The organism is Leifsonia sp. 10L418 (genome assembly GCF_056395445.1).
Genome location: NZ_JBFTJN010000004.1, coordinates 56630 through 112875, shown reverse-complemented (window position 1 = coordinate 112875; position 56246 = coordinate 56630). Strand labels below are relative to the sequence as shown.

The following is a 56246-nucleotide window of genomic DNA, read 5'->3' as shown; positions in this document are numbered from 1 at the left end:
AATGATGTGGTCGAATCGTTCCCCGGCGACTGGGTCGAACAGGCTGCCGAGGCGAAACTCGATATTGCTGATGCCGTTGAGTTCGGCGTTCAGTGCGGCAATCTCGAGTGCGCGCTCCGAGATGTCGGTGGCGACGACGCGCGCGGCGTGGCGGGCGGCGTGCATCGCTTGGATGCCGCATCCGGTGCCGAGGTCGAGTGCCGACTCCACCTCATTCGGAATCATCAGGCCCGCCAAGGTAAGCGAGGCTCCGCCGACGCCGAGCACGTGGTTCTCACCGAGCTCGTGGCCGAGGGCGAGCTCGCCGAGGTCGGAGACGATCCACCAGCTGCCGGCGCCGTGGCCGTCGATGAAGCTGTAGGGGCGCAGCTCGAGTAGCGGGCGCACCCCTGAGGCATCCTGGTCATCGATACCGATCAGGCCGAGTTCGACGGCTCCGTCGATGCCGAGGGTCGGAAGTGCGGCGTCCAGATCCGTCTGCGCCACCGGAAGCCCGAGCACGAACAGTCGCGCGAGGGTGGCCGAGCGCTCTTCGCGACCGAGCTTCTCGCGCAGCTCGGCGAGCGCCCGCAGTGCCGGAACCCGCTGATTGCGGTGCAGGGCGGCATCCGCTGCGCTCCCCCACAACCCGGTGAGTGCGGTCACGCTGAAGTTGGCGGAGGCGAGGTCGGTACGAAGCTGGTCGATCAGTGCGGAAGTCACTCAACTATTCAACTGCACTCCGGGGGCGACGCTTCGCCTTCCCTGCTTTTCCCCGTCGGGCACCGCTTCATGGCACTGCCCCTGTGGCTAACTCCGGTTATCTCGGATGCTGGAAATTGACAACCGCAGGAATCCGCGGCAGCCGAGGGCTTGCTGCCGTCGCCGCCCGGGAGTAACCGGAGTTAGCCACACAAACGGCACGCATCGGGCCGGCACGAGAAGAACTCGGGCTGTGCAGTTAAAGCCAGCGCATCGTGAACGCCCGGGCCAGCACCTGGTTCGCGGGCGGGATCGCCAGCACCCGCACTGCGGCGTTACGGGCATGCAGCCGCAGTCCGTCGTACGGGCGTCCCATCGCCATGTTGAATCCGGCCTGCCGCACGGCCATTCGAGCGGCACTGCGCCGGCGCCGGTCGTACGCGGCCAGTGGGGCGTCGGCCTCCCGAGCAGAGTCGCGGTTATCGTCGCGACGCGCTGCCTGCGCCTCCCGATCCGCCGCGACCGCGCGCTCGAGGGCCGGGGCGAGAGCGACGGCATCCAACCATCCGAGGTTCATCCCCTGCCCGCCGATCGGGCTGATCTCGTGCGCCGCATCCCCGACCAGCACAATGCGGCCGACGACCATCCGTTCGGCGAGCCGCTGCTGCACCGCGAAGGCGCTCGGTGCCGCCACCGCATCGGGCAGCGTCACCGTCGTGCGTCGTCTGACGATGTCGGCCAGGTCGGCGCCGCTCGCCTCCGGGGTGAGCCCATTCGTCATCGCCACCCATCGGCGCTTCCCACCCGGCAGCGGGAACGATTCGACGACCCCGCCGCGTTCGAAGAACAGCACCGCCGTCGACCCGTTCGCGCCCGAGTCAGGGAAGTCGGCCATCAGATAGGTTTCACCGGTGCCGATCGTGCGCCAGCCGATCCCGGCCGCTGCTCGCACCCGACTGCGCGCCCCGTCGGCGCCGACGAGATAGCCGGCGCTCACCACCCGGCCGTCAGCGAATCTGGCTTCGACGCGATTCCCGGTGTCACGCACATCCGTCACCGCGACCCCCTCGTGCAGGGCGCCCGGCCGAAGTTGCCGAAAGCGCTCCCGGAGCAGCGCCTCGGTCTCATGCTGCGGCAGCGAGGCGACGAAGGGGTGGGCGGGAGCCGCCCGTTCGAAAGACAGCCGGCCGAGTGCCCTCCCATCGCAACCGACGACTCCCTCCCGAATTCTTACGGCTCGCGTGAGCAGGTCGTCGGCGACGCCGATCTGTTGCAGCGCGGTTAAGCCGGGCGGGTGGATGCCGATGGCCCGGGAGCGCAGGGACGGCTCGGTGCGCGCCTCGAACACCTCGACATCGACACCGCGCAGGGCGAGCAGGCATGCGGTCAGCAGCCCGACCGGGCCGCCACCGACGACGAGCACCTCAGGCATCCGTCGGCTCCGCCGGCGCCCGCTCCCCTGGCTTCGCACCCGCACCCGCCGAGTTTGCCCGTTCCGGTCGACTTTGCCTGGTGTGCCGCGCAAGCTCGACCGGAAGTGTCAAACTCGACGCGCGGGGCGGAGGAGACGTGCCGACCGGCTTTGCCCGCGGAGCGACCCAGCGCAGCACCAGGCGCGACGGCAGCTCGCGGGTGACATGCCAGCCGGCCGGCCCCGCCAGGCCTCCGCCCGTTGCCCGACCGCTCTGTGCGACACCGCCCGTCGTCAGACCGGCCGCCAGCCCCGCCGTCCCGAGCGCCGCACGCAACTCCCGCGCCGTGAAACTGCGCCGGATCGAGGTCAAGCCGTCTTCACGAATATAGGAGTCCCGAAAGAACGGAAAGGTGCCGACCGCGAACCCCAGGTAACCCCACCGGCTCCGCTCGATGTCGGCGTGCAGCACGCGCCGCCGACAGAGCTGCTCCGAGTCGAACAGCAGCCCGCCGAGCTCGGTGGCGCTCAGGTGATGCAGCACATGATTCGACACCACGAAGTCGAACCGCGCCCCCTCAGCCACCAGCTCAGAGCTGAGCGCCCGGCGAAACACGAGCCCCGGCAGCGGCGGTTGGCCGACCGCGAAGGCGTGCGCACGCGCATCCGGGTCGATCGCGGTCACGCTCAGCCGCACCCGGTCGCGCACTGCCCACCGCGCCAGCGCCCGCGCCACATCGCCGCCGCCGGCCCCCACGTCGAGCAGAGTGCTGTTCTTCGACGGACTGAGCATCGGGCGGATGTCCCGGCGATAGATCGTGCGCCATCCCGACACCACCGCGTTGATATAGCGAAATTCGTCGTAGGTGCGCTCGAGGCGCTGCGGGTCGCAGTCGCCGTCCATGATCTCGACGGCGTCGATCGCCCGAGAGCCGAGCGATGGGAAGGCCATCGGGCGACTACCCGCGGCTCGCGGTCATCAAACTTGATTCGACGGTGAGTCCCGGACCGAATGCCATCGCGCAGACCCGCTCGCCGTCGGCGGTCGCCGGCGAGTCCATGATCGACTTGAGCACGAACAGCACGGTCGCACTCGACATGTTCCCGAACTCCCGCAGCGTCTGCCGGGCCGGCTCCAACTGAGCCTCAGTGAGCGCGAGTTTCGCCTCGGTCTTGTCGAGGATGCTGCGCCCACCGGGGTGAATCGCCCAGTGCGCGATCGCCTCATTCAACGGTTTGGTCAGCACGGCGACACTGGGCGCGCCGCTCGCCTCGAGCGTTGCGCCGTCGTCGGGCGGCCCGTCGTCGCCGATCGCCAGCTCCCCGTTCGCCTCGCCGGATTCCACCCCGGTGTACAGCGAGCCGTCGGCCCCGATCAGATCGGCCAGCTCCGGGTCACGCGCCAGCAGCGGCGCCAAGGCGCTCTCGATGTGCTCGTCGATGATGTGCGGCACGTAGCTGCTCAGCACCATTTCGAAACCCTCGTCACCGATCTTCCAGGCCATGTCGCCCTCGCCGACGGGCGTGATCACCGTCTCGAAATGGTCGAGGGTGAGGGCGCTTTCGCCCGGCCAGGGGTCGCGGGCCGACACGATTCCCGCTGCCGCACCATCCGCGAACAGCGAGGAGGCGACGATGGTGTCCGGATCGTTCGAGGTGCGCAGATGCAGCGAACACAGCTCGGCGCTGACCACCAGCACGACGGCATCCGGATCGGCTTCGACGAATTGCTTCGCCGTGCGCAGAGCCGGCATCGCCGCGTAACACCCCATGAAGCCGAGGTGGTAGCGCTGCGTCGACGGGTTCAGTCCCAGCTCGCGCACCAGCATGTAGTCGGGTCCGGGGGCAAAGAACCCGGTGCACGACACGGTGACGACGTGCGTCACATCGGCGGCGGTCACCCCCGGGCAGTTCTCGAGGGCCCGGCGACCCGCCTCTACGAAGAGCTTCGTCGCCTCGACGATGTAGAGCTCGTTGCGCACCTTGGTTCCCGGAACGAGCAGGCGCTGATCGACCGGATCGAAGAACTGCGGATTCGGCGTGTCGACGTCGTAGGTGAGTTCGGCGATGACGGTGCGCCGCGTGTCGATGCCCGACAGGTTGAACGACGTCGTCACCAGCCTCTGGGCCAGGCGACTCAGGTCGGGCTGGGCGGCGAAGACATCCCGCACTTGCTCCTGCACCAGGATTGTCGGGGGTACTGCAGTCTGTAGCGAACGCAACGTGACGGCCATAGCTCAGTGTGCCACGCGAGTGTTCGAAGTGGCACCCCTGAAATAACCCGAATTCGGCGCGGTTCGGCTACGGCAACCGGGCGAACAGCCGGGTGCCGATCACCGCGACGGCGAAACCGGCGGCCACGATGGCCGCCATTCCGCCGATGTAGGCGATGAGCGTCTCCGTCGATTCCCCGGATGCCCGCAGCACGGTGATCACGAACGCCACGCCCGTGACGACGGCGAATGGCACCACAACCCACACCAAACGCCCGGCCCGCCAGGGTCGAGCCGGAGCCGGCCTGGCCGGCCCGAACTGCGACAAAACGGCTCCGGCGAGACATCCCCAGAATGCGACGACAAGCAGCCCGGCAATCACATCGCTCGGCCGGTGCCAATGGGTGGCCACGGTCGACAGGCCGGCCGCGACAGCGAACGCCGCCCCCCACGCCCCGACGGTGGGACGCATCCGCGGGCTTGAAACGAGGAAGACAGCGAGGGCGGATGCTGCGGCCACCGTTGTATGCCCCGAGGGGAATGAGTTGTCGGCGTAGCCGGCGACATCGAGATCGGGGCGGGTCAGAATGGCGTACTTCAGCACTTGCGTCGTCGCGACGGCCGCGCCGGCAGCGGCCACCGCCACCAGAAATGTCGACCAGTTGCGGCGCACAGCGGCGATGACGAGGGTGAGCACCAGGCAGATCACCGCCGAGATCAGCGGCACCCGGTCGAGAAGCGCGTTGGTCAGCGGGGTCACACTGCGTGACCCGAATTCGGCTCCATCGAAGGCGAGCTGATCGACGATCTGCCCGTTGTAGGTCTTCACGAAGAACCAGTAGAGCGCGATGAACGCCAGAGCGGCACAGACAGCACCGGTCAGGTACCTGGCCGGGCCGATCGAAGTTGAAGCGCTCACCTGTTCAACTGTGCCACAGCGATCCGCAGAGCTTGCACAGCGCCACCTCCACCTTCGCCGTGAAACGTCCCGGCGCATGAACGCGCCGTTCCCCGCGACAGCGTTGTCTCACCTTCGCCGTGAAACGTCACGGCCTCTGAACGCGCCATTCCCCGCGACAGGGTTGTCTCACCTTCGCCGTGAAACGTCACGGCGCATGAACGCGCCGTGAAATGTTACGGCGCATGAACGGGCCATTCGCCCGCGACTGCGTTGCTTCCTAGTCTGAGACTCCGCTCGCGCCCACCGCATATCGCAAAGGAACAACATGACCCTCGCCATCGACACCATTCCCCCGATCACTGCCGATGAGCGCGCCGCGCGTCTGACGGATGCCGGAACCGCCTGGTCGAATCGCATCAGCGCCAACGTCAACAACGCCCAGCTCAGCTACACCGTGACAGGTGTCGGTGAAGGGTCGGTCGCCAGCCGCATCACGGCCGGCAAGCAGGTCTTCTTCGTCGACGAACCCGCCGCGCTCGCGGGCGATGACGTGGCGGCCAGCCCGGTGGAGTTTGCGCTCGGCGCCCTCATCTCCTGCCAGATCGTGGTCTACCGCCTCTACGCCCAGAACCTCGGCATTCGGGTCGACTCGATTTCTGCCGAAGCCGAGGGCGACCTCGATGTGCGCGGACTGTTCGGCGTCGACGACTCGGTGCGTCCTGGGTTCTCCGCGATCCGCCTCACCGTGCGCGTCACCGGCCCCGAAAGCGACGCCCGCTACGAGGACCTCCACGCCGCCGTCGACGCCCACTGCCCGGTGCTCGACCTGTTCGCCAACGCCACTCCGGTCACCGTCACGCTGGTCGCCAACTAGGCGGCCCCGCTGTCCGTTCGGTGGTCGAGCCTGTCGAGACCTGGTCACGAGATCTCGACAGGCTCGATCACCGGTTCTGCACGATCGCCGGATCTCCCTTGCTTTCACAGCCGAGAAGCGTAGCGTCGAGGATATGTTCGGTTCACATGAGCATGGCCGGCGGGAGCGCGGCACTTCGGCGTTTGGATTCCCTGCACTCCGCACGGCGGACATCCACGCTGCAGAAATAGCCACCTCGCCTGAGCTCGAAGGTGACTTCGAAGTCGAGCGCCACCGTGCTGCGGAGTCCGGTCGCGAGAAGATCGAGCGCTACGAGCATGGCGACGACAGCGGTCCGGTGATCCCCGGAACGACCTCGGGGTTCACCCACCCGTGACCGCACGCTGAGCGTTCACGGATGCGTTCACACCGTTCACGAATGAGTTCACACTCAGGCACACGGTCAAGCACCTGTTCAAGCAAGGGTTCAGACGAGCGTGAGAACCACTTTGCCCAGCAGATGCCCGCCCATCAGATAGTCGTAGGCGTCGCGCACCTTCTCCAACGGGTACGTGCGATCGATCGGCAAGACCACCTCTCCGGAGGCGATCAGCTCGGCGACTTCCGCCAGGTCGGCGAGCGTCGCTGTCTTGCCGCCGACTCCGGTGATTCCCGCATCCGCCCGGTGACCGCGGGCCGCAATCGTGTTGATCCGCGATCCGGGCGCCCCGAGCTTCAGCGCAACATCGATGGTTGCCGGACCCTGATTGTCGAGGGCCGCCGTCAGCCGCGGGGCGACCTGGCGCACCCGCTCAAGCAAGCCTTCTCCGTAGGCAATGGGGATGACATCCAGCCCGCGCAAGAATTCATGATGGGCTTCGCTGGCTGTTCCGATCACCCGGGCACCGGTGCGCCGGGCGAGTTGCGCGGCCAGAATGCCGACTCCCCCGGCGGCGGCGCTCACCAAAACGGTGTCGTCGGCAGTCAGATGCAACGAGTTCACGCTGGCCCAGGCGGTGCGCCCCGCAATATCAAGTGCGCCGGCCTCCTCGAAGCTCATCGCGTCGGGTTTGCGGATGATCCTGGTCGCGTCGATGATCACATAGTCGGCCTGCGCGTACATCCGCTTGCCACCGAGCACCGCGTCGCCGAGCGCGAAGTCAGCGACCCCGCCGCCGATCTGGTCGACGACGCCGGCGAAGTCGTTGCCGTTGCCGCACGGCGGAATTGCGTTGTAGCCGGCCGCTGTGGGGCCGCCGCGGATGATCTTCACATCGACCTGGTTGAGCCCGGCCGCGTGCACCCTCACCCGAACCTCACCCGAGGACGGCTGCGGCCGTTCGTCGTGCTCGATGTGCAGCACCGAGGGGCCACCGAACTCGTCGAAACGTACGTAGCGTGCCATTCCGACAGCATAAGCACAGGAGGCAGATGCCGCGCCCCCCGATTTTTTGCAATCCGGATAGTGCGTGGCGTACACCAAATGTTCATAAACGTCTGGTCGAATGTTGCGTGAACCGTCTGCGTGCGCGTTAGAGAGTGTGCGCTTCGAACGAATGGAAGCTCTGTGAGCATTCGAACGGCCGAGTACCCCAGGCCGGACCATTTCCTGCTCCATCTCAGTGACACGCACCTTCTCGCCGGCGACCATCGTCTCTACGGACAGGTCGACAGCGCAGCGCATCTGACCCAGCTCTTTGCCGAGGTCGAAGCGTCGGGTGCACGGCCGGAGGCCATCATCGTCACCGGCGATCTGGCCGATCGCGGCGAACCGCAGGCGTACGACCGTCTGCGCGATATCGTCGAACCGACGGCCGCGCGCCTCGGCGCCCGGGTGATCTGGGTGATGGGCAACCACGATGACCGGGCGGTCTTTCGCACGACCCTGCTCGGTGAGCTGCCCACAACCACGCCGATCGACGATGTGGTCGAGATCAATGGGTTGCGCGTGATCACCCTCGACACCTCGGTTCCCGGCCACCACTACGGCGAGGTCAGGCCCGAGCAGCTGGAGTGGTTGAGCGAGCAGTTGCGGGTTCCCGCCCCGGACGGCACGATCCTGGCCATGCACCATCCGCCGGTGCCGAGCGTGCTCGACCTCGCGGTGTCGGTTGAGCTGCGCGACCAGGGTCCGCTCGCCCAGGTGCTGCGCGGCTCGGACGTGCGCAGCATCCTCGCCGGTCATCTGCACTATTCCTCGACCGCAACCTTCGCCGGAATTCCGGTGTCGGTCGCATCCGCCACCTGCTACACCCAGGATCTGACGGTTCCCGTCGGCGGCACCCGGGGTCAGGATGCCGCGCGCGCGTTCAATCTCGTGCACGTCTACCCCGACACGGTGCTGCATTCCGTGGTTCCGCTCGGCTCCCACCCGGCCCTCGATTACATCGACCCGACCGAGAGCGCCCGGCGCCTGGCCGCGTCGGAGATCGAGATTCTGCCGGCCGGCACGCTGCGGGCGGAGCCGCCGCGCACGACGCCGATCTCGGTACTCAGCGCCTGACCCTGAAAGCCGCCAGACCCCGTCGAGTCGCCAGACCTCGTCGAGTTTGACACGTGCGGTCGAGATACCCCGTTGTGCCGGGGAATCTTGACCGCAACGGTCAAACTCGGCGCAGGAACACAGCCGGGCCGGGCGCACGAAACGGCCCAGCCCCGCGCTGAGGCGAGTTACGCCCGACGCACCGCCTCGCCCAGCAACGGGTCGACCGCCGGGTCGATCACGGAGTCGGCAGCGCCGTCGGACGGCGTCGCCTCCTTCTCCCATGGTGCCGGGAACGGGAAGTACAGTTCAAGAAACTCGGTCACCGCAGCGCGACGCACTTCGTCGGAGATCTCAGGAAAGCTGCCGTCGTTGAGGCAGAACATGTCCTGGTCGCGACGCTTGCGCAGCCGCTTCATCTGCTGCAGTGCCCGCTTCAGGGTCGTCTCGATGTACATCGAGCGCACCTGCGTCTGCGCCACCGCGTGCCCGGTCATCAGTGCGTAGTAGTGATAGAGCGAGTTCGTCACCGAGATGTCGGTGGCCGACCGGAACTGGCTGGCCGCGGTGCGCGCGAAGTCTTCGGGGAACTCGTTCTCCAGCTCCCGCATCACGCTTTTCACCAGCGGGGCCGCGGTGTGCTCCAGGTGCCGGGTGGTCACCTTGCCGAATCGGCCGAGCAGCAGGGCCCGGTTGACTCGGGCGGCGTTCTCGAATCCGCTGCGGCTGGGATCGTTCTCGCCCAACCCGATGCGGGTCGCCGCCTCGACGAACTTGGTGACCCCACCGGGCGAGAAGAACAGCTCGGGCCCGACCGGCCGCCCGAAGAACATGTCGTCGTTGGAGTACAAGAAATGCTCGGCCAGACCGGGGATGTTGTGGAGCTGGCTTTCGACGGCGTGCGAATTGTGCGTGGGCAGCGCGCTCTGGTCGGCGAAGAACTCTTCGCTGCGCATAATGGTGACCCGCGGATGCTCGGCGAGCCAGACCGGTGCCGGCGAATCGGTGGCGATGAAAATGCGCCGCACCCAGGGCGCGAACAGGTAGACGCTACGCAGGGCGTACTTGAGTTCGTCGATCTGCCGGAAACGCGCGTCGGAGTCGTCGCCCTCGCCGGCGACATAACCCTGCATCCGCTTGGCCCGTTCGCGCTGGAAGTCGGACGAGGAGCCGTCGACCCAGGAGAACACGAGGTCGATGTCGAAGCTGACATCGCTGGCCAGGTCGTCGAACATGCTCGGCAGGGTGCGCCACTGGCGGTCGTAGAGGTCGATCGTGGTTTCACGAGCCTCGGAGCGGGGAAGCCGAGTGCGCATCAGCGCATTCTCGACCGGGGCAACGATGTCGTCTTCGCCGAAGCGCCAGAATTCGAGCTGGAACGCGGTCTGCGAGCCGTATCGGAGGCGACCGATCGGTTCGATGCGCGGGCGGTAGACCCGAAACACCGAGGACTTCTTGAGCGTCGCCAGCGCACCGTCGGCAATGAGAGCCGGCTGCGGCTGGTTGCCGTCCTGCGGCTTGGCGTAGAACGGTTCATCGGCGAACGCGCCGGCGAGTACCTGCGAGATCTTCTTGCGCGAGGCACGGTCGACAGCGATGACCAGCCGATTCTGATCGCCACGCACCAGCAGAAAATCGATCCCCGCCGCCTCGAGGGCGTCATGCACGGCGATGAGGTCGGTCACCATGGACTCGTGGGGTGTGAAATGCCCGTTGACGAGCGCGATCTCACCCTTGCGCACGACGACATCGTCGCGGTCGAACCGGCGGGTGCGTTCGTTCGGGGCGACGAGCACCAGCTCCGGCTCGCCGCTCAGTGAGAGCACCGGCATCGCTGCCGTGTTGGTACCCAGAAACTCGTCTGACGAGGGTGATCCGAGCGCGTCGACGTGGGTTCCCACGTGGGCGCCGCCGTGTCCGCCGCCGTGCGATCCCGCATGGCTGCTGATATGGCCGCTGCCGAGGGTGCTGCCTCGTTCGCCGTGTGATCCGGATCGATCAAAAGTGGCCATGGTTCTCCTCGAGACAATAGAACACAGGTTCACCAGGCATCCACACGCATCGCTGAGCAGCATGCGTTCGGCACTGCCGAACGGCGGCTCTGCCGGGAATGTCGAGACCGTGTGCTGTGCAGCCGGGCAAAGCGGTCGCGCTGTTCTCAGTGTACGTCGGTTCCCGCCGGCGGATCGCTAGAGTGCGCTGATCCCGAACAGCCCGATGATGAGGGCCATGATCATGATCGTCACCAGCTCATGGGCAATGTTCAACACGGTCAGGCCGCTCGGGCGGCGGTCGAAGGCGTCATGGGTGATCATGCGGGCGGCGGTGAATCCGGCCCAGAGGATGAGGCCGGTCAGCAGCGTGTTGGCCAGAAAGCTGCCGTGGTAGAAGTTCTGTGCGATTGCCGCGGCTCCGGCGAGCACCCAGGCGGTGATGAAACTGACGATCACCGTCACGATCAGGGGCGCGGCCGAGCCCTTCCGCATGCTTTCTTCGTCGTGGCCGACGGCTTTCATCCAGTAGGTGCCGAAGACCGCTTTTGCGTACCAAATCGCTCCGACGACCATGCTCGACACCGTCGCGAGCAGCACAGCCCAAATGTTGATTTCGGGAACCATGATCGAGTCCTTTCGGCAGGCCCGTCGAGGCGACGAAGCGGATGGCTCGATGCTAGTGCCCGGGGGCGACATCCGGATGCTGCGCCTCACCGTGCGCCTGGGCCCCGGACTCGGTCAGATACTCGGCAAGGATCCGGGCGTGATTGACCACTGGGTCTTTTGCGCCGTAGACGAGGGTCGCCGTGCCGGCCGACGAAACACATGCCCAGAACTCGTCGATGGCCTTCGCCGTGGCGGGATTGCCGTCGAGCTCGGCCCGGTAGCGAGCGGCGAATTCGTCGAGACGCTCAGGGTCGTGGTTCCACCAGGTGCGAAGCTCCGGAGTCGGCGCGATGTCCTTCAGCCAGGCGTCGAGGCGCGCGTGCTCGGTCGTGACCCCGCGCGGCCACAACCGATCGACAAGTATTCGCACCCCATCGCTCGCAGCGGCATCGTTGTAGGCCCGTTTGATCTCAATGTTCATGCGGTCAATGCTCATGCGGTCAGTGTGGTCTTAGTCCTGCTCGTCGTCCAGGGTCGGGATGCGCAGTTCGGTGTCGAGCGCCGCGGCATCGGTGATCGGAAGCCGACAGACGAAGTCGCGACAAAAGTACGCCGTGGGCAGGCCCGCGACGACCCCGCGATCGGCGAAGAGCGAGAATCCCGCCTCGGCGAAGGCCGCGGCCTGGCCGACCGTGACGGATGCGACGAGCCCGGCCGGATAGCGCCGGGCCACGTTCAGCAGGGAGTCGCGTTCGACCACGCTGCTGGTGGCGGGCGCGCCGTCTGTACCGGGAACGGCTGTATCGGACGCCGCTGTGTCGGACGCGCTCGGGGCCTCGGGCGACACGACGACGAGCTGAATCGTGGGGGCCGCGCTCCGCGCCATCGCCCGCACAGTGCCACCGAATGCGAGCGGCTGGGCGAGGGCGAGGGGTGCGACGGCCTTGAGCGCCTGGTCCGCCGCCTGGCGATAGCGTGACTCCCCGGTGAGTTGATAGAGCAGACGCGCGGCATCGGCGGAGGCAGTGAGCCCCGACGGGTAGGCGCCTTCCGAAGGGTCGAGCGAGACGGCAAGCCCCTGGGCGACCAGCACCGGATCTCCCCCGGTTGGCACCCGGAAGGTCGCCGCCGAGCCTGCGGTGTCGGCCATGTCGGCGGTCGGAGCTAGCGTGCTGTCAATGAGGCGGCGGGCCGCGGTGGCATAGTCGACCTCTCCGGTGACGAGGGCAAGTTCGAGGAGGCCGTGTGCACACATCCCGTAGTCCTCCAGCGTCGCCGGTGCCGCGGAGATGCGCCCGTCGACCGAAGCCCGCACGAGGCGATCGGTCAAGACGTGGGCGGCCAGGATGTAGTCGGCGGCACGCCGGGCCGCGTCGATGGACTGCGGGTCACCGGCGGCGAATCCGGCGCGGGCGAGAGCCCCGATGGCGAGACCGTTCCAGCCGGTGAGCACCTTCGCATCGAGCGCGGGCGGCGACTGCGTCCGCCGCGCGATCAGGTCGAGGGCGTAGTAACCGCCTTCGACGCGTTCGCCGTCGACGGTGCTCTCCGAGTCCTGAGCGCTGGCGAATCCCCCGGACGGCAGCTGCATCACCGACTGCAGAAACTGCGAGACACCGTCAGCGAGGATGCGCGCCCACGGTTCGTCGGTCAGCTGGCGCGCGCGCACGGTGAGGTCGAGCAGTTGCGCGTTGTCGTAGAGCATCCGTTCGTAGTGCGGTTCCGACCAGTCACGGTGCACCGCATAGCGAAAGAACCCGCCCTCGACCGGATCGCGAAGCGGTGAGGCGCCCATGATCTTCAGCGTGCGCAGCGCGAGCGACTGCCCCGTGGGTTGCTCGAGCAGAAACCCGAGCACGGGCGCCATCGGAAACTTCGGTGCGCCGCCGAATCCGCCGAAGAGTTGATCTTCCTGGTCGGCCAACCCGGCCACGAGAGCCCGAGCAGCGTCGGCGCTCAGCCGCGCGCTTGGCTCGCTTCCGGCCGCGTCGTCGCCGGCGAGGGCGACAGCCGCCGGAATCGTGACGGCCGCCACCGCGTCAGCGACGCGCTGGGCCCCGGCGATGACCGCGTCCCGGCGGGTGATCCAGGCATCCGTCACGGCATCGAGAACCTGCCCGAACGACGGTTGCCCGGGTGCTGGCCGGGGCGGAAAGTAGGTGCCGGCGAAGAACGCCTGCCCGTCGGGGGTGACGAAGACATTGAGCGGCCACCCCAGGTTTCGGGTGAAGGCGCTGGCCGCCGCGAGATAGCTTGCGTCGACATCGGGGTTCTCCTCCCGATCAACCTTGATGCTGACGAAGCGTTCGTTGAGGCTGGCGGCGAGCGCGGGGTCGCTGAAACTCTCCCGTGCCATCACGTGACACCAGTGACAGGTCGAGTACCCGATCGAGACAAGCACCGGAACGTCGCGGGCGCGCGCCTCGGCGAAGGCATCGGCACCCCAGCCGAACCAGTCGACCGGGTTATCGGCGTGGGAACGCAGGTACGGGCTGATCGCGTCGGCGAGACGGTTCGTCATGCACCCATTCTGCTCTCTGTGGATGTGCGTCAGAGCAGGAGCGCCTGCGCCTCGCGTTGCCGACGCTGTACGCGCATCCAGACGAAGAAGCCGAGGAGGGTGAAGGCGCCGTAGAACACGTAGAGCGCAGCCGAGACGTAGAAGCCGGCGCTCACCAGCAGGGGCACACCGACCACGTCGACGGCGATCCAGATCAGCCAGAACTCCGTCCAGCCCTTCGCCATTCCATAGGTGGCCAGCAGCGAGCCGGTGAAAATCCAGGCGTCGGCCCAGACGGGTTCGTACGAGCCGAGGGCGGTGAAGATCGGGGTCAGCGCCAGCGTGCCGCCGATCATCGTGGCGCCGAGCACAATGCGCACCCGGTTGCCGGCCCAATGCGGGACGACGGCGACGTGGGTCAGCGAGTTGCGTGCCCGCGACCATTGAATCCAGCCGTAGATCGACACGACGATGAACATGATCTGGCGCCCCGCTTGGCCGAGGAGGTTGACGGGGTGCGGCGTGCCGAAGACGGCACCGAGAAAGACGGTGAAGAGCAGCAGGTTGCCGGCGATGCCGACCGGCCAGGCCCACACCTTGCGGCGCATTCCGCCGAGGGCGCTGGCCAAACCGAAGAGGTTGCCCACAATCTCGCGCCACAGAATCACCTGGCCGCCGATGTGCAGCTGGGCGTCGAAGAGCCACTCAATCAGATTCATCGCCACTCATTCATTGCTCGAGCTGCGCCTCGGCGTCGTCCACCGGCTGCGCCCAACTCTGTTTGGCGGTGCGCCAGCCGTCTTCGGCCAGACCGCGCTTCCAGTACCCCGAAATCGAGAGGAACTCGCGCGCAACACTTTTCTCCACGCGCAGATAGCGGCGAAGCTCGCGCACGAAGCCGGCATCCCCGTGCACGAAGGCATGCACCTGGCCGGGCAAGAAGCGAAGCTCGCGCACTGTGGCGGCGATGTCCGGCGGTCCGGCCGGGTCGTCGCGGTGCAACCAGATGAACTCCACGTCGGCGGCGGATGCGATCCGCTGCTCGTCGGCGGGAGAGCCCACCTCGATCACGGCCAACGCCCGGCTTCCTGACACAAGTGATTCGAGGCCTGCCGCGATGGCGGGCAGCGCGGAGTCGTCGCCGACGAACAAGTGCCAGTCGGCAGTGGGATTCGGCGCGTAGGCGCCGCCCGGGCCGGCCAGGTAGATCTGGTCGCCGACCGCCGCGTGGAGCGCCCAGGGTGCCGCGACACCCTCGTCTCCGTGAACGACGAAGTCGATGGCGAGCTCGCCGGTCCCGGCATCCCAGGAGCGCACCGTGTAGGTGCGCATGACCGGCCACCACTCGGGTGACAGGTCACGCTTGATCTCGTCGGCGTTGTAGGGAACGCCGTACGGGGCATCCCGTGGCACGAAATGCAGCTTGACGTAGCTGTCCGTCGGCTCCCCCACGGCGAACTCGCTGAGCCCGCCGCCGCCGAAAGTCACCCGCATCATCTGCGGGGTGAGCCGCTCGGTGCGCAGCACCTGGGCCAGCCAGCGGCCCTTCGCCGGACGAGCTGCCATGCCGGTCGCCGGGTCGGCGTTGACGACGACGGGCTCAGATACGGGTGCAGACACAGGTTCTTCCTTCGAGATCACTGGCGTTCACGGCAAAAAGCGGAACGCGAAACTCAGGCAAACTTTACTAGCAGTTGACGAGAGCTGTGGTCGGCGCTGGGTGGGCGCCGTGAAGGACGAGGGTGCGCTGCACCATGTGGTCGAGGGGCGGCCGACGATCGAGCTAGTTGACCTCGTTCGGGTGCGCGCTGACCCGGCCGACACGCTCCAGCGCCGAGATTGCGGCGACCTCAGACTTCGACAGTTCGAAGTCGAGCACGTCGAAGTTCTCGGCCATCCGCGAGCGGTTGTTCGACTTCGGGAACACAATGTTGCCCATCTGCAGGTGCCAGCGGATGATCACCTGGGCCGGCGACTTTCCGTGCGCCTCGGCGGCGACTGCGACAACCGTCTCGTCGAACAGCGGGTACTTGCCCTGGCCAAGCGGTCCCCAGGCTTCGATGGCGATGCCGTGACGGCGCGCGTACTCGGTCACCTCCGGCTGCTGGTGGGCCGGGTGCAGTTCGATCTGGTTGACGACCGGAACCACATCCGTCTCGGCAAGCAGACGACTCAGGTGCGGAACCAAAAAGTTCGAGACACCGATCGAGCGGGCCCGACCGGAGTCGTGAATCTGCTCGAGTGCCTTCCAGCTCTCGATGTAGCGGTCGTTGGCCGGTGCCGGCCAGTGAATCAGGTACAGGTCAACGTAGTCGAGGCCGAGCTTCTCGAGGCTCTCATCGAACGCGTCGAAAGCCGACTGGGTGCCCTGGCGGTCGTTCCACAGTTTGGTGGTCACGAACAGCTCGGAGCGGTCGATTCCGGAGGCGGCGAGAGCGTCGCCGACGCCCTGCTCGTTGCCGTAAATCGCCGCGGTGTCGATGTGCCGGTAGCCGACGCTCAGCGCATCGGTGACGATGCGGGTCGTCTCGGTCGGTTCGACCTTGAAAACTCCGAAGCCGAGCTGCGGAATGGTATGGCCGTCGTTGAGCGTAAGCGTAGGCACGGTGTTTGTCATCGGTCCAGCTTAGGGATCGTCATTCACCGAGGCTTTGCCGGGTGATCAGGATCCCGTGGTAGGAGTGCCCGGTTTCGGGTGGTTCAGTGCCGGCGGTTCAGTGCCGGCGGTTCAGTGCCGGCGGTTCAGTGCCGGCGGCGGCTCAGCCGGGCCAGGCCGAGCGCGAGCAGGATGACGGCACCGGCGAGCACCAACTGCAGCGCGCTGTTCACCTGCAACAGGGCGAGCCCGTTGCCGAGCACACCGACGATTCCGAGACCGACGGCGGTTCCACCGATGGTCGGCGAGCCGGTGCGGGAGAGCGTGAGGCCGAGCAGCACCGCAGCGATCGAGCTGAGCATCAACGGGCTGAGCATCGCCGCGTCGCCGGTCAACGGATGCCCGGTAGCCAGGCTGGCGGTGAGGACAATTCCGGCGAGCGCTGCGCCGACGCCGGAGAGCACAAATGCCGTGAACCTGGCCAATTTCGTGTTGAGGCCGGAGAGTTTCGCAGCATTCGCATTGCCGCCGATGGCATACCAGGTGCGACCGAGCACCGTGCCGGAGAGCAGAAACCAGACGAGGAGCATCAGCACAACGGCAAGCACGACGGGTACGGGAACCGGTCCGATGCGGCCCTGGCCGAGCCAGCTGACGGCGTCGGGCAGACCCCCTGCCGCGGCTCCGTTGCCGAGCAGCAGCGCGAGTCCGGTGAAGCACGTCATTGTGGCCAGCGTTGCAATGAACGTGGACAGTCCGAGGTACGCGACGGCCACGCCGTTGATCGCCCCGGCGAGCAGGCCCGCCCCCAGGCCGAGCAGAATGGCCGTGACCGGATGCATCCCACCGACGAGCAGCTGCGACACCAGCACTCCGACGAGGCCGGCCAGCGCACCCACCGAGAGGTCGACGTCACCGGCTGCCATGACGATGGTCTGCACCGAGGCGACAATCGCGAGCACGGCCACCTGCTCGAGGATGGCGCTGAGGTTCGGCGGGGTGAGAAAGCTCTGCGGCGTCAGCAGCGCGAAGAGCGCAATCAGACCGACCAGAGCGAGAAGGGTGCCGAGCGCGGCCAGTCTGGCCGGAAGCCGGTGCGCCCCGGGGCGGGGGCCGGCCAGCGTGGGCGTGGTGCGACGGGGCATCAATCGGCCTTTCGGTAACAGTGCTGCAGAATCGTCGCCTCATCGGCGTCGCCCGCAGGGAGGAGAGCGCCGAGCTTCCCCTCGTTCAGCACGGCAATCTCGTCGACGAGACCCAGCAGTTCGGGGATCTCCGACGACACCACGATCACTGCCACTCCGGCGTCGGCGAGACGCCGAATCGCCGCATGAATCTCGGTTTTCGTGTGCCGATCGACGCCGCGAGTCGGTTCGTCGAGCAGGAGCACGCGCGGCTTGCGCTCGAGATACCTCGCCAGCATGACCTTCTGCTGATCGCTGGAAGACAGCTCACCGACGATGCGAGACAGTGCGGATCGAGGGCGTGGCGACTCGGTGATCGGCAGCTGGACGACTCCACGTTCGGCGACGGCCCGCTCGCGTCGACGCGAGGCGAGACCGAGCCAGCCGGCGGCGGCCTCATTCGCGAGGGCGATATTGCGTCTGATCGACGCGGTCATCACGAGACCCTGCCGGCGTCGTTCAGCGGGAACCAGCGCGATTCCACGCTCCATTGCCCGCCTCACCGATCCGCCCGCCACGGGCACGCCGTCGAGGAGAACCTGGCCGGCCCGCATCCGTTGATCGCCGGCGATGAGTCTGAGCAGTTCGCTGCGGCCCGATCCGGCGAGCCCGGCGATGCCGAGAATGCGCCCAGCGGATGCGCTCAGGCTGACACCCTGCAGCCGGTGCCCGTGCAGAGCCTCGACGCGCAGGATCTCGGTTCCGAGCGCCGGGGTTGGCGCCCGGACGGGAAGGGAAACAGGCTCCGCGAGCCCGGTCATCGCAGCGACCACGTCTCCGGTGTGGGTTTCGCCGACCGGCTTCGTCCAGACGAGGGTGCCGCTCCGCAGCACCGTCACGGTGTCGGCGAGACGGAACACCTCGTCGAGGCGGCGGGAGACGTAGATGATCGAGGTGCCCGCTGCCCGCAGCGACTGAAGCACTCCGAACAGCTGTTCTGCTTCAGCAGCGGTCAGAGCCGCTGTCGGTTCGTCGAGCATCAGCAAGCGGGAATCGCTGGCGAGCGCCCGGGCCAGCGCGACCATGGTCTGCTGCACAGCCGACAGCTCTCCGACCGGGGTGCGCAGCGGAACCCGCTGGCCGAGCCGGGCCAACTGCACCGCGGCATCCTGTTCGAGATCGCGTCGACTGATGAGACCGAGGGCGCCGTGTTGCCGTTGGCCGAGGAAGATGTTTTCGGGGGCACTCAGCGTCGGAACCAGCGTCAGCTCCTGCGGGAGGGCAACGATGCCCAGCTTCTGCGCATCCTTCACCGAGCGCACGCGGCGGCGCACGCCGTCAATCTCGATGTGGCCGGCATCGGCGCGAATCATGCCCGCCAGCATCGAGATCAGGGTCGACTTGCCGGCACCGCTCTCGCCGAGCAGCGCGTGAATCGTGCCGTGCGGAATCGTGAGCTGGATGTCGTCAACGACCGTGGTCGGACCGTAGACCTTACTGAGTCCGCGAATCGACAGCAGCGGCAACAGCGTGCGTTCGGCGAGTTCGCTGCGTTCCGGCGCATCCGCGTGTTCCTGAAGTTCGCCGTGTTCGTGAAGATCAGCGCGTTCCGGCGCATCGGTGGGGAGCATGAGCATTGTGCCCCCAGTGATTTAAGCGACCGACAAAGTAGACCAATCCTCGCAGATCCGGGCGAAGAGGGACGACAGCGCGCCGAATGCCGCCGCATCCACCTGCCTAGGCGTCTTTCTCCGGACTCCGGCGCCACGGTCCCGAGCAAAGCCCTTGCCCCGGCCCCCGCGTCGGCTTGGCCGACCGGTCCCCTTGAGCGCGACCATCGTTTTGGCTGGGTCGTCGGCGCCATTCCAACCGATGCGCCCTTCCCACTTCGCGCGCAGGTCGGCGACTTCGGCTTCGAGAGTGCAGAGGCCGTCTTCGTCGAGACGATAGATCCGGTTATTCCAGTCGGCACGCACGTCAACGAAACCCGCGTCAAGCATTCGTCGGAGGTGTTTGGACACTGCGCTCGGCGAAATCCGAAACTCAAACCCGATCACGTCGGCCAGCTCGCCCGAGGAATGTTCTCCACTAGCCAGAATCTCAAGGATTCGGCGCCGCACTGGCTCGGCCATGACCTCAAACGGATGCATGGTCGCCGAGGGTACTCGCGCTGACGCTCGCTCGGGCAGGTTGTCCACAACCCACCTGGGGTGGTTCTGGCCGGGTCGGCTACCGGCCGAGTCGACGCGACAGACAGGACAGGGATGCCCTGTTTTCCGTAATGAACTTCAGGGTCATATGAGCCTGAAGTTCATTACGGAAAATGGGACCCCTGCCCTCCGTGGTCGCGGGCGAGCGAGCGGTGGTCAACGGGCTGTCAACGGGCTGTCAACGGGCTGTCAACGAGGGGTCGCCACCGAAGCACCCGCCAGGCAATACGATGGAAGGCTCATGATTCCCGTGCAGATCACCTTCCCCCCTGAACTTCCGGTCAGCCAGCGGAAGGACGATATCGGCCGCGCCATCCGCGACAACCAGGTCGTGATCGTCGCCGGCGCGACCGGCTCCGGCAAGACCACCCAACTGCCGAAGATCTGCATGGAGATCGGCCGCGAGTCCATCGGCCACACGCAGCCGCGCCGGCTCGCCGCCCGTACCATCGCCGAACGCATCGCCGAAGAACTCGGCCAGGAGGTCGGGGAACTCGTCGGCTACCAGGTGCGCTTCACCGACAAAGTCGGCGCCAACACCAAGATCAAGCTGATGACCGACGGCATCCTCCTGAACGAGATGCACCGCGACAAGCTGCTGCGCAAGTACGACACGATCATCATCGACGAGGCCCACGAGCGCAGCCTCAACATCGACTTTCTGCTCGGCTACCTGCGTCAGTTGCTGCCCAAGCGGCCCGATCTGAAGCTCATCATCACCTCGGCGACCATCGACCCACAGAGTTTCGCCGAACATTTCGCCGACGCCAACGGCAAGCCGGCGCCGATCGTCGAGGTCTCGGGCCGCACCTACCCGGTTGAGATTCGCTACCGCCCGCTCGTCGCCGAGGCGGTGCTCGCCGATGACGACTCGGCCACCGACGGCGCCACGACGGATGCCGCCCCGGCCGTCGACCGCGACTACATCGAAGGCATCAGCGCGGCTCTCGACGAACTCGAACGCGAGTCCAACGGCGATGTGCTCGTCTTTCTCTCCGGTGAGAACGAGATCCGGGATGCCGCCGACGCATTGCAGGGAAAGTACGCGTCGTCGTCGCGCACCAGCCCGACCGAGGTGCTCCCTCTCTATGGCCGGCTCTCCTCGGCTGAGCAGCACCGCGTCTTCCAGCCGTCGACGGTAGCCGGCGTGCGCCGCCGGATCGTGCTCGCGACGAACGTCGCCGAGACCAGCCTGACCGTTCCGGGCATCCGCTATGTGATCGATGCCGGCACCGCCCGGATCAGCCGCTACAGCGTGCGCTCGAAGGTGCAACGTCTGCCGATCGAGGCGATCTCGCAGGCGTCGGCCAACCAGCGCTCCGGCCGAAGCGGCCGCACGAGCGACGGCATCGCCATCCGGTTGTACTCCGAAGAAGACTTCACGCGTCGCCCCGAGTTCACCGAACCCGAGGTGTTGCGCACTAACCTGGCCGCGGTCATCCTGCAGATGATCTCGCTGGGCCTCGGCGACATCGCCGCCTTCCCGTTTCTCACGCCGCCCGACTCGCGCGGCATCAAAGACGGCCTCGACCTGCTCACCGAGCTCGGCGCCGTCGAAGCGCCCACCTCCCGGTCGTCGAGCCTGTCGAGACGTGCCCCGAAAACCGGCAACCCGGCGATCGACAATGCCGTGGGTCTCGACAAGCTCGACCAACGGGGTGCGAAGCTCACCCGGGTCGGCCATCAGCTCGCGAAGCTGCCGATCGACCCACGCTTTGGCCGCATGGTCGTCGAGTCGAAGGCGCAGGGCACCAGCCGCGAGGTGCTCGCGATCGTGGCCGGTCTGACCATTCAGGATCCGCGCGAACGCCCACTCGAACGGCGCCAGCAGGCCGACGAGCATCACGCCAAATTCAACGACCCCACCAGCGACTTTCTCACCCTGCTCAACCTCTGGAACTATCTCGAAGACAAGCAGCGTGAGCTGGGTTCCAGCGCCTTCCGGCGCCTCTGCAAGACCGAGTACCTCAACTATCTGCGCGTGCGGGAGTGGCAGGATGTCTACCGCCAGTTGCGTCAGCTCGCCAAGCCGCTCGGCCTGCACCTGGGCGATCCGAGCGTCAACCCCGACGGCATCCACCGTTCGCTGCTCGCCGGCTTGCTCTCGCACCTCGGCCTGAAAGACACGGCGAAGAAGGACTACGTCGGCGCCCGCCAGCAGCGTTTCGTGTTGTTCCCGGGGTCGGCGCTGGCGAAGAAGCAGCCCGCCGCGGTGATGAGCGCCGAGCTCGTCGAGACGAGCCGGCTGTTCGCCCGGATGAATGCCGCGATCGACCCGGCCTGGGCCGAACCGCTCGCCGGCGACCTGGTCAAACGCAACTATTCCGAGCCGCACTGGGAGAAGAACCAGGGCGCCGTCGTCGCCTACGAGCGGGTCACCCTCTACGGGGTGCCGATCATCCAGAAGCGTCGTATCCAGTTCAGCCGCGTCGACCCGATCTACGCCAGAGACCTTTTCATTCGCCAGGCCTTGGTCGAGGGTGAGTGGGACCTCGACCGCGTCGACCGCCGTTTGTCGGCGTTCGACCGGGAGAACAAGAAGCTGCGCGCCGAATTGGCCGAGCTGGAGGAGCGTACCCGTCGCCGGGACATCCTGTTCGACGACGAGGCTGTGTTCGAGTTCTACGACAAGCGGATTCCCGCGGATGTCTGCTCCACCCGCACCTTCGAGGCTTGGTGGCGCAAGGCGCGCGTCGACACCCCCGACCTCTTGACGATGACTCCGCAGACGCTCGTCGCCGAGGACACCCCGGAGATCGACGAGTCGCTGTTTCCGCCGGTCTGGCAGCAGGGCGATCAGCGGTTCGCGCTCAGCTACCGATTCGAGCCGGGCTCGGCGGATGACGGGGTGACGGTGCAGGTTCCCCTCGCGCTGCTCGCGCGGCTCTCCCCCGCCGGCTTCGACGGCCAGGTTCCCGGATTCCGGGTCGATCTGATCACTGCTCTGATCAAGTCGCTGCCGAAGGCGATCCGCCGCAACGTGGTGCCGGCTGCCGACTGGGCTGCGCGCCTGAATAAGGAGATTCCGATTTCGGTGGTCGAGCCTGTCGAGGCCACGCGCGGGGTCACTTCGACAAGCTCAGTACATCGCTCGACAAGCTCGACCACCGGCCTCCCCACCGAGTCGTTCACCGAACTCCTCGCCGCCGAGATCAAACGCCTCACGCACGTGCCCGTCACGGCGAGTGATTTCGACCTGTCCCGCATCCCGCAGCACCTGCAGATGACGTTCCGGGTCGTCGACGAGCGCGGCCGCACGGTCGACTCCGGCAAGGATCTGCGGGAGCTGCAGCGACGCCTCGGCGGGAAAGCCCGCGAGAGCGTGGCCGCCGCATCCGTCGCCGCAGCCCCGAACGCGATCGAGAAGTCGGGGCTGACGACCTGGTCCTTCGGCGAGCTTCCCCGTTTCATCGACACCAAGCAGGGCGGCAACACGATTCGGGCCTACCCGACGCTGATCGACGAGGGCGATTCGGTGGCGATCAGGCTGATGAGCACCGAGGCCGAGCAGGCGCGCACCCTGCCCGGCGGAGTGCGCCGGCTGCTGTTGTTGGCCACCCCGTCACCGGTCGCCTATGTGCAGCAGCACCTGACCGGCACCGAGAAGATGTCGCTGGCGACCAGCCCGTACCGCAGCACGCCGGCGCTCTTCGACGATTGCCTGAGCGCCGCGGTCAACGACGTGCTCTACCGGATTCGCCCCGACGGCCAAGTGTTCATGAAGGCCGAGTTCGACACGATCCGCGACCGGGTTTCGGGCGTGGTGATGGACACGATGTTCGAGACCGTTGGGCTCGTGGCGCGCATTCTCACTGCGTCGCGCGCGGCAGAAAAGGCGCTCAAAGCCGCAACGAGCATGGCATTGCTCGCACCGCTCGGCGATGCGCGCGCGCAGCTTGACGGGCTCGTCTACCCCGGCTTCGTCAGCGCGACGGGGCTCAGCCAGCTGCGTCACCTGCCGCGCTATCTCGGCGGCATCTCGGCACGCATCCAGAAGCTGCAGGACAATCCCGGGCGTGACCGAGTCTGGATGAACGAGGTGCAGTCGGCACTGGCGAAGTTCACGGATGCCGGCGGCACGATCCCGCTCGCGGCCGATGCCCCGGCAAACCTGGTGCGTGCGCGCTGGATGATCGAGGAGCTGCGGATCAGTCTCTTTGCGCAGGAGCTCAAGGCGGCGGAGTCCGTCTCGTTGCAGCGGATCCAGAAGGCGCTGGCCGGCTAAATCTCGGTGGTTGAGGAGCGCGCGAGCCTGCGAGCACGCGTCTCGAAACCAAAGTGAGCCGATCTCCGAACGCAGGTTGCGTCCGAAGACCGGCTCACGAGGTTTCGAGACGCGGCCGACTCCGTCGGCTGCTCCTCAACCACCGAGGATTCTTTACAGAACCTTCGACAAGAACGCCTGCGTGCGCTGGTGCTGCGGGTTGCTCAGCACCTCACGCGGGTCGCCGGATTCGACAACCACTCCGCCATCCATGAACACCAGCGAGTCGGCGACTTCGCGCGCGAAGCCCATCTCGTGGGTGACGACGATCATGGTCATGCCTGATGCGGCCAGGCCCTTCATCACGTCGAGCACTTCGCCGACGAGTTCGGGGTCGAGTGCGCTGGTCGGCTCATCGAACAGCATGAGCTTCGGTTCCATGGCAAGTGCACGGGCGATTGCCACGCGCTGCTGCTGACCGCCCGAGAGGTGCGCCGGGTAGTAGTCGGCCCGATCGGCCAGCCCGACGCGGGCGAGCAGCGCGAGAGCACGCTCCTTCACCACGGCCTTGGACTGACGCTTCACCCTGATCGGAGCTTCCATGACGTTCTCAAGTGCGGTCATGTGCGGAAACAGGTTGAACCGCTGGAACACCATCCCGATGTCGCGACGTTGCTTCGACGCTTCCTTCGGGTGCAGTTCGTACAGTTTTCCGTTCGCCTCGCGATAGCCGACGAGGTCACCGTCGACGCTCAACCGACCGGCCGAGAGAACCTCGAGGTGGTTGATGCAGCGCAGGAATGTCGATTTGCCGGAGCCCGACGGGCCGACGAGGCACATGACCTCGCCGCGTTTGACCTCAAGCGAGATGCTTTTCAACACTTCGTTGGAGCCGAAGCTCTTCGAAACGCAGTCGGCCAGCACCATCGGAGTGTCGACGCTGGTGTCGGGAACATGAATCAGTGGGTCTGTCATCGCAGGCCTCCGTCACCGTTGGTTGTTGAGTCGTCACGCTTCGGCGGCAGGATGACCGTCGGCTGACCGGCACCGGCGATGGGCAGCGTGCCCGTCACCGAACCGGTCTGGTCGCCGACCTTGCGGTCGGGGCGACGCTCACCCACGCCGCGCGCGAAACGCTTCTCCAAGAAGTACTGGCCCACCATCAGAATCGAGGTGAAGAACAGGTACCAGAGCGACGCGACAATCAGTAGCGGGATCGGGTTGAACGTCTCGGCCGAGATGTCCCGCGTGCGCGTGTACAAGTCGAAGGTGAAAGGTACGGCGGTGACCAGCGATGTCGTTTTCAGCATTGAAATGACTTCGTTGCCAGTCGGCGGGATGATGACGCGCATCGACTGCGGGATGATGACGCGCACCATCGTCTGCAGCCAGCTCATTCCGAGCGCTGTTGCCGCTTCATCCTGACCAGGATCGACCGAGAGCAACCCGGCACGCACGATCTCAGCCATGTACGCGGCCTCGTTCAATGCGAGCCCGATGATCGCCAGGGCGAAGGTGCTGAGCGCGACCTTGGTCTCGATGGACACCCACGGTTCCTGGAACGGAAGCCCGAGGTCGATCGACTGGTAGATGATCGAGAGCAGGCCCCAGAACACGAGCTGAACGTAGACCGGGGTACCACGGAAGATCCAGAGGTAGACCCAGGCGATGCTCTTCACCACGGGGTTCGGCGACAGACGCATCACTGCAAGCGCCACACCGAGGATGATCGCGATCACCATCGAGTACACCGTGAGCTGAAGCGTCACAAATGCGGCCTGGGTGACACGCTGATCAAAGAGATACTTGCCGACCGACGGCCAGTCGAAAGCCGGCCGCTGAGCGGCATCAAGGATGAAAAGCGCCACGAGGATAAGCAGCACCACTGCGAAAACATTGCGCCACGGGTGCCGCAACCGGATCGCCTTGATCGGCGCCGGTGAACGGTCGCCGTCCGGCGGGGTATCCCCCGCCGGACGGTTTACGACAGAATTGGTCATTATTTACTAGCCGTTCGTTGCAGCGTTGATCGTGATGGTCTTGATGCCACCATCGGTGACGCCCCATGCTTCCAAAATTTTGCCATAGCTGCCGTCGTCGACCATGGACTGCAGAGCAGCCTGCACGGCCTTGGTCAGTTCGGAGCCCTTGTTCACGGTCATGCCATAGGGCGCGACGTCGAATGCCTCGCCGGCCGGCTCAAGCTTGCCGCCGGTCTTCGAGATCGCGTACAGCGTGACCGGGGAATCGGCGCTGAGCGCGTCGGCCTTGCCGAGAACCACTGCGTTGGTGGCTTCTTCCTGAGAGTCGTAGGGCAGCACCTCAATCGCCGCCTTGCCGGCCGCAAGGCAGGCTTCGTTCTTCGCGGGAAGCTCGTCGGTGTCTTCAACCGTGTTCGACTGCACGGCAACCGTCAGGCCGCAGGCGTTGTCGGGGTCGATTTTCTTGCCGACCTGCGACGCCCAGAGGATGCCGGCGTTGTAGTAGTTGACGAAGTCGACCTGCTTCTCGCGCTCGGCATTGTCGGTGAACGACGACTCGCCCATGTCGACCTTGCCACCGGTGATGCTCGGGATGATGTTGTCGAAGCTGGCGATCTGGTACTCGGGCTTCAGGCCGAGCTTCGCGGCGATGCCGTTCGACAGCTCGATGCCCCAACCGATCGGCGCGCCCGCCGTGTCCTTGTATTCGTTCGGCGGGTAGGCCGCATCTGTTCCGATGACGAGCTTGCCGGTGCTGGAGATGTCGGCGGGAACCAGTGCCGCGGCGGCGTCATCCTTGGTGATCCCGCTGCCCGCGGGAGCGGTGGAGCCGCCGGCGGAAGGGGTTGAGTTGTCAACGCAACCTGTCAGCATGAGGGCGGCTGCGGCCGCAAGGGCCGGAATTACAAATCTTGCGCGCATTGTTAAACCTTCTTCGAGTCGGGTTGATTCTGGTTCGTCTTTGAAATCCATGAAGGGCAGTGACGAGGTCGAGCATATAACATCGACGGAACGCCGATTCCTTGCGTCAATAACGTTTTGGACACCACATTCTTTGCGTCTGAGTCAGCTCGGGCGAATCCGGGAGAGTCACGCGGCTGGGCACCGATGTCGAATGGACGTCAGATTGGTTTTCGATTCTCACTACTATCCCCCTAATTTGGGACGAATGTCACCGTGAGTCCTGAGTTGTCACGGAATTGTCACCTGACACGCAACGGGGCCGTGGCGAATTCTTTCAAGAATTCCCCCGCCAGCGCGTACTCGGCTCTCACGGTGCTGCCGGAAGTGGCGCGCACCCTCCGCTCCGCTCGCTTTCGAAAGCGTCCGGCGCGGCAATAGACTTGTCAGATCGTGCGCAGCTACTTGGACCTCCTGAAGACCCCGGGGGTCGGTCGTATCCTCGCCGCCCAGCTCACCGCCCGTTTTCCGTTCGGGATGCTCTCGCTCGCGTTTCTGATCCACATCGAGCAGGCCTATGGCTCCTACGGAGCCGCCGGTCTCGTGCTCGGCGCCATGAGCATCGGCCAGGCCATCGCCGGGCCGGCCACCAGCAGGCTGATGGGCCGCTGGGGTATGCGCCTGGTGATCTCCGTCACGCTCAGCATCTGTACCGTCGCCATCGTCGTGATGGCTTTGGTGTCGCTCCCGATCGTGCCCCTTCTGGCCGTCGGCTTCATCGCCGGCTTGTCGATGCCGCCGATCCAGCCGGCGGTGCGCACGATCTACCCGAAGCTCGTCAACTCCAAACAGCTCACTCCGCTCTTCTCCCTCGATGCGTCGGCGCAGGAGATCATCTGGGTGGTCGGGCCCGTTGTCGCGACCTTCGTGGCCATCCAGGTCAGCAGCGTGGCCGGCATCCTGCTCGCCGCGGTGTTCCTCGTCGGCGGCGGCGTCTGGTTCGTCTCGCTGCCCGAGGTCGGGCGGGTGCGCATCCCGCGCAGCAAACGCAAGATCGGCGCCGTACTGAAGCGGCCCGCCGTTTTGCTCAGCACCATCGTCGGATTCGTGCTCGTCGCCGCCTGCGCGTCGGTGGAGGCGGGCGTCGTCGCCGCATTCGGCCACGGCAGCGGAGATTCCGGTTTAGTGCTGGCGATCTTCGCGGTCGGTTCCCTCGTCGGCGGCCTCGCGCTCGGGCACACGCCGATCGGTCCGTGGGCGCTGACCACCCGCATGATCATCGTCACGATCGGCGTCGGGCTGGCCAGCATCTCCCTCAACTTCTGGTGGCTCTCCGCCACGCTGTTCATTGCCGGCCTCGGCATCGCCCCCGCTTTTGCCGTGCTGTTTGGAATCGTCTCGGCCAGCGTGAGGTTCTCCGAGACCGCGGAGGCCTACGGCTGGGTGGGCACCGGCCAGCTGATCGGTGCGGCGCTCGGCTCGGCGGTCGCCGGTTTCGCCATCGACCACTACGGCGCTACCGCGGCAATTCTCGCGGCGACGGGCTTCGCCCTGCTCGGCGTCATCATTCCGACGGTGGGCAAGCGCTGGCACCCCGACCTGCGTGGCCGCGACGCCAGCCCGATCCCGGACACCGAAGCCGTCGCGGTGGTCACCTAGCTCGCACACCCTCTCATCGCCGGGATTGTCTATCACGCCCTCCGGCGGACGGGATTACGGTTGAAGGATGACTACTTCGCCCCTGCTGCTCCTGAACGACGGACACCGCATCCCCCAGCTCGGGCTGGGCGTCTACAAGGTTGCGGATGACGAGGCCAGCGACACCGTGCAGGTCGCGCTCGAAGCCGGCTACCGTCACCTCGACACCGCGGCACTCTACGAGAATGAGCGCGGCGTCGGCGCCGGGATCGCGCGCTCCGGTGTGCCGCGCGACGAGCTCTTCGTGACCACCAAGGTCTGGAACGACCGGCACGGCTACGACGAGACGCTCCGCGCTTTCGACGAGAGCCTCGACAAACTCGGACTCGACTACGTCGACCTCTACCTCATCCACTGGCCGGCACCCCGCCAGAACCGCTACGTCGAGACTTATCGCGCACTCGAGAGTCTCAAGGCCGACGGCCGGGCACGCTCGATCGGCGTCTCCAACTTCCACACGCACCACCTCGATCGCTTGCTCGCCGAAACCGATGTGGTTCCGGCGATCAACCAGGTCGAGCTGCACCCCGAGCTCGCGCAAACCGAGCTGCGGCGTTACGACGCGGCCCACGGCATCCTCACCGAGGCCTGGTCACCGTTGGCGCGTGGTCGCCTGCTCGACAATGAGACGTTGGCGACGATCGGCGCCCGCTACGGCAAGACCCCGGCGCAGGTCGTGCTGCGCTGGCACGTCGAACTCGGCAACGTTGTCATTCCGAAATCGGTGTCACCTGCGCGCATCCGCGAGAACCTCGACGTGTTCGATTTCACCCTGGATGCTGCCGATCACGCAGCCATCGCACAGCTCGACAGCGGCTCGCGCACCGGCAAAGACCCCGACACGATCGACTAGCCGCGAGGTGTTGCCCGGCGTGCACACGCGGGGCACGTCAGGCGCCCGGCGTGTGAAGCATGCGTCTCAACAAGCGCTCGGCACAGCACGCTGCGCCGAGCGCGCAGCTACCAGCGCGGGTGGATTTCGGCCCGCAGCAAGCGGTCGTAGATGCGGTGCACGCCGGCGGTGAACGCGTCGCCCAGCGGCGCGAGCGCCCCGGCTGCCGCATTCGCTTCGGCCTGCGTCACGCTCCGCGCGCCGGGAATGACCGAACTCACGCCGGGAAGCTGCGCAACCCAGGCCAATGCCGCCTGGGCGGGAGTGACCGACCCGGGAAGCGTGGCCACCAGCGCGGAGAATTCCGCCGCCGCCTGCAGGCCCACCTCATAGTCGACGCCGGAGAACGTCTCGCCGACGTCGAAGTGGCTACCGTCGCGGTTGTAGTTGCGGTGGTCGTTGGCGGCGAACGCGGTCTCGCGGGTGTACTTTCCGGTCAGCAGGCCGCTGGCGAGCGGTACCCGGGCGATGATCCCGACGCCGGCTGCCTGCGCGGCGGGGAGTACGTCGTCGAGCGGCTTGAGCCGGAACGCGTTGAGGATGATCTGCACCGTGGCCAGGTTCGGTCGTGCAATCGCCGATAGCGCCTGGTCGCAGGTCTCGACGCTGACGCCGTAGTGGGCGATCGCGCCCTCCGCGACGAGGGTGTCGAGCGCGTCATAGACCTCGCCGGAGTCGATCACGGCGCTCGGCGGGCAGTGCAGCTGCACGAGATCCAGCGTCGGCATGCCGAGGTTGGCACGCGATCGGTCGGTCCAGGCCCGAAAGTTGTCGAGCACATAGTTCTCGGGAATCTGGTCGACGCGGCGGCCCATCTTCGTCGCCACGGTGATCTCGGCATCTGTCTTGGCCAGAAAGCTGCCGATGATCTGCTCGCTGCGGCCGTCGCCGTAGACGTCGGCCGTGTCGAAGAAGGTGACGCCGGCGTCAACGGATGCGGCGAGCACGGCCGTCGCATCGGCCTCCGTGACGTCGCCCCAATCGGCTCCGAGTTGCCAGGTTCCGAGGCCGATCACTGAGACAGTACGGCCGGTGCGTCCGAGGGTGCGATTCTGCATGGCACCACCCTAGCGAGTCGCAGGGCCTCCCCCACCGCCGTGCACCGATGCCCCCAGGCCGTCAGACCGGCGGCCCGACTCCTGACGAGGCGGCCGGCGGGGCCGGGGCCACCTCCGGGTCGATCACCCGGGCGACCACCCTGGCCAAACGCTTGCGGACGATGTGGTCGTTCGCTTCGACACGATGCATCGTCACGTGGCGCATCCGTTCGATGACCGTCATGCTGCCGGGCGCGATGAATGCGTCGAGCGAACCGTAGACCACATCGACCGGCACCTGCAGCGCTGCAATGTCGCTGACCAGCGTTTGCGACTCGATGCAGTGCTCGAGCGATTTGACGAACGGCGTCCAGTTCTCTTCTGTCACTTCGAAGAGTCCCTTGGGCAGCAGCCTCGAGATGATCCCGGCGTTTCGTATCGTGAATTCTTTGTTCGCGCGCAGAAAATTGTAGGCCTTCAGATAGGCGTCAACCAAGGCTCGCACCCGATAATCGCCGATCTCTGATGGAGCGACATACACCGGCGGCCCGACCAAGACGACGTGCGATGGTCGCGCCGGACGCAGCCAGCGCAACCAGGCGACACCGCGGGAGAGCTCGACAGCAGCCAGCCGCGACACGATCAGGCTGCCGAGAGAATGGCCGACGAGAGTGTACGGCTCGCGGAGGTTCAGCGATCGGATCGTGACGTCAAGCGAGTCGACGTGATCTTCGAGCCTGTACTCGCTGTCGGCCGGCGCCGGGGACTGGCCGAATCCGAGGATGTCGATGGCGATCACGCGATGCCTGGAAACCAGCAGCGGGATGAGTTTTCGAAACGTGACCGACGACGACGCGATCCCATGAACCAGAATCACCACCGGGCCTGCGCCCTCGTCGTGAGCGATGTGCAGAAGCGGCGGGCGCCGCCGACGAAGTTCTCTCGACGTCGTCGGCGGCACCAGCTCAGTCATGCGTCAATTATCGCCGCGCAAGTTCTCTTTGTACTCGTTCTTGGCATGAGTCGCGTCGCGTTCGGCCTCGGCTTTCTTCACGCCGGCCTCCGCTTTCTTCACCTCGGCGTCGGCTTTCATTTCGTCGACCTTGTCGGCGACCTTTTCTTTCGTGTCATCGACCACCTGGCCGATCTTCTTACCGGTTGCGTCGAGCGCATCCTTGGCATCGTCAGCGATTCCCATGTTGTCCTCCTCGTGAGCGCTTGTGGCGCATTCTTGGTGGGGTCGGCCGGATGTGCGAGGCCGACCCTTCGACACTACGTCGCACCGGCGTCACCGAGACCTGATTGTGATCGGACTCCCAGAGATCACGCAGACATGGGCCTCAGACTGCCCCCTAGTGTGGGGCCATGAGACGAACTGTGCTTGCCGCCACTGCCCTGCTGGCGGCGATCGCACTTGCCGGATGCACCAGCTCCGGCGACACCGGTAGCCGTGCCAGTGTCGGAAGCGGTGAGATGGCGGTGCCGCCCGGCGTGACCGGGATGGCCGATGGAGCGGCTCCGGCCACGATCCCGAACTTTGCCGACAAGTCGGTGACCGGGCGGGACGTGATCACCACCGGGTCGGTGTCGATCACCGTCGAGGATCCGATCCGTGCCGCCCACGACGCGGTGACCATTACCGAGCAGGCCGACGGCCGCATCGACAGTCGCACCGAAAACCCGGGCACCGACAACCAGCCGGCGAGTGCGACCCTGACCCTGCGCATCCCGACGACCGCGCTCGATCACACACTCACCGAGTTGAAGAAACTCGGCGCGGTGAAGGTGGTGTCGCTCAGCAGCGCGGATGTCACCCAGCAGAGCGTCGATCTGGATGCCCGCATCACGTCGCTCGGCACCTCGGTCGACCGGCTGCTCACGATGATGTCGACATCGACGAACACCACGGATCTCATCGCCATCGAAAGTGCACTCGCCCAGCGGCAGGCAGAGCTGGAGGGGCTCATCTCCCAGCGCACCTTTCTTTCTGACCAGATCGAGTACTCGACGATCACCCTCGATCTGACCGCCGAAGGCGTGCTCGCGCCGGGCTCCCCCACCGATTTCTGGGGCGCGATCGCAGCCGGCTTTTCTGCGCTCATCGCCGCCGGCGCCGGGCTGCTCGTGGCACTCGGCTACGCGCTGCCGTGGCTGATCGCGCTCGGCGTGATTGCCGCCGTCGTGCTGCTGATCGTGCGGGGGGTTCGGCGCAAGCGTCGTGGCCCGCCGACCGGCCCGGCGGATGCGACGCCTGGTGCGACACCGCCTGCAACGCCGCCTGCAACGCCGCCTGCAACACCGCCTGCAACACCGCCTGCAACGGTGGATGCGACACCGAGCGCAGCACCGGATGCGACGACGCCCGAATCCCCGCGCGACGCCCCGCGCGTCTAGCTCTCGTACCGGCGCAATGAGTCGACGACCAGGCGCCAAAACCCGTCGCGATCCAGCACCGTGCCGAGGCTCACGTTCTCTGGCTGCTCGAAGCTGAAGTCGCGGTCGACGACCGAGGATCCATAGGTCCACCGGCCCTGCGTCTCCACCAGCACGCAGGCCCTCTCCGTCGTCACCAGTCGCGGGTCGATCACGTAAGCCACCGCGCAGGCATCATGGATTGACGGCCCGTCTTCTCCGGGCGTGATCTCGCCGAGCGCATAGAAATCGAGCCACGCCTCGACCGCGCGGGCGACAGGACTGGTCAGGGTGCGGATCTCCACAAGCACGTTCTGCGGAACCGCAGACTGCCAGGTGAGGTCGAGGCCGAGCATCACGATGTTGCCGCCCGAGCGCAGCACTTCGTCGGCCGCTTCGGCATCCGCATAGAAATTGAACTCCGCGGTCGGAGTGATGTTGCCGGCGTTCACCGCGCCGCCCATGATCACGATTTGCTTGAACCGCTCTGCAATCGTCGGGTCGCTGCGCAGTGCCAGTGCGATGTTGGTGAGCGGTCCGATCGCCACCAGGGTGATCGTTCCGGCCGGGTTGCCCCGCACCGTGTCAAGAATGACGTCGACGGCAGTGCGGTCACTCGCGCGGCGGCCCGTGTGCGGCAGCTCCCATCCGCCCAGGCCGGTTTCGCCGTGGACATCCGCGTGAACGGCGTCACGTACGAGCGGCTTGGCGGCGCCGGCAGCGATCGGCACATCGTCCAGGCTCAATAGCTCGGCCAGGCACAGCGCGTTGCTGGTGACCTTGTCGATGGCCTGGTTGCCGGAGACCGTGGTCACTGCGACGATGTCGCAGGCGGGATGCGCCTTGGCGATCATGAGGGCGATCGCGTCGTCGATGCCGGGGTCGCAGTCGATGAGGAGTTTCTCTGACATCGGTGTCCTGTCTCAGCACGCCGATGAACATATCGACTACGGACATTGTCGACACCCGGTGAACGCCGAATCGTGCGTTTCGGCCAGAAGCCGTCTGGAATCTGAGACGCCGCACTGCAATTCGATCACCAATGCCCCGACTGCCGGTGCTCCTTCGACGAATTCGGCCCTGAAGCACGTCAAGAGTCCGGCAGAAAACTAGGCTGGTCACTGTGAACACAACCGCGCCCCTCCCCGGCACTCGTCTGCTGAGCGACGATCTGCTTCTCGGCATTCGCGGGCGCGCGGCCGGCTACGACGACGCCAATGAGTTCTTCACCGAAGATCTGGCCGACCTGGCCGAGGCCGGCTACCTGCGGGCACTCGTACCGGTTGAATTCGGTGGACTCGGCGCCACCCTGGAACAGGTCACGGAGGCGCAGATCGCACTCGCCGCCCATGCCCCCGCCACGGCTCTCGCGGTGAACATGCACCTGGTCTGGACCGGCGTCGCGCTGGCCCTGCGCAACCGCGGCGACGACGCGCTGACCTTTCTGCTCGACGAGGCCGGCCAGGGCGAGATCTTCGGCTTCGGTGTCAGTGAGCCAGGCAACGACCTGGTTCTGTTCGGCTCGAAGACGGATGCCCAGCCCCAGGACGACGGCGGCTACCGGTTCACCGGCACGAAGATTTTCACCTCACTCTCCCCCGCCTGGACCCGCCTCGGCACGATGGGTCTCGACAGTTCCAGCCCTGACTCTCCGAAGATCGTCTGGGCGTTCATCGATCGCGGCGAGTCGGGTGTCAGCCAGAAAGACGATTGGAACACCCTCGGCATGCGGGCCAGCCAGAGCCAGTCGACGGTGCTCGACGGCGCGTACGCCCGGCCAGACCGGGTGTTCCGCACACTTGACCCCGGCCCCAACGCCGACCCGCTCATTTTCAGTATTTTCGCGACCTTCGAAATCCTGCTGGCCTCCGTCTACACCGGCATCGGCCGGCGCGCACTTGAGCTGGCCGTCACGGCAGCCGGGCGTCGCACCTCACTGAAGAACGATGGCCGGGCGCTGTCGCAGGATCCCGACATCCGGTGGCGCATCGCCGACGCGGCCATGGCGATGGATGCCATCTACCCCCAGATTCGTGATCTGGCCCGGGCCGTCGACGTTCAGGAGAATCGCGGATCGCAGTGGTTTGCCCAGCTGGCCGGCCTGAAGCATCGGGCCACCGAGAACGCCAAGCATGTCGTCGACCAGGCGCTGCGGGTGTCGGGCGGGTCGTCGTACTTCGCCGGCAACGAGCTGGGCCGGCTGTACCGGGACGTGCTCGCCGGCATCTTCCACCCGTCGGACGCGGAGTCGGCGCATGCCACGGTGGCGACGGCTTGGCTTGGCCCGCTCAATGAGTGAGCACACTGGCGCAATTCAGATCGACGCTCTGTACGCCCGGGCCGTTCTCGACCTCACCATGCGCCTGGCCGAAGTGATCTTCGCCGCCGGCGCCGGAGCCGAAGATGCGGTCGCCGCGATGCAGGGCGTGACCCGCGCCTACGGGCTCAAGGGTATCGACGCCGACATCACCCACACCCTGATCACGCTCACCTTCGAGAACCCGGCCACTCACGACACCATCTCGCGCAGCCGCAACGTCAAGTTTCGAAACCTCGACTACACGAAGTTGTCCGAGACGTCTGAGCTCATCGCCGAGCTGATCGAGTCGCCGATGGATGTCGCCGTCGCGCGGAAGCGTCTCGCGACGATCGTCAGTTCGAAGCCCCTGGTGTCCGTGTTCGTGCGGCGTCTCGGCTGGAGCCTCGTCGGTGCCGGTGCCGCCCTGCTGCTCGGCGGCGGTGTCACGGTGATGATCGCGGCATTCATCGCCACCTTCTTCGTCGACCTGCTGACCAGCGCGCTCGCGCACCGCAAGGTGCCGGTGTTCTACCAAACCGTCGTCGGCGGTGCGATCGGCCCCGTCGCCGCCGCAATCGTTCACCTCATCGACCCGGGGGCGAATCCTTCGCTCGTCGTCGTGGCCACCATCATCATGTTGCTGGCCGGGGTGACGATCTTCGGCGCGGTGCACGACACGCTCTCCGGCTTCTACATCACCGGAACCGCACGCCTGGTCGAAGCGGTTCTCATCACCGGCGGTCTCGTGACCGGGGTGGCCGGGGCCACCGCGATCCTGGCCCGGCTCGGCCTGCGCCTCCGTATCGACTTCAACATCCCGTCGCTGTTCGAGCTACCGATTCTGCTGCTGGCGGCCGTCGTGATCGTGATCGGGTTCTCACTCGCCGTTCAGATGCCGTGGCGGGCATTCTGGGTGGTCTGTGTTCTCGGCGCTCTCGCCGAGTTCTTCTATCAGGCCGGCATCATCGCAGAACTTGGTCAGGTCTGGTCATCGGCCGCGAGCGCCTTCCTGATCGGATTGTTCGCCACCGTCGCCGCGCCGCTGGTGCGCACGCCACCGTTCGTGGTCATTGTCTCGGCGCTCGTGCCCCTCGTGCCCGGTCTGATTCTGTTCAACAGCCTGATGCAGGTAGCCGACGGTGATGTGAACGGGCTGATGGGCATGCTCGCCGCGGCATCCGTTGCGGTGGCCCTGGCGGCCGGGGCCATCCTGGCCCAGTATCTGGTGCAGTATGTCTGGGGTCCGGCGCGCAACCTGCAGCGACGGTTCGTCGGACCGATCATGGCGCTGCCACTGCGGTTGACGCGCGCCGCGCGCACGACAGTGAAGCGCACCTGACGCGGTGGTTGAGCCTGTCGAAACCACCACCGCGACTGCGCGGGCGAGGCACGGGGCGGCGGAGTCAACGGGGGCGGCTCGCGGGATCTCGACAGGCTCGATCAACGGGGCTGTGGTGTCAACGTGCTGAAGACCGTCGTCAAGCCTTCGGCCATTGTCGGGTGCGCAATGATCGCATCCTGCAGCAGTGTGTACGGAGCGTCGGCCAGCATCGCGGCTTGAATCACCGCGATCACCTCGCCCGAATCAACACCGACCAGCGATGCGCCCAGGATCCGCTGGGTGGTGCGGTCGACGATGATCTTCCAGAATCCCTCGGTCTGACGCAGGGTGCGCGAACGCGGAACGGCGATCACCTTCTGCATCGCAACGCTGATCGTGTGGCCGGCCGCGAGCGCTGCCGACTCGGTCAGACCGATCTGAGCAATTTCAGGTTCGACGAAAACTACAGACGGGATCAGCCGTCCCTTCGTCGTTCGGGAGCCACCGGTCAGGTTCGCCTTCACAATGCGGTAGTCGTCGTACGAGGCATGGGTGAACTCGGCGTGCCCGGTCACGTCGCCGACCGCCCAGGTGTTCGGCGCCGTGGTGGCCAGTGTGTCGTCGACGACGACGAAGCCCCGCGCGTCGAGAGCCACACCGGCTACAGGGAGACCGAGGCCGCCGGTGATCGGGCGGCGCCCGGTGGCGACGACGATCGCGTCGACCTGCAACGTTGTCGCGTCGCTGAGCGCGAGACTGATCCCCTCTGCGGTGTGATCGACAGCAGCGTGATTCGGGGCGGAGCCGACGGCGCGCGCGACGCTCGTCACACTGACGCCGAGACGCACCGTGATCCCCTCACGGGTGAAGGACGCCAGCAGCGCCGCCGACGTCTCGGGCTCCTCTCCGGCGAGTAGCCGCTCGCCACGCACGAGCTGTGTCACCTCGCTGCCGAATGCCTGCAGCATCGAAGCAAGTTCTGAGCCGACGAAGCCTCCACCGATGACGGTAACCCTGCGCGGGATCGATTCCAGACGCAGCACGTCTTCGCTCGTCATCGCACCGACGTCGGCAAGTCCCGGGATATCGGGCAGTTTCGGTCGGGTACCGGTATTGATGACCACCTGCTCGCCGCGGAGCAGACGCCGGCCTCCGGCATCCGGCATCACCTCGACCAGACGGGGGCCGACGAAGCGTGCATGCCCCAGGATGAAGTCCATGCCGCTGGCCGTGAAGAGGTCGCGGTGCAGGGCGACCATGTCGCCGACCACTCCCTCTTTGTGCGCGCGCAGCGACTCCAGGTCGACGTGGGAGTCACCGACGTGCACGCCGAGGGAATCGGCGCGGCGCAGCACCCCGAGCAGCCGGGCGCTGGCCACCAACGATTTCGTCGGAATGCAGGCGACGTTGATGCAGCTGCCGCCGATCATCTCCTGCTCGATCATGGCGACCCGGCGTCCGGCCTGTGCGAGATCCATTGCGAGGGTCTTGCCGGCCTTGCCGCCGCCGACCACGATCAGGTCGAAATGCTCCTCGGTCGGCTGCACCGGTGCGTTCACCGTCGGTTAGTTCTGCACGCTCGGCGGCGAATCGCTGTCGGTCTCTTCGACGAAACGATAGGGAATCGGTTCCGTCGTCTCGGCACCCTTGCGGTAGCGACGGGTAATGGTTTCGCCGTCTTCGTCAACCGAAACGACGACAGTCTCCTGGTGCTTACCGTCGACGAAGAACAGTTCGATGGGTTCGCCGGATCCGATCGGGTTCGGTCCGAGCAGTACCGCTTTGTACGTAGCGCGTTCGTTCATGATGTCGGCCCTTCGCTGAGTGCAGCCGGCTGGCGGGCTGCTCGTGATTTCTGGGCACAGCTTACGTCTGCCCGGCTCGAAGCGACAGGGCGAGCGCACCTGCACTCGGGCGCGGCCGATGGCGCACATCGGCGCGTGCAAGATGATCTTTTGTGCGATCCCGCGTATGGTCAAGTGAACGCTGCCGATGAGGCTCGGATGAAGGAGTACAGATGGCTGACAAGTCCCCCAAGAAAGAAGCCGGCAAGAAGAGCGCAGATCGCTCCCTGAAGGAAAAGCGCGCCGACAAGAAGGCGAAGTCCGACGAGACCTCGTCAAAGGCCCGCAAGGCTTAGCCGATCTGAACCATGTTTCACCGGATGCTGCCACGCTCGTCGTGGCAGCATCCGTGTTTTACACCGCTGCCGCTGATTTCGACGGGACCCGTATTTCATGACTTTTCCACTGATCGACACGCTCGTGAGCTACCCGGCCGGTGCTCTGACCGCCACAGCACACGTTCTGCACGTTGAGCCGCAGGCCGATGGCCGACAGGCCGTGCTTCTCGACACGAGTTGTGTGCACCCCGTCGACGCCGGCTGGCCGGATCAGGGTCCCGACCGCGCCGTGGTGCGCGTCGGTGACGCGGAGTACCCGATTGTGGATTGCATCGTCGGCGCCACCGACGGTTCTGCGCTTTTCACCGGACGCGACATCCCGGTCGGCAAGGGCACTGACGGCTGGGCTTTCGTCGTCGTGCATTTTCTGGCCGGCGATGCGGCGATCGCCGAAGGCGACAGCGTTGAACTTGTCGTCGACGCCGCTTACCGAACGCGGCTCTCGGTTGGTCACACCGCCTGTCACCTGGCCTCGCTCGCGCTCAATCGTGCCGTCGCCGACCGCTGGAAAAAAGAGGTGCGCGCCGACGGCCTCGGAGCACCCGACTTCGATGGCACGGCCATCGACGTGTCGCTGATTGTCGAGAACGGGTCGGTCGACACCTACCGGCTCGGCAAGTCGCTGCGGAAGCGCGGTTTCGTGACCGAGGGCATCGCCGAGGCGCTGCCCTCGGTCGAAGCGGCGATCACGGCGACTCTCGCCGAGTGGGCGACGACGGATGCCGCAGTGCAGATCGAGTGCGACGGCGAGCGGTTGCCTGACCGTCGCTATTGGGTGTGTGCGCTGCCGGAACAGACGGTGCGGATTCCGTGCGGTGGGACCCACGCCGACTCCGTGGCCGCGCTCGGCCCGCTGCGCGTGGCGTTGTCACTCACGGATGTCGATGGAACGCCGGTGCTGACGATGGAGACGTTCGCTACGCCTGAGTAATCTGTACTTTCCCGTGCGCGCTAGGGAGGAACAATGATTCAAAGCATCAGAGGTGCAGTACTCGCCTGCTCGATTATCGTTGTCGGCGTGCTGACCGGATGCGCGCACGCGACAGCGGTCGGAGGAAGCTCTGAGGTGCCTGCGCCCAACTGTTCCACCGGAGGGATTCTGGAGTGGGATGACAGCCCTGGCCTCGACACAAGGTCGGGAGCGATTCAACAGCAGCTGAGCTATTTCGAGGAGCGGGCATCCCTATTTCCACGCGGCTCGGCGCGCTCGCCGTTCCCAACGGACGATCCGGTGATGATCCGGGTTGCGGTTCGAGGGTTTGCCGCGCTACTGGACGAGGTGCCTGCCGCCGAGAAGGCGATCGGCAAAGATGAGATCATGAACGTCACTTCCCACTCGATCGACGGGCAGCTACTGGCAACCGCGACCGTGATCGCGATGCCAGTGGGAGGTTATCGGGTGGACAGCTTTTCAGCCACAGGCTGGGTCAGCGACGATGTGACCTGCGTCCCGGATGCGTTGCCCACGCACTAGCGATTTTCCGGACCGGCCGAGCAACGGTCCTCGAGGAGGGGCAGCCTTTTCGCTATTGAACTTCAGAGTCATATGAGCCTGAAGTTCATTAGTGAAATTGGCAGCCCTCTGCAGTCGCCCCGGCTTCTCCCGTTGGTCGAGCCTGTCGAGACCCCGCAAGCAAACCTCCAGACGCAACCACGTTCACAGATCGGCTCGCCCGGTTTCGACAAGCTCAACCAACGGATGCAGGTGGCTCCACCAGACGCGCAAGCAACTCGATCAAGAGGCGCTCGGTCAGCGGCGCGGGCAACGCCTCGATCAGTGTGAGCAACGGGGCCATCTGATCGGGAAGCGCGGATTCGCCACTTCCGATGCCGAGCTGGCTGAGCACCCCGAAGGCTTGCGCGGACGACAACCCACCCGAACCGACAGACGTGCCTGAATCATCTCCGGCCGCGGTTGCAAGCACGTCGGCCACCCCCGGAATCGCTCCGAGCAGCTGCATCGGGTCGATCGGGCCGGCACCCCGCACCTCGTCGGCGGCCTGCACCAGCGCGGGAATCAGCTCGGAAAGCACCGACTCGGTCACGGGAGTGATCGTCAGGTGTGTCGTCGCAGGCAGTCGCACCGCGTCGCCTGCCCCCAGCCCCGACTGATCGAGCCCGGGTTGCTGCTGCAGCAACCAGCCGAGCTGCTTCACCCGGTCAGCCCAGATGTGCGGGTCAACGCGGCGCTCGGCCGGCACCGACTCGTCGGTCGCGACGGCGAACAGCGGTCCGACCGGCGAACCGACCACTCGGAGCCCGTCGATCGCGTCGACGGCGGTCGTGAGCGCATCCGTCGCCCGGCGACACGAGGCGCTCAGGCGCGCGAACCCGTCGTCGCCCAGCCGCTGGATGATCGTCCAGGCCGCCGCGAGGGCGCCGGCCGACTTCGAGCCGAGCATTGTCGGGTTGACCACGGGGTAGCCGGGCCAGCGTTTGGTGGCGAAATACTGGGCGCGTTGCCGGTCGCGACCGCGCTGCAGCAGCACTGAAACGCCCTTCGGGGCGTAGCCGAACTTGTGCAGATCGGCCGAGATGCTGGTCACGCCGGGAACTTGGAAATTCCAGGCTGGCAGGTCGCTCCCCCACCAGGGCAGCACCCAGCCGCCGATGCAGGCGTCGACGTGGCAGGCGATTCCGGCCACGGATGCCGCGGCAGCGACCTCGGCCACCGGGTCGAGGCTCGCGTGCGGATAGGCCGGCGCCGAGACGACGACCAGGGCCACGTCGGGGCCGAACCGTGCGATCAGATCGTGGGCGGAGACCCGCCCGTCGGAGTCGACCGGCACGAGATCGAGTTCAAGGCCGAAGTAATGGGCCGCCTTGTGGAATGCGGCATGCACCGTGACCGGGGCGAGCAGGCGCGGCGCGCCCTGTCCGCCCGCGGCACGCCAGACGTCGCGGGAGGTTTTCACCGCGAGCAGGCAGCTCTCGGTGCCGCCCGTGGTGACGCTGCCGACGATCTCCGTGTCGGCACCTGTCGCCGTGGCCGCGTCGTCGTCAGCGCCGGGGTGCGCAGGATCGCCGCCGAGCATCCGTCGGGCGAAGCCGATCACATCGCGTTCCATGCTCGCGACCGACGGAAACGTCGTCGGGTCGAGTCCGTTGACCGGCTGCATGATGCGGATCGCTTGCGCCGCCAACTCATCGAGTTCGGCCAGACCCGAGTCGTAGACGTAGGAGAGCACGCGGCCGCCGTGCGTGGGCGCATCCTGGGCGCGCAACAGCTCGAGACGGGCGAGGATCTCCCGCGACTGCTCGGTCAGCTCGGCGCGGTCGGCGCGTTCAGCAGCGTCAGTGAGGTCGGTCAGATCGGTCACGGGTGAACCTCCACGGTCGGGATCGGTGCATCGATGTCGCTCTTGCGCAGGCGGTAGCGGGCGAGCGTGAACAGGCTGGCCAGCATGAGCACGGCCGGCACCAGGCTGAAGCTCAGCACGATGCCGATGACGGCGCTCGTCGGCTGGGTCACTGCAGCGTTGCCGACCGACACGATGTAGCCGGACGCCGCCAACACCACGGTCAGGGCCGTCGCGCCGAGCGCCATGCCGGTTGTCTCGCCGGCCGTCCAGACACCACCGAAGAGCCCGGCGCTTCCGTCGCCGTTCCGCCGGGCATCGTGCGAAATCACGTCGGGAAGCATCGCCATCGGCAGTGACTGCATGCCGGCGTAGGCCGCCCCGGCGAGCGCGACCGGCAGATAGACCCAGTCACCGGGTGCCCAGATCAGGGCGACCATGCTGAGCGCGGCCACGCCGAAGAGGATGCTCGCCCAGGCGAACGAGCGCTCCTTGCCGGCGCGCCGTGCGATGCGCCCCCAGACCGGGGCGAGGAACAGCGCCGGGGCGATCAGGGCGATGAACAGATAGGTGACCGCATCCTCGGAGTGCAGAACCCAGGTCGCCACATATTGGGCTCCCGCAAGCATCAGTCCGGTCGCCAGCCCCTGCAGTACGAAGGTTCCGAGCAGGGCGCGAAATGGCTGGCTGCGGCGAAGCACTCCGATGCTGGCCCGGTAGTTGTGACCGACGCCGGCCGCGGGCTGCGGGCGCAGCTCCGGCCGGCCCCGGGGCGCGACCGTGGCCGACACGAGCATCCCGATGCCGATCACCAAACCGGCGACCACGGCCATGAGGAGGTAGCCGAGACGAGGGTCGGAACTCGCGCTGCGCAGCAGCGGCCCGCCGGCACCGAAGAGCAGGATGGCCAGAGCGAGCACGACCACCCGCCAGGTGAGCAGGCGGGTGCGGTCGTCGTAGCTCTGGGCGAGTTCGGCGGGCAGCGCGATGTAGGGCACTTGGAACAGGCTGAATGCGGTGGCGCAGAGCAGGAAGGCGAGGGTGACCCAGATCACCGAGGGGACGGAGTCGAGTCCGGCCGGAACCGCGAAGGTGAGGATGAAGAAGATCGGAAGCAGCAAGCCGCCGAGTCGCATGAACCGGCGGCGCGACCCGGTGGCCTTCAGGCTGTGATCGCTGCGGGCGCCGATCACCGGGTCGATCACGACGTCCCAGATCTTGGCCAGGGTCACGACGAGACCGGCCGCCAGAGCTGCGATACCCAGTGTGTCGGTGAGGTAATAGACCAGCACGAGTCCGGGCAGGGTGGCGAAGCCGCCGGTGCCGAGAGAACCGATCGCGTACGCGGCGATCGTGCGTCGAGGAAGAGTCTGCGCCGTTGCATCCATGATGCATGAGCTTAGGGTGTCGGATGTCAGGTGAAGGTCTCGCGACGCGCCCCGTCTGCGTCTCTCATTGCTCGCTCATCGGATTTCGACAGGTGGCCCCGAGAGTAGACCGCCACGGTTGACTCCCTCAGCTCATCTAGCGTGTCCAGTAATTCTCGGGAGGGAATCATGCCACCACTCAACAAGGACGTTACGACGAGCCGCCTCGCCGTCAGCCGGCGACGGGCCCTCGGCCTGGGTGGCTCGATCGGAATCGGCGCGTTGCTCGCCGCCTGCACCGGCACGGATGCCGGCGGCACCGCGACGGCAACCACCTCGACCGGATCGGCGACCCTGCAGCCCAGCACGACCGCATCCGGCGACATCGTGGCCAAGCTCGATGCGGTGGGCACCTGCGGTTTGGAGACAGAGGAAGTGACGCAGGGTCCGTATTATTTCGACGTGGATTCGATTCGGAGCGACCTTCGCGAAGACCGGCCGGGAATGCAGCTCGACATCGCGTTTCGCGTCTGGGACGCGTCGTGCACCGCGATCCCGAACAGTGTCGTCGAGATCTGGCACTGCGACGCCGGGGGCGTCTACTCGGGGTTCGAGAGCGCATCGAAAGGCGGTGGAGGCACTCCGCCGGGCGGAGGCGGCGCACCTCCCGCGGGAGGCGCACCGCCCGCAGGGGGCGGCGCCCCGGCCGGCTCCGGCTCCGGCGACACCACCGACGGCAGCTACACCTCCGGCGATTCCGAAGCCACTCCGAGCGACGACGGCACGTACTTGCGGGGTGCCCAGGTGGCTGACGCGAACGGGATCGTGCAGTTCACGACGATCTGGCCCGGCTGGTACTCGGGCCGCACCGTGCACATCCATCTGAAAGTGCACGTCGACAAGAAGACGGTGCTGACCGCCCAGGTGGCCTTCGACGACGAGCAGAACGCGCAGGTTTTCGCGACGGCTCCGTACAGCGAGCACACCGGGCGGGACACCTTCAACGGCGGTTCGGCGGGCAGCGGAACCGACAACATCATCACGCAGAAGAGTCAGCTGCTGACGATCGAGCCGACGGCGAGCGGTTACCTCGGTTACATCAACCTCGGCGTGGGCGGCTAGCACGAGCTACAGCGGCAGGCCCGTGTACTGCTCGGCCAGGCTCCGCTGCGCGTGCAGGGAATGCGTGACGTAGTCGAGCTGGCCGAGCTGGCTGCGGTAGTCGAATGCGGCGGCCTCCGTGCCCGCAGCGCCCTCGGCCGGGTGCCGGTGCAGCATTTCGGTCATCCACTGCGAGAACTGCTGCACACGCCACTGCCGGGCGAGCGCCTCCTCGCTGTAGCCGTCAAGCTTGGTGTCGTCTCCGGCGTAGTGCTCGACCAGGGCGGCGGCCAGCTGGGTCACGTCGGAGATCGCCGAGTTGAGGCCCTTGGCCCCGGTCGGCGGCACGATGTGACCGGCATCGCCGACGAGGAACAGGCTGTGATACCGCAGCCGCGAGGCCACGAAGCTGCGCATCGGGGTGATCGACTTCTCGGTGATCGTTCCCTCGTGCAGGGTCCAGTCGGGCAGGCCGAGCCGGGTCTGCAGGGCTTGCCAGATGCGGGCATCCGACCAGTTCTGGATGTCGTCGGTCGGGTCGACCTGCAGGTAGAACCGGGAGACCTGCGGTGAACGCATCGAGTGCATGGCGAATCCATCGTCGTGCAGCGCGTAGATGAGCTCGTCCGACGACGGCGCGACGTCGGCGAGGATTCCGAGCCACGCGAACGGGTAGGCGCGTTCGTGCAGTTCGATCTGGTCGGTCGGGATGGACGCCCGGCAGACGCCGTGGAAACCGTCGGCACCCACGATGAAGTCGGCGCCGATTTCATGCTCCTCACCGTCGAGAGTGAAGGTGACGCGCGGGCTGTCGGATTCGAGGTCGTGCACCGCGACATCCGCCGCCTCATAGAAGATCGCGGACCCGGCCTTGGTGTGTGCGGCGACGAGGTCGGTGACGACCGCCTGCTGCCCGTACACGGTGACCGTGCGACCGATCAGCGCGTTGAAGTCGACGTGGTGGCGCTCGCCGCCGAACTGCAGATAGATGCCGTCGTGCGTCATCCCTTCAGCCTGGAGCCGGTCGCCGAGACCGAGCCGGGTGAGCGTTTCGACGGAGCCCTGCTCGAGAACACCGGCACGGATGCGGGCGAGCACGTAGTCGAGCGAGCGATTTTCGACCACGATCGAGTCGATTCCGGCGTCGCGGAGCGCCCAGCTGAGCAGCAGTCCGGAGGGGCCGGCTCCGATGATGGCGACGCGGGTGGAATGGTGGGGCACGAGGGAGCCTTCCTAGCAACGGTGACAGGGTCGCCCTAGTTTCTGGTTTGTTCCGCATGCCKGGTTGCAGGTTTCCACTCAGTGGAAGAATCTGCCCGACTAGCTATGCGCCGGGGGCGATCACCTGCTTTGCCATGCTCCGTCACACGTCGCTCGACGAGGCGGGACCCAATTTTTCGTAATGAACTTCAGAGTCATATGAGCCTGAAGTTCATTACGGAAAAGGGAGCACCCCTGTTGGTTGGTGCGTTGGGATAAAGCGCGAGCCATTTCGGTGGTTGAGGAGCGAGCGCCAGCGAGCGTCTCGAAACCTCGCGAGCTTCCCTCCAGACGCAACATCAGTTCGAGGATTGGCTCGCGTGGTTTCGAGACGCGGCCTCCTCCGTCGGCTGCTCCTCAACCAACGATGAAGTCACCCGTCAGCTTGTGGGTCGCCGATACCCGAGCGCGCGGCTGATCCCCTGCGCGGCCACGCGCACGGCCAGCTCCTGCGCCGGATCAACCGGCGTGCCCGAACGCGTCACCGTCGACACGGCAGCAACGACGCGGCCGGTGCTGTCTCGAATCGGCGCCGCAATCGAACTCGACCCGGCGGTCATCTCGTCGAACATCCGTGCCACGCCCTGCACCCTGACCTCGGCCAATCGCCTCCGCAATTCGTCGGGCGAGCTGACGGTCTGCGGCAGGAAGCGTTGCAGCGCGGTGCCGAGATAGGTCTGGATGACATCCATCGGCGCGTACGCCAGCAGCACGAGCCCGACCCCCGTCGAGTGCAGCGGTAGTCGCCCGCCGACCCGGGAAATGATGCGCACGGGACTGTGCCCCGAGAGTTTTTCGAGATAGAGGGCGTCGTGCCCGTCGAGGATCGCGAGGTGCACGTGCTCGCGGGAGACTTCGAACAGGTCCTCAAGGTATGGCAACGCGATGGTGCGCAGATTGTGCGCGGTCGGGGTCTGCACACCGATCTCCCAGAGGCGCAATCCAAGCGCATAGCGCCCGTCGTCTTGACGGGTGAGTCCGCCCCAGTTGACCCATTCGGCGACGAGTCGATGCGTCGTCGACAGCGGCAGCCTGGCCCGCTCTGCGATCGCGGTCAGGGTGAGCGAGGCGGCGATCGGCGTCGTGAATGCGTCGATGATCGCAAACAGGCGGGCGGCCACCGAGCGGTCGTCGACCGGCCGATCGTCACTGACGGGTGCCGACGCATCCGTCGCGCCCCTGCGTAGTGCTGGCTTCCCTGACATGATTCATCACGCTATCGGTAGTTCACCGCCGCGAGTCGTGGCAAATGACCATTCACGTCGCTCAAGAATGGTCATTTGCCACGGTTCGGCGAACGATATCGAGGGTTTAGACGCCCACCAAGAGGGCATCCGACCCGTACGCATCGCCCGAAGCGGATGCTCCCGCGACGTCGGCGAGGATCGCCTCGAACTCGGCCGCACTGTGCCGGCCCGCGAAAACCGCGGTTCCGGGGTGGAAGTGCCGCCCACTGGCCAACTCCCCCGCATCGATGCTGTCGTAGCCGAGACGTTCGATGAACTCGGCGACGATGGTTTTGGCCGCAGCATCGTCGCCGGCGAGACCCAGCGCGCGGCGATCGGCGGATCCGATCGGCCGATCGTCGGCCTCGAGCTCGTGATAACCGATGTGGTTGAGCGACTTGACCACGTGCGCGGCGGCCAAGAATTCCTGCACGACCTCGCTCGTCGAGCGCGGATCCTCGTCGAACTCGTCGATCGAGCCGTCGACCGGTGCCCAGTAGTTCATCGAGTCGATCACCGTTTTGCCGGCGAGGGCGACGGCCGGCAACGTGCGGAACTTGTGCAGTGGCACCGCGAGCACGACGAGGTCGGCCGCGCGGGCGGCATCCGCTGCCCACATCGGCGTCGCACCCGGAATGACGATTTCGGTCAAGAGACGGATGTCGTCGGGGTCACCCGAGGCGCTGACCGTCACTGTGTAGCCGGCTTTCATCGCAGCCCGGGCAACGGCGCTGCCGACCCGTCCGACGCCGAGCACGGCAATCGTCTTCACATCGCTCATGCTGCGCCTCCTTCAGGAGCACCGATTTCAGAAGCACCGATCTCAGCAGCACCAACGAGTTCGATGCTGTCTTCGCCGAGCTCCGACCGCACGGCCGGGAGCACCTCGGTCGCCAGCAGCTCGATGGACTGCAGGAAGGTGTCCTGCGGCAGGTTGCCGACGTCCATCTGCAGAATATGGCGCGTGTGTCCGAGGCTCTTGTGCAGGGTGATCAGGCGATCGGCGACCTCGCTCGGGCTGCCGGCGAGGATCGCACCGCGACCGTTGGCCTGCGCGTCGAACTCGGGGCGGGTCGGCGGGCGGAATCCGCGCAGCTTGCCGAGCTCGGTCATCATGCGGAACCAGGCCTCGTAGTAGATGTCTTTGGCGCCCTGCGACGTGGGTGCGACGAGACCGGGGCTCGCGACGGCCACCTTGATGGTGGATGCGTCGTGACCGGCACGCAACGCGGTCTGCCGGTAGAGCTCGGTGAGCGGCGCGAACCGGTCGGCGTAGCCGCCGATGATGCCATACGCCACGGGCAGGCCGAGCTTTCCGGCGCGGATCGATGAACTCGGATTGCCGCCGGTGCCGAGCCAGATCGGCAGGGTTCCGTTCACCGGGCGCGGCACGATCAGGGCGTCGTCGAGCGCCGGGCGAAACGTTCCGTTCCAGGTCACGCGCTCGTTCTCGTTGAGCGCGAGAAGCAGCTCCAACTTCTCGGCATAGAGGTCGTCGTAGTCACCCAGGCTGAAACCGAACAGCGGGAACGACTCGACTGACGAGCCGCGCCCGGCGGTGATCTCGGCGCGGCCGCCGGAAATGGCATCGATCGTCGCAAACTGCTGGAACACGCGCACGGGGTCTTCGGTACTGAGCACCGTTACCGAACTGCCGAGGGTGATGTTCTTCGTCGCACCGGCCGCCGCGGCCAGCACGGTGGCGGGCGCCGAAGCCGGCATCTCCCGGGTGTGGTGCTCGCCGACGCCGAAGTAATCCAGACCCGCGGCATCCGCCAGCGTGATCGCGTCAAACAGATTGCGGATGGCGTCGGCCGTCGAACCGAGGCGACCCTGCGGGTCGGCCTGAACGTCACCGAAGCTGTAGGCGCCGAGTTGCATGTTTCCTTCTCCCGTTGAGGTTGTTACATCAACCATAAAACTATTTTGTAGATGTATCAACCACATTCGCGTAGAGTTATTCCATGGCCATGCAGACGCACACCACCCCGGACTCGGGTACCCGGCAGCCGAGCGCCGCCCAGGATGCCTGGACCGCCTATCAAGGACTCCGCGCCCAACTCACCGGTCGCATCAACCGCGAACTCACGCGCAGCACCGGGCTCTCCGAGCCCGACTACGAGGTGCTGCTCGCGCTCACCGAGGCGAAACAGCAGACGCTCCGCTCCCTCGAGCTGCGCTGCGGCCTCGACTGGGAGAAGAGCCGCCTCTCGCACCAGCTCAAGCGCATGGAGGAACGCGGCCTGGTCAGCCGCGACACCTGCGCGACCGACTCGCGGAGCGTGGACATCCGTCTCACCGACGCCGGCAAGACGGCGTTTGCCGCGGCCCGGCTCTGCCACGAGGCGGCCGTCGAGCGCTACTTCGCGAGCGCGCTTAGCGAGGAGCAGCTCACCGCATTCGCGGCGGCGTCGAGCGCGATCCTCGAGCGGCTCGAGCAGTCGGCGCCGTCAGCGCAGCACGCCACGCTCTAGTCACCGCGCGCTGGTCGAGCTTGTCGAGACCACGCGACCCCACTCCCAGACGCAACCCGGGTTCCGAAATTGGCTCGCCCGGGTCTCGACGAGCTCGACCACCGACATCGACTACTCGGCCTCGCCACTGATGATCGACAGCCCGCGCCCGCGGAGCCGACGACGCTCGGCCGTGAGGGATTCCAGCAAACGCTCATTGGTGCCACGGATGTGCTCGGTCACCAGGCGGGCAGCGGTGTCAGCATCGCGGGCACGCACCGCATCGACGATGTCGCGGTGCTCCTGCCAGGCCCGCTCACGCGCGTCGGGAGTGCGCACCTCGAGCCAGCGCGTGCGCGACAGCCGCGTCATCGCATCCGCCGTCGCGTTCGCCATGAACTGATTACTCGACAGGTGCGCGAGATCGACATGGAACTCGCTTCCGGCTCGCACCCCCTCTTCCCCGTCGTCGGCCGGCCGCGCCGCATCGAGTAGCGCGGAAAGCGCCTCGATCTCCACGTCGCTCGCGCGCCGCACGGCGAGACGCACCGCTGCGGTTTCGACCGACTCCCGCCACTCGGCGAGCGCACGAATCTCGGCGAGGTCGATGGGGGCGATGATCCAGCCGCGTCCGACGCGCTGCACGAGTCCATCGGATTGCAGGCTGAGCAATGCCGCTCGCACCGGCGTGCGTGACGTCTGGAAAAGAGTTTCGAGCCCGCGCTCGGTCACACTCTCCCCCGGAGCGAGGTCGAGGTCGAGAATTGCCGTTCGCATGCGGTCATAAATGTGCGGGGTGTGCGCCGGCGTCTCCATGCCCCCATTATGGTGCACCATCTTGGTATCCCAAAGTGGTGTACCGTAATTCTCGGCGCAGTTGCGACCCGGATTCTGAGATCGACCCACGGGCCTCGACAGGTTCGAACACCGACAGCGCTCCCGAAGAGAAAGCCGACAGAGTGACGCAAACGATCTCGACCTCGACCGCCACCCGCCGCCCCGAGCGCATGCCGAACGCCGTTCGCGCCTGGAGCATGCTCGGCCTCGGCGTGGCCGCCCAGACCGCCGGCACCGTGTTCGTGAGCGCCCCCACCTTTCTCATCACCCTCCTGCACACCGAGCGCGGCCTCAGTTTCGCCGAGGCCGGGCTGCTCGCCGCAACCCCCACGATCGGCATGGTTCTCACGCTCATCGCGTGGGGCGCCCTGGCCGACCGCATCGGCGAACGCTGGGTGATCGCCGGCGGCCTCGCACTCACCGCCCTCGCCGCCGTCGGGGCCATCTTCGCCGACGGCTACGTCATGCTCGGCCTGTTCTTCTTGCTCGGCGGCATGGCCGCGGCAAGCACCAATGCGGCGAGCGGGCGCGTCGTGGTGGGCTGGTTCCCAAAGAATCGCCGCGGACTCGCCATGGGCATCCGCCAGATGTCACAGCCGCTCGGCGTGACGGTCGCCGCGGTGAGCATCCCCGTGATCGCCAGCTCCGCAGGTGTCGCCGCGGCCCTCTGCGTGCCCCTGATCCTGACCGCGCTTCTCGCCGTCGTCTGCGCGGCGGCAATCGTGAATCCGCCTCGCACCCCGGTGCCGGCGACGGATGCCGGCGCGCGTTCCGCGAATCCCTACCGCGCCAGCAGCTTCTTGTGGCGCATCCACGCCGTGTCGATCCTGCTCGTCGTGCCCCAGTTCACGCTGTCCACGTTCGGCCTGGTCTGGCTGGTCACGCAACTGCACTGGGAACCGCTCGCGGCCGGCGTGCTCGTCGGATCCGCCCAGTTCATCGGAGCCGTCGGCCGCATCGGCGTCGGAGTGCTCAGCGACCGGGTGGGCAGCCGCGTGCGCCCGCTCCGCTGGGTCGCCTGGGCGGCCGTGGCCGTGATGCTCGTGCTCGCCGCGCTGGATGCTGCCGAGTGGGGAGCGGCAGCCGTCGTCTTTGTGATCGCGGTCACGGTGTCGGTCGCCGACAACGGCCTTGCCTTCACCTCGGTGGCCGAGATGGCCGGACCCGCCTGGGCCGGCCGCGCGCTCGGCGCCCAGAACACCGGCCAGTTCGTCGCCGCGTCACTCGTCGGCCCCGGTATCGGAGCCCTCATCGGCCTGGCCGGCTTCCCGATCGCGTTTGCGGCGGCGGCACTCTGCCCGGCCTTGGCCGTGCCCCTAATTCCGCGCGCGGATACCGAGAACGACCGGCTCTGACGAGTCTCCGACCAGATCGATCACCCCGTTGGTCGAGGTGCGAGCGCCAGCGAGCGTCTCGAGACCCCGCGAGCAGATCCTCAGACGTCATCGCGCTCAGAGATCGGCTCGCGTGATCTCGAGACACGGCCGACTCCGTCGGGCGCTCCTCGATCAACGGGAGGGTTGCCTCTTGGCGTTTCACGACCAATGCGCCTATCCTCGTTAACAATCGAACATACATTCGAGTTGATTGAGGAGTCACCATGATCGTCCACACCGCAGATACCGTCACCGTGTGGAGCGAACGCGGCGTTCCCGTGCGGCTCGTCTGGCGCGGCATCCGCTACGTCGTGACCGATACCCCCACTCCGCTCCGCGGCGCTCCCGACTACCTGGTTGACGGAATCACCCACCCGCCCGAACCGATCATCGGCTGGCGATTCCAGGGAACGTCAGTCACCGGCGATTCACGCGTCTTCGATGTGCGGCGCACCGGTCGCGCCGAATGGGAGCTCGTGCGCGTCTACGACTAGATTGCCGGCATCCGCTCGCGAGCCGTGAGAAATGACTGGATTACTGCGCGAATTAGAGTCTTTTCTCACGGTTCGACGGCGTAGGAACGCCGCTACGCCGACGACTTCTTCGACTTCGCGGCCCCGCGTGCCGCCCGCTTCTTCTCGATCGGAGTCTTTTCGCCCGAGCGGCTGCGCTCGACGCTGCGGCGCAGCGCCTCCATCAGGTCGAGAACCTCGCCTTGCCCGCCCTCACCGGTGTCGGCACCCACCGTTTCCTCGAATTTCACGGTGTCGCCGGCCGCCAGTTTCGCCTCGATCAGGTCGCGCAACTGCACCTGGTAGTCGTCGGTGAACTGCTCCGGCGCGAAGTCGGCAGCGAATGACTCAACCAGGGCTTGCGACAACTCCAGCTCTTTGTCGGAGACCGAGACGCGCTCATCCAGCGCCGGAAAGCTCGCCTCCCGCACCTCGTCGTCCCAGAGCAGAGATTGCAGCAGCAGCACGTCGCCGTGCACTCGCAGTGCGCCCAGGCGTGTCTTCTGCCGCAGCGCGAAATGCACGATCGCCGTGCGGTCGGTGGCTTCGAGCGTGCGTCGCAACAGCACATACGCCTTCGACGATTTGCCGTCGGGGGCCAAATAGTAGCTCCGCTCGAAGATGATCGGGTCAATCTGCTCGTTGGGCACGAACGACACGACGTCGATCTCCCGGCTGCGTTCCTCGGGCAGCGACTTGAAGTCGGCGTCGGTGAGAACGACCGTCCCTTCCGCGCTCTCGAACGACTTGTCGATGTTCTCGTAGGCCACGATCTTGCCGCAAATTTCGCAACGACGTTGATAACGGATGCGCCCACCGTCGGCGTCGTGCACCTGATGCAGCTCGATGTCGTGATCCTCGGTCGCGCCATAGACCGCAACCGGCACGTTGACGAGCCCGAAGGTGATGGCGCCCTTCCAAATCGATCTCACGGTTCAAGTAGACACCGATGCCGGGCTGCTCGCTAGGTTTCCCGGCCAGCCGGGAGCATGCTTGCTGCATGGGCGCCACGGGGCAGCACACGAATGATGCGCACGCGGCGCACCAGACGCAGACGGTGACCGTGGACGGCCACCGGCTGAAGCTGACCCACCTCGACAAGGTGCTCTACCCCGAGACCGGCACCACCAAAGCCGATGTGCTCGGCTACTACGCCGAGATCGCCGAGTTTCTGATCACCCACGCCGCCCACCGCCCGGCTACCCGCAAACGCTGGGTGCACGGCGTCGGAACCGCCGAGCATCCCGAGCAGTCGTTCTTTCAGAAGAACCTCGACGAGGCCACTCCGTCGTGGGTCACGCGGCGGTCGATTCAGCACTCGGATCACGTCAACGAGTACCCGCTGGTCAACAACCTCGCGACCCTGACCTGGCTCGGCCAGACCGCCGCGCTCGAGATTCACGTGCCGCAGTGGCAGTTCGGGCGCGGCGGCGCGCCCCGCAATCCCGACCGGCTCGTGCTCGATCTCGACCCCGGAGAGGGCGTCGGCCTGGCCGAGTGCGCCGACGTCGCCCGCTACGCGCGGGCGATTCTGCGGGAGATGGGCCTCGACCCGGTGCCGGTGACCAGCGGGAGCAAGGGCATCCACCTCTACGCCGCCCTCGACCGGCGTCAGACCTCTGACCAGGTCGCGGATGTCGCCCACGAGTTGGCCCGCGCGCTGGAAGCCGACCATCCCGATCTGATCGTCAGCTCCATGAGCAAGGCGCTGCGGCCCGGCAAGGTGTTCGTCGATTGGAGTCAGAACAACGCGGCGAAGACCACCATCGCGCCGTACTCGCTGCGTGGGCGCGCGCATCCGTTCGTGGCGGCGCCGCGCCGCTGGAGCGAGCTGAAATCGCCCGATCTCGCCCAGCTCGACTACCGCGAGGTACTCAAGCGCGTGAAGCGGCGGGGCGACCCGCTGGAACGGGTGAGCGAGACGCCCCAGCCAGCGGATGCCGCGATTTGGATCCCGGGCGCCGTGCCGCTGCCCGCCACGACTCCCACCGCGGCGCCGTCCGCCGCTCCCGCCGCCAATGTGACCACCACCGATCACGACCTCCTCACCGAGTACAGGTCGAAGCGGAGCACGGCCCCGACCCCTGAGCCGATCCCGGCCGGCGCACCGCCGCCGACCGCTGGCCATTCCTTTGTCATTCACGAACATGACGCCCGGGTTCTGCACTTCGACCTGCGGCTCGAGCATGAGGGCGTGCTCGCCTCGTGGGCGCTGCCGAAGGGAGTGCCCACCGACATGGCCACCAACCATCTGGCGGTGCGCACCGAGAATCATCCTCTGGAGTACGGCGATTTCGAGGGAACCATTCCGGCGGGCGCGTACGGGGCCGGCACCATTCGCATCTGGGACAGCGGCGACTACGAGCTCGAGAAGTGGCGCGACACCGAGGTCATCGTCACGCTGCACGGCGAACCGGGCGGCGGCCTGGGCGGAAGCCGCCGGTTTGCGCTGATCAAAACGGGAGGCGGGCAGCCGACCGACAAGAATTGGCTGATCCACTTGATGAAACCTGTCGACGAGACGGCGACGCCGGCGGCCGGCGCCGCGGGCGCGGGCGACGAGGCGTCATCGTGGCACCGCCCTCGTTCCCCGGCGTCGCTCCCCCGAAGTCGGCCGACCACGAAACGCTACGCTCCGATGCTCGCGACCGCTGGCACTGAAACGGATGTCCGCGAGGGCAACTGGGCATTCGAGATGAAGTGGGACGGCATCCGAGCCGTGGGCTACCTCTCCCGGGGCGGCCCAGCACCGGGCGTGCGGTTTCTCACCCGCAACGGCAACGACGTCACGGCGACCTATCCCGAGCTGGTCGACAGCGTGCTCGCCGCGGTCGACCCGGGCGTCGCATCCGCCGTGCTCGACGGGGAGATCGTCGCCCTCGACGCCACCGGACGGCCCGACTTCGGGGTCTTGCAGACCCGCATGAAGCTGACTGATCCGATCGATGTGCGGGCCGCCGCCCGGCGCACACCGGTGCGCTACTTTGTTTTCGACCTGATGGAGCTCGGCGAACAGCCGCTCACTCAAGACAGCTACGACGAGCGGAGACGTGCTTTGGACGCCGCGCTCACGTCGAACGCCGCAGTGCAGGCGCCGCCGGCCTTCGTCGGTGACCTGGCCGCGGCGCTGGACGCGAGCCGCCAGTTTCGGCTGGAGGGAGTGATGGCGAAGGAACGCCAGTCTCCCTACGCGGTCGGACGCCGCTCCCGGCTGTGGATCAAGCTCAAACTGCATCTCACTCAGGAGGTGGTGATCGGCGGCTGGCGGCCGGGCAAGGGGCAGCGTGCCGGGATGATCGGCGCGCTGCTGCTCGGCATCCCCGACACCAGCGGCCCCGATGGCGATCTGCTGCGCTTCGTCGGCCGGGTCGGCACCGGATTCAGTGACCGCGATCTCGTCGAGATCGCCGCGCGCCTCACTCCGCTGGCCGAGACCGGGAACCCGTTTGCCGACATCCCCGAGCTCGACGCGCACACGGCCCACTGGGTGCGGCCGTCGCTGGTCGGCGAGGTTGAGTTTGCCGAATGGACGGCGGCCGGTCGGCTGCGCCACCCCACCTGGCGGGGGTGGCGGCCCGACAAGTCGCCCGCAGAGGTCGTGCCGGAATCCTGAAGGGCCGACCGGCAACGGCTCCCCGCCGACCTGACCCTACGCCGGCGTACCGCTGATGTTGACCAGCCAGTTGACGCCGTACTTGTCGATGCACATGCCGAAGCTGTCGCCCCACGGTGCCTTCACGAGCGGCTGGGAGACCACTCCGCCGTCGCGAAGCTTGTCCCAGTAGCCCTGCAATTCTGCTTCGTCGTTCCCGCTGATCGAGATCGACCCGTTCATGCCCGGGGTGTGTTCCATCTCGTTGGGGGTATCGGCGCCCATCAGACAGAGCCCGCTGTCGGTCAGCAGCTGGGAGTGCATGATCTTGTCTTTCTCGGTGTCGTCGCCCATCTGGTACTCGCCAAATGTGCTGCGCGTCAGCTCACCCCCGAAAACCGAGTGATAGAAATCCATCGCTTCCTGTGCCTTGTCGCGAAAGCTCAGGTAGGGGTTGAGTCGTGTCGTCATCGTTTCGTCTCCTCATTGCGCATCAGTGCGGTGAACCTGTCGGATTGACGTTTTGATTCTGTGCCAGATTGTGCGGATGCGCGAGGGTCTTGTCAGTCTTCTTCGAGCTCCGGTCGGCCCTTCGCATCTCCGTGCGCGAGGGCGACGGCCGCGATCGACGTCGCCAGACAGATGATCCCGAGCGGGTTCGCCAACCCGATTGCGATGCCGAGCCCCGGCTCGACTGCCCCACTCACGATTGTCTGCAGTCCGTC

The 56246-nt window shown here is 66.5% G+C and carries 52 protein-coding genes (2 of these 52 running past the window's edge); 17 read left to right on the top strand and 35 right to left on the bottom strand.

The genetic code is table 11. The features are described from left to right. The 5 genes from AC1DCF_RS10785 to AC1DCF_RS10765 form a co-directional block, all read right to left on the bottom strand. Positions 1-702 carry the beginning of a DUF7059 domain-containing protein gene (locus AC1DCF_RS10785; protein ID WP_477211013.1) on the bottom strand. It extends 900 nt beyond the left edge of the window, so 702 of the gene's 1602 nt are visible here — the first part of the coding sequence; it begins with the start codon at positions 700-702; its stop codon lies beyond the left edge, outside the window. Positions 703-940: 238 nt separating this feature from the next. Then, entirely contained in the window at positions 941-2113 is a 1173-nt protein-coding gene (locus AC1DCF_RS10780) for an FAD-dependent oxidoreductase (RefSeq protein WP_477211012.1), read from the bottom strand. Further along, positions 2106-3044, bottom strand: coding sequence for a methyltransferase domain-containing protein (locus AC1DCF_RS10775; protein WP_477211011.1), 939 nt, complete (start codon positions 3042-3044; stop codon positions 2106-2108). Before AC1DCF_RS10775 ends, AC1DCF_RS10780 begins: the two co-directional genes overlap by 8 nt. Positions 3045-3051: 7 nt before the next feature. Beyond that, positions 3052-4326 (bottom strand): type III polyketide synthase, encoded by a 1275-nt coding sequence (locus tag AC1DCF_RS10770; RefSeq protein WP_477211010.1) that lies wholly within the window; start codon positions 4324-4326, stop codon positions 3052-3054. 67 nt (positions 4327-4393) lie between these two features. After that, the gene (locus tag AC1DCF_RS10765) at positions 4394-5224 is read right to left on the bottom strand and encodes a phosphatase PAP2 family protein (RefSeq protein ID WP_477211009.1); all 831 of its coding nucleotides are present in this window, start codon (positions 5222-5224) and stop codon (positions 4394-4396) included. A 307-nt stretch (positions 5225-5531) separates the two neighbouring features. Between AC1DCF_RS10765 and AC1DCF_RS10760 the strand changes: the two genes are divergently transcribed. Together AC1DCF_RS10760 and AC1DCF_RS10755 are read left to right on the top strand one after the other, a co-directional pair. Next, a complete protein-coding gene (locus tag AC1DCF_RS10760) occupies positions 5532-6080 on the top strand; it encodes an OsmC family protein (protein WP_441790081.1) in 549 nt (182 codons plus the stop codon). A gap of 133 nt (positions 6081-6213) precedes the next feature. Next, complete coding sequence (locus AC1DCF_RS10755; RefSeq protein ID WP_477211008.1) at positions 6214-6456, top strand: hypothetical protein; 243 nt, start codon at positions 6214-6216, stop codon at positions 6454-6456. A 90-nt stretch (positions 6457-6546) separates the two neighbouring features. On the opposite strand, the gene AC1DCF_RS10750 is transcribed toward AC1DCF_RS10755, so the two are convergent. Beyond that, positions 6547-7464, bottom strand: coding sequence for an NADP-dependent oxidoreductase (locus AC1DCF_RS10750; RefSeq protein WP_477211007.1), 918 nt, complete (start codon positions 7462-7464; stop codon positions 6547-6549). Between the two features lie 162 nt (positions 7465-7626). Here AC1DCF_RS10750 and AC1DCF_RS10745 point away from each other — a divergent pair, with 162 nt between their 5' ends. Beyond that, complete coding sequence (locus tag AC1DCF_RS10745) at positions 7627-8562, top strand: phosphodiesterase (protein WP_477211006.1); 936 nt, start codon at positions 7627-7629, stop codon at positions 8560-8562. A 167-nt stretch (positions 8563-8729) separates the two neighbouring features. Here the strand turns inward: AC1DCF_RS10745 and AC1DCF_RS10740 are convergent, their stop codons facing one another. From AC1DCF_RS10740 to AC1DCF_RS10695, 10 genes are all read right to left on the bottom strand, one after another. Further along, positions 8730-10373 (bottom strand): stealth family protein, encoded by a 1644-nt coding sequence (locus AC1DCF_RS10740; RefSeq protein ID WP_477211157.1) that lies wholly within the window; start codon positions 10371-10373, stop codon positions 8730-8732. Between the two features lie 357 nt (positions 10374-10730). After that, complete coding sequence (locus tag AC1DCF_RS10735; protein WP_477211005.1) at positions 10731-11159, bottom strand: DUF1761 domain-containing protein; 429 nt, start codon at positions 11157-11159, stop codon at positions 10731-10733. A 52-nt stretch (positions 11160-11211) separates the two neighbouring features. Further along, entirely contained in the window at positions 11212-11637 is a 426-nt protein-coding gene (locus tag AC1DCF_RS10730; RefSeq protein WP_477211004.1) for a DUF488 domain-containing protein, read from the bottom strand. 15 nt (positions 11638-11652) lie between these two features. Next, complete coding sequence (locus tag AC1DCF_RS10725; protein WP_477211003.1) at positions 11653-13662, bottom strand: thioredoxin domain-containing protein; 2010 nt, start codon at positions 13660-13662, stop codon at positions 11653-11655. 29 nt (positions 13663-13691) lie between these two features. Continuing rightward, a complete protein-coding gene (gene pnuC / locus AC1DCF_RS10720) occupies positions 13692-14360 on the bottom strand; it encodes a nicotinamide riboside transporter PnuC (RefSeq protein ID WP_477211002.1) in 669 nt (222 codons plus the stop codon). Positions 14361-14370: 10 nt separating this feature from the next. After that, entirely contained in the window at positions 14371-15261 is an 891-nt protein-coding gene (locus AC1DCF_RS10715; RefSeq protein ID WP_477211001.1) for a siderophore-interacting protein, read from the bottom strand. A gap of 163 nt (positions 15262-15424) precedes the next feature. Beyond that, positions 15425-16258 carry an aldo/keto reductase gene (locus tag AC1DCF_RS10710; protein ID WP_441790091.1) on the bottom strand — a complete coding sequence of 278 codons (834 nt, stop codon included), beginning with the start codon at positions 16256-16258 and terminating at the stop codon, positions 15425-15427. 125 nt (positions 16259-16383) lie between these two features. Next, on the bottom strand, positions 16384-17382 hold the full coding sequence (locus AC1DCF_RS10705; protein WP_477211000.1) for an ABC transporter permease: 999 nt from the start codon (positions 17380-17382) through the stop codon (positions 16384-16386). Beyond that, the gene (locus tag AC1DCF_RS10700) at positions 17382-18992 is read right to left on the bottom strand and encodes a sugar ABC transporter ATP-binding protein (RefSeq protein WP_477210999.1); all 1611 of its coding nucleotides are present in this window, start codon (positions 18990-18992) and stop codon (positions 17382-17384) included. The genes AC1DCF_RS10705 and AC1DCF_RS10700 overlap by 1 nt, the downstream gene beginning before the upstream one ends. A 21-nt stretch (positions 18993-19013) precedes the next feature. Beyond that, positions 19014-19511 carry an ArsR/SmtB family transcription factor gene (locus AC1DCF_RS10695; protein ID WP_477210998.1) on the bottom strand — a complete coding sequence of 166 codons (498 nt, stop codon included), beginning with the start codon at positions 19509-19511 and terminating at the stop codon, positions 19014-19016. 301 nt (positions 19512-19812) lie between these two features. Between AC1DCF_RS10695 and hrpA the strand changes: the two genes are divergently transcribed. Further along, complete coding sequence (gene hrpA, locus AC1DCF_RS10690) at positions 19813-23796, top strand: ATP-dependent RNA helicase HrpA (RefSeq protein WP_477210997.1); 3984 nt, start codon at positions 19813-19815, stop codon at positions 23794-23796. 153 nt (positions 23797-23949) lie between these two features. Here hrpA and AC1DCF_RS10685 read toward each other — a convergent pair whose 3' ends face one another. The 3 genes from AC1DCF_RS10685 to AC1DCF_RS10675 are packed head-to-tail and all read right to left on the bottom strand — an operon-like array spanning position 23950 to position 26678. Further along, entirely contained in the window at positions 23950-24702 is a 753-nt protein-coding gene (locus AC1DCF_RS10685; RefSeq protein WP_441790131.1) for an amino acid ABC transporter ATP-binding protein, read from the bottom strand. Between the two features lie 44 nt (positions 24703-24746). Beyond that, positions 24747-25775, bottom strand: coding sequence for an amino acid ABC transporter permease (locus AC1DCF_RS10680; RefSeq protein ID WP_477210996.1), 1029 nt, complete (start codon positions 25773-25775; stop codon positions 24747-24749). A 6-nt stretch (positions 25776-25781) separates the two neighbouring features. Further along, a complete protein-coding gene (locus AC1DCF_RS10675) occupies positions 25782-26678 on the bottom strand; it encodes an ABC transporter substrate-binding protein (RefSeq protein ID WP_477210995.1) in 897 nt (298 codons plus the stop codon). A 432-nt stretch (positions 26679-27110) separates the two neighbouring features. Here AC1DCF_RS10675 and AC1DCF_RS10670 point away from each other — a divergent pair, with 432 nt between their 5' ends. Then, on the top strand, positions 27111-28316 hold the full coding sequence (locus AC1DCF_RS10670) for an MFS transporter (RefSeq protein WP_441790097.1): 1206 nt from the start codon (positions 27111-27113) through the stop codon (positions 28314-28316). A 67-nt stretch (positions 28317-28383) separates the two neighbouring features. After that, positions 28384-29208, top strand: coding sequence for an aldo/keto reductase (locus AC1DCF_RS10665; protein WP_477210994.1), 825 nt, complete (start codon positions 28384-28386; stop codon positions 29206-29208). A 107-nt stretch (positions 29209-29315) separates the two neighbouring features. Here AC1DCF_RS10665 and AC1DCF_RS10660 read toward each other — a convergent pair whose 3' ends face one another. The 3 genes from AC1DCF_RS10660 to AC1DCF_RS10650 form a co-directional block, all read right to left on the bottom strand. After that, positions 29316-30305 carry an aldo/keto reductase gene (locus AC1DCF_RS10660; RefSeq protein WP_477210993.1) on the bottom strand — a complete coding sequence of 330 codons (990 nt, stop codon included), beginning with the start codon at positions 30303-30305 and terminating at the stop codon, positions 29316-29318. A 61-nt stretch (positions 30306-30366) separates the two neighbouring features. Further along, positions 30367-31257 carry an alpha/beta fold hydrolase gene (locus AC1DCF_RS10655; RefSeq protein ID WP_477210992.1) on the bottom strand — a complete coding sequence of 297 codons (891 nt, stop codon included), beginning with the start codon at positions 31255-31257 and terminating at the stop codon, positions 30367-30369. 3 nt (positions 31258-31260) lie between these two features. Next, positions 31261-31482 carry a hypothetical protein gene (locus tag AC1DCF_RS10650; RefSeq protein ID WP_477210991.1) on the bottom strand — a complete coding sequence of 74 codons (222 nt, stop codon included), beginning with the start codon at positions 31480-31482 and terminating at the stop codon, positions 31261-31263. Between the two features lie 167 nt (positions 31483-31649). Between AC1DCF_RS10650 and AC1DCF_RS10645 the strand changes: the two genes are divergently transcribed. Further along, positions 31650-32678, top strand: a complete 1029-nt coding sequence (locus AC1DCF_RS10645; RefSeq protein ID WP_477210990.1) for a DUF4349 domain-containing protein — start codon at positions 31650-31652, stop codon at positions 32676-32678. Here AC1DCF_RS10645 and AC1DCF_RS10640 read toward each other — a convergent pair. Next, positions 32675-33607 (bottom strand): nucleoside hydrolase, encoded by a 933-nt coding sequence (locus tag AC1DCF_RS10640; RefSeq protein ID WP_477210989.1) that lies wholly within the window; start codon positions 33605-33607, stop codon positions 32675-32677. The genes AC1DCF_RS10645 and AC1DCF_RS10640 overlap by 4 nt on opposite strands. Positions 33608-33819: 212 nt before the next feature. Here AC1DCF_RS10640 and AC1DCF_RS10635 point away from each other — a divergent pair, with 212 nt between their 5' ends. Next, positions 33820-34995: an acyl-CoA dehydrogenase family protein gene (locus AC1DCF_RS10635; RefSeq protein ID WP_477210988.1), complete on the top strand. Its 1176-nt coding sequence runs from the start codon at positions 33820-33822 to the stop codon at positions 34993-34995. Continuing rightward, positions 34988-36334: a threonine/serine exporter family protein gene (locus AC1DCF_RS10630; RefSeq protein ID WP_477210987.1), complete on the top strand. Its 1347-nt coding sequence runs from the start codon at positions 34988-34990 to the stop codon at positions 36332-36334. Before AC1DCF_RS10635 ends, AC1DCF_RS10630 begins: the two co-directional genes overlap by 8 nt. A gap of 101 nt (positions 36335-36435) precedes the next feature. Here the strand turns inward: AC1DCF_RS10630 and AC1DCF_RS10625 are convergent, their stop codons facing one another. Together AC1DCF_RS10625 and AC1DCF_RS10620 are read right to left on the bottom strand one after the other, a co-directional pair. After that, entirely contained in the window at positions 36436-37875 is a 1440-nt protein-coding gene (locus AC1DCF_RS10625; protein WP_477210986.1) for a dihydrolipoyl dehydrogenase family protein, read from the bottom strand. 6 nt (positions 37876-37881) lie between these two features. Beyond that, on the bottom strand, positions 37882-38121 hold the full coding sequence (locus tag AC1DCF_RS10620; protein WP_441790107.1) for a hypothetical protein: 240 nt from the start codon (positions 38119-38121) through the stop codon (positions 37882-37884). Positions 38122-38333: 212 nt separating this feature from the next. Between AC1DCF_RS10620 and AC1DCF_RS10615 the strand changes: the two genes are divergently transcribed. From AC1DCF_RS10615 to AC1DCF_RS10605, 3 genes are all read left to right on the top strand, one after another. Further along, positions 38334-38456 (top strand): hypothetical protein, encoded by a 123-nt coding sequence (locus AC1DCF_RS10615; protein WP_345068747.1) that lies wholly within the window; start codon positions 38334-38336, stop codon positions 38454-38456. 97 nt (positions 38457-38553) lie between these two features. Then, positions 38554-39429, top strand: coding sequence for an alanyl-tRNA editing protein (locus AC1DCF_RS10610; RefSeq protein ID WP_477210985.1), 876 nt, complete (start codon positions 38554-38556; stop codon positions 39427-39429). 33 nt (positions 39430-39462) lie between these two features. Next, positions 39463-39972 carry a hypothetical protein gene (locus tag AC1DCF_RS10605; protein WP_477210984.1) on the top strand — a complete coding sequence of 170 codons (510 nt, stop codon included), beginning with the start codon at positions 39463-39465 and terminating at the stop codon, positions 39970-39972. Positions 39973-40186: 214 nt separating this feature from the next. On the opposite strand, the gene AC1DCF_RS10600 is transcribed toward AC1DCF_RS10605, so the two are convergent. Then, on the bottom strand, positions 40187-41818 hold the full coding sequence (locus AC1DCF_RS10600) for a pyridoxal phosphate-dependent decarboxylase family protein (protein ID WP_477210983.1): 1632 nt from the start codon (positions 41816-41818) through the stop codon (positions 40187-40189). Continuing rightward, positions 41815-43185 (bottom strand): MFS transporter, encoded by a 1371-nt coding sequence (locus AC1DCF_RS10595; RefSeq protein WP_477210982.1) that lies wholly within the window; start codon positions 43183-43185, stop codon positions 41815-41817. The genes AC1DCF_RS10600 and AC1DCF_RS10595 overlap by 4 nt, the downstream gene beginning before the upstream one ends. Positions 43186-43353: 168 nt before the next feature. Between AC1DCF_RS10595 and AC1DCF_RS10590 the strand changes: the two genes are divergently transcribed. Continuing rightward, on the top strand, positions 43354-44286 hold the full coding sequence (locus tag AC1DCF_RS10590; protein ID WP_477210981.1) for a peptidase associated/transthyretin-like domain-containing protein: 933 nt from the start codon (positions 43354-43356) through the stop codon (positions 44284-44286). Between the two features lie 6 nt (positions 44287-44292). Here AC1DCF_RS10590 and AC1DCF_RS10585 read toward each other — a convergent pair whose 3' ends face one another. The 4 genes from AC1DCF_RS10585 to AC1DCF_RS10570 form a co-directional block, all read right to left on the bottom strand. Then, positions 44293-45486, bottom strand: coding sequence for a 4-hydroxybenzoate 3-monooxygenase (locus AC1DCF_RS10585; protein WP_477210980.1), 1194 nt, complete (start codon positions 45484-45486; stop codon positions 44293-44295). A 419-nt stretch (positions 45487-45905) separates the two neighbouring features. After that, the gene (locus AC1DCF_RS10580) at positions 45906-46730 is read right to left on the bottom strand and encodes an IclR family transcriptional regulator (protein WP_477210979.1); all 825 of its coding nucleotides are present in this window, start codon (positions 46728-46730) and stop codon (positions 45906-45908) included. Positions 46731-46836: 106 nt separating this feature from the next. Next, entirely contained in the window at positions 46837-47532 is a 696-nt protein-coding gene (locus AC1DCF_RS10575) for an NADPH-dependent F420 reductase (protein WP_477210978.1), read from the bottom strand. After that, positions 47529-48668: an LLM class flavin-dependent oxidoreductase gene (locus AC1DCF_RS10570; protein WP_477210977.1), complete on the bottom strand. Its 1140-nt coding sequence runs from the start codon at positions 48666-48668 to the stop codon at positions 47529-47531. Before AC1DCF_RS10570 ends, AC1DCF_RS10575 begins: the two co-directional genes overlap by 4 nt. 47 nt (positions 48669-48715) lie before the next feature. Between AC1DCF_RS10570 and AC1DCF_RS10565 the strand changes: the two genes are divergently transcribed. Then, a complete protein-coding gene (locus AC1DCF_RS10565; protein ID WP_477210976.1) occupies positions 48716-49225 on the top strand; it encodes a MarR family winged helix-turn-helix transcriptional regulator in 510 nt (169 codons plus the stop codon). 111 nt (positions 49226-49336) lie between these two features. Here AC1DCF_RS10565 and AC1DCF_RS10560 read toward each other — a convergent pair whose 3' ends face one another. After that, positions 49337-50020, bottom strand: coding sequence for a GntR family transcriptional regulator (locus tag AC1DCF_RS10560; RefSeq protein WP_477210975.1), 684 nt, complete (start codon positions 50018-50020; stop codon positions 49337-49339). A 191-nt stretch (positions 50021-50211) separates the two neighbouring features. Here AC1DCF_RS10560 and AC1DCF_RS10555 point away from each other — a divergent pair, with 191 nt between their 5' ends. Then, positions 50212-51396, top strand: a complete 1185-nt coding sequence (locus AC1DCF_RS10555) for an MFS transporter (RefSeq protein WP_477211156.1) — start codon at positions 50212-50214, stop codon at positions 51394-51396. Between the two features lie 245 nt (positions 51397-51641). Further along, positions 51642-51911, top strand: a complete 270-nt coding sequence (locus AC1DCF_RS10550) for a DUF6504 family protein (RefSeq protein WP_477210974.1) — start codon at positions 51642-51644, stop codon at positions 51909-51911. Between the two features lie 92 nt (positions 51912-52003). On the opposite strand, the gene ku is transcribed toward AC1DCF_RS10550, so the two are convergent. Beyond that, complete coding sequence (gene ku, locus AC1DCF_RS10545; protein WP_441790119.1) at positions 52004-52861, bottom strand: non-homologous end joining protein Ku; 858 nt, start codon at positions 52859-52861, stop codon at positions 52004-52006. 68 nt (positions 52862-52929) lie between these two features. On the opposite strand from ku, the gene AC1DCF_RS10540 reads away from it, so the two are divergent. Next, positions 52930-55542 carry an ATP-dependent DNA ligase gene (locus AC1DCF_RS10540; protein ID WP_477210973.1) on the top strand — a complete coding sequence of 871 codons (2613 nt, stop codon included), beginning with the start codon at positions 52930-52932 and terminating at the stop codon, positions 55540-55542. Between the two features lie 36 nt (positions 55543-55578). Here the strand turns inward: AC1DCF_RS10540 and AC1DCF_RS10535 are convergent, their stop codons facing one another. Next, the gene (locus AC1DCF_RS10535) at positions 55579-55992 is read right to left on the bottom strand and encodes a VOC family protein (protein ID WP_477210972.1); all 414 of its coding nucleotides are present in this window, start codon (positions 55990-55992) and stop codon (positions 55579-55581) included. Positions 55993-56084: 92 nt separating this feature from the next. Beyond that, positions 56085-56246: the 3' end of a hypothetical protein gene (locus tag AC1DCF_RS10530; protein ID WP_477210971.1), read on the bottom strand. Its footprint extends 336 nt past the window's final position; only the last 162 of its 498 coding nucleotides appear in the window; the start codon falls outside the window, past its right edge; the stop codon is at positions 56085-56087.

Excerpts from the sequence above, each read along its gene's own strand:
- AC1DCF_RS10780 (WP_477211012.1), bottom strand. The coding sequence starts at position 2,113 with ATGCCTGAGGTGCTCGTCGTCGGTGGCGGCCCGGTCGGGCTGCTGACC.
- AC1DCF_RS10775 (WP_477211011.1), bottom strand. The coding sequence starts at position 3,044 with ATGGCCTTCCCATCGCTCGGCTCTCGGGCGATCGACGCCGTCGAGATC.
- AC1DCF_RS10770 (WP_477211010.1), bottom strand. The coding sequence starts at position 4,326 with ATGGCCGTCACGTTGCGTTCGCTACAGACTGCAGTACCCCCGACAATC.
- AC1DCF_RS10760 (WP_441790081.1), top strand. The coding sequence starts at position 5,532 with ATGACCCTCGCCATCGACACCATTCCCCCGATCACTGCCGATGAGCGC.
- AC1DCF_RS10755 (WP_477211008.1), top strand. The coding sequence starts at position 6,214 with ATGTTCGGTTCACATGAGCATGGCCGGCGGGAGCGCGGCACTTCGGCG.
- AC1DCF_RS10750 (WP_477211007.1), bottom strand. The coding sequence starts at position 7,464 with ATGGCACGCTACGTACGTTTCGACGAGTTCGGTGGCCCCTCGGTGCTG.
- AC1DCF_RS10740 (WP_477211157.1), bottom strand. The coding sequence starts at position 10,373 with ATGCCGGTGCTCTCACTGAGCGGCGAGCCGGAGCTGGTGCTCGTCGCC.
- AC1DCF_RS10735 (WP_477211005.1), bottom strand. The coding sequence starts at position 11,159 with ATGGTTCCCGAAATCAACATTTGGGCTGTGCTGCTCGCGACGGTGTCG.
- AC1DCF_RS10730 (WP_477211004.1), bottom strand. The coding sequence starts at position 11,637 with ATGAGCATTGACCGCATGAACATTGAGATCAAACGGGCCTACAACGAT.
- AC1DCF_RS10725 (WP_477211003.1), bottom strand. The coding sequence starts at position 13,662 with ATGACGAACCGTCTCGCCGACGCGATCAGCCCGTACCTGCGTTCCCAC.
- pnuC (WP_477211002.1), bottom strand. The coding sequence starts at position 14,360 with ATGAATCTGATTGAGTGGCTCTTCGACGCCCAGCTGCACATCGGCGGC.
- AC1DCF_RS10710 (WP_441790091.1), bottom strand. The coding sequence starts at position 16,258 with ATGACAAACACCGTGCCTACGCTTACGCTCAACGACGGCCATACCATT.
- AC1DCF_RS10705 (WP_477211000.1), bottom strand. The coding sequence starts at position 17,382 with ATGCCCCGTCGCACCACGCCCACGCTGGCCGGCCCCCGCCCCGGGGCG.
- AC1DCF_RS10700 (WP_477210999.1), bottom strand. The coding sequence starts at position 18,992 with ATGCTCCCCACCGATGCGCCGGAACGCGCTGATCTTCACGAACACGGC.
- AC1DCF_RS10695 (WP_477210998.1), bottom strand. The coding sequence starts at position 19,511 with ATGCATCCGTTTGAGGTCATGGCCGAGCCAGTGCGGCGCCGAATCCTT.
- hrpA (WP_477210997.1), top strand. The coding sequence starts at position 19,813 with ATGATTCCCGTGCAGATCACCTTCCCCCCTGAACTTCCGGTCAGCCAG.
- AC1DCF_RS10685 (WP_441790131.1), bottom strand. The coding sequence starts at position 24,702 with ATGGTGCTGGCCGACTGCGTTTCGAAGAGCTTCGGCTCCAACGAAGTG.
- AC1DCF_RS10680 (WP_477210996.1), bottom strand. The coding sequence starts at position 25,775 with ATGACCAATTCTGTCGTAAACCGTCCGGCGGGGGATACCCCGCCGGAC.
- AC1DCF_RS10675 (WP_477210995.1), bottom strand. The coding sequence starts at position 26,678 with ATGCGCGCAAGATTTGTAATTCCGGCCCTTGCGGCCGCAGCCGCCCTC.
- AC1DCF_RS10665 (WP_477210994.1), top strand. The coding sequence starts at position 28,384 with ATGACTACTTCGCCCCTGCTGCTCCTGAACGACGGACACCGCATCCCC.
- AC1DCF_RS10660 (WP_477210993.1), bottom strand. The coding sequence starts at position 30,305 with ATGCAGAATCGCACCCTCGGACGCACCGGCCGTACTGTCTCAGTGATC.
- AC1DCF_RS10655 (WP_477210992.1), bottom strand. The coding sequence starts at position 31,257 with ATGACTGAGCTGGTGCCGCCGACGACGTCGAGAGAACTTCGTCGGCGG.
- AC1DCF_RS10650 (WP_477210991.1), bottom strand. The coding sequence starts at position 31,482 with ATGGGAATCGCTGACGATGCCAAGGATGCGCTCGACGCAACCGGTAAG.
- AC1DCF_RS10645 (WP_477210990.1), top strand. The coding sequence starts at position 31,650 with ATGAGACGAACTGTGCTTGCCGCCACTGCCCTGCTGGCGGCGATCGCA.
- AC1DCF_RS10640 (WP_477210989.1), bottom strand. The coding sequence starts at position 33,607 with ATGTCAGAGAAACTCCTCATCGACTGCGACCCCGGCATCGACGACGCG.
- AC1DCF_RS10630 (WP_477210987.1), top strand. The coding sequence starts at position 34,988 with ATGAGTGAGCACACTGGCGCAATTCAGATCGACGCTCTGTACGCCCGG.
- AC1DCF_RS10620 (WP_441790107.1), bottom strand. The coding sequence starts at position 38,121 with ATGAACGAACGCGCTACGTACAAAGCGGTACTGCTCGGACCGAACCCG.
- AC1DCF_RS10615 (WP_345068747.1), top strand. The coding sequence starts at position 38,334 with ATGGCTGACAAGTCCCCCAAGAAAGAAGCCGGCAAGAAGAGCGCAGAT.
- AC1DCF_RS10610 (WP_477210985.1), top strand. The coding sequence starts at position 38,554 with ATGACTTTTCCACTGATCGACACGCTCGTGAGCTACCCGGCCGGTGCT.
- AC1DCF_RS10605 (WP_477210984.1), top strand. The coding sequence starts at position 39,463 with ATGATTCAAAGCATCAGAGGTGCAGTACTCGCCTGCTCGATTATCGTT.
- AC1DCF_RS10595 (WP_477210982.1), bottom strand. The coding sequence starts at position 43,185 with ATGGATGCAACGGCGCAGACTCTTCCTCGACGCACGATCGCCGCGTAC.
- AC1DCF_RS10590 (WP_477210981.1), top strand. The coding sequence starts at position 43,354 with ATGCCACCACTCAACAAGGACGTTACGACGAGCCGCCTCGCCGTCAGC.
- AC1DCF_RS10580 (WP_477210979.1), bottom strand. The coding sequence starts at position 46,730 with ATGTCAGGGAAGCCAGCACTACGCAGGGGCGCGACGGATGCGTCGGCA.
- AC1DCF_RS10575 (WP_477210978.1), bottom strand. The coding sequence starts at position 47,532 with ATGAGCGATGTGAAGACGATTGCCGTGCTCGGCGTCGGACGGGTCGGC.
- AC1DCF_RS10570 (WP_477210977.1), bottom strand. The coding sequence starts at position 48,668 with ATGGTTGATGTAACAACCTCAACGGGAGAAGGAAACATGCAACTCGGC.
- AC1DCF_RS10565 (WP_477210976.1), top strand. The coding sequence starts at position 48,716 with ATGGCCATGCAGACGCACACCACCCCGGACTCGGGTACCCGGCAGCCG.
- AC1DCF_RS10560 (WP_477210975.1), bottom strand. The coding sequence starts at position 50,020 with ATGGAGACGCCGGCGCACACCCCGCACATTTATGACCGCATGCGAACG.
- AC1DCF_RS10555 (WP_477211156.1), top strand. The coding sequence starts at position 50,212 with ATGCCGAACGCCGTTCGCGCCTGGAGCATGCTCGGCCTCGGCGTGGCC.
- AC1DCF_RS10550 (WP_477210974.1), top strand. The coding sequence starts at position 51,642 with ATGATCGTCCACACCGCAGATACCGTCACCGTGTGGAGCGAACGCGGC.
- AC1DCF_RS10540 (WP_477210973.1), top strand. The coding sequence starts at position 52,930 with ATGGGCGCCACGGGGCAGCACACGAATGATGCGCACGCGGCGCACCAG.
- AC1DCF_RS10535 (WP_477210972.1), bottom strand. The coding sequence starts at position 55,992 with ATGACGACACGACTCAACCCCTACCTGAGCTTTCGCGACAAGGCACAG.